This is a genomic window from Streptomyces sp. NPDC031426, assembly GCF_055581585.1.
In genome coordinates, this window is record NZ_JBVIJE010000016.1 from 115,343 (window position 1) to 170,320 (window position 54,978).

Annotated in this window: 54 protein-coding genes, 1 tRNA gene and 4 pseudogenes (1 of these 59 running past the window's edge); 28 read left to right on the forward strand and 31 right to left on the reverse strand. The window is 68.4% G+C overall.

Annotated features, from left to right (window positions below; translation table 11 throughout):
• Positions 1-223 carry the 5' portion of a hypothetical protein gene (locus ACZ5NH_RS29335; protein ID WP_468779406.1) on the reverse strand. Its footprint begins 35 nt before the window's first position, so the window shows 223 of its 258 coding nt (coding positions 1-223); its start codon is at positions 221-223; its stop codon lies beyond the left edge, outside the window.
• A gap of 239 nt (positions 224-462) precedes the next feature.
• On the opposite strand from ACZ5NH_RS29335, the pseudogene ACZ5NH_RS29340 reads away from it, so the two are divergent.
• Positions 463-847: pseudogene (locus ACZ5NH_RS29340) on the forward strand (immune inhibitor A domain-containing protein); the annotation flags it as partial.
• A gap of 124 nt (positions 848-971) precedes the next feature.
• Positions 972-1,292 (forward strand): hypothetical protein, encoded by a 321-nt coding sequence (locus tag ACZ5NH_RS29345; RefSeq protein ID WP_468779408.1) that lies wholly within the window; start codon positions 972-974, stop codon positions 1,290-1,292.
• A 3-nt stretch (positions 1,293-1,295) separates the two neighbouring features.
• Here ACZ5NH_RS29345 and ACZ5NH_RS29350 read toward each other — a convergent pair whose 3' ends face one another.
• On the reverse strand, positions 1,296-1,889 hold the full coding sequence (locus tag ACZ5NH_RS29350; protein ID WP_468779409.1) for a nicotinamidase: 594 nt from the start codon (positions 1,887-1,889) through the stop codon (positions 1,296-1,298).
• Between the two features lie 96 nt (positions 1,890-1,985).
• Complete coding sequence (locus ACZ5NH_RS29355; RefSeq protein WP_468779411.1) at positions 1,986-3,332, reverse strand: nicotinate phosphoribosyltransferase; 1,347 nt, start codon at positions 3,330-3,332, stop codon at positions 1,986-1,988.
• A gap of 57 nt (positions 3,333-3,389) precedes the next feature.
• On the opposite strand from ACZ5NH_RS29355, the gene clpS reads away from it, so the two are divergent.
• The 9 genes from clpS to ACZ5NH_RS29400 all read left to right on the forward strand — a co-directional run bounded on the left by clpS (position 3,390) and on the right by ACZ5NH_RS29400 (position 11,150).
• Positions 3,390-3,707, forward strand: a complete 318-nt coding sequence (clpS, locus tag ACZ5NH_RS29360; RefSeq protein WP_468779413.1) for an ATP-dependent Clp protease adapter ClpS — start codon at positions 3,390-3,392, stop codon at positions 3,705-3,707.
• A gap of 13 nt (positions 3,708-3,720) precedes the next feature.
• On the forward strand, positions 3,721-4,326 hold the full coding sequence (locus ACZ5NH_RS29365; RefSeq protein ID WP_468779414.1) for a DUF2017 domain-containing protein: 606 nt from the start codon (positions 3,721-3,723) through the stop codon (positions 4,324-4,326).
• 349 nt (positions 4,327-4,675) lie between these two features.
• Complete coding sequence (locus ACZ5NH_RS29370) at positions 4,676-6,109, forward strand: amino acid permease (protein ID WP_468779415.1); 1,434 nt, start codon at positions 4,676-4,678, stop codon at positions 6,107-6,109.
• 190 nt (positions 6,110-6,299) lie between these two features.
• Positions 6,300-6,722, forward strand: coding sequence for a M67 family metallopeptidase (locus ACZ5NH_RS29375; RefSeq protein WP_468779416.1), 423 nt, complete (start codon positions 6,300-6,302; stop codon positions 6,720-6,722).
• A 79-nt stretch (positions 6,723-6,801) separates the two neighbouring features.
• Positions 6,802-6,897: a putative leader peptide gene (locus ACZ5NH_RS29380; protein ID WP_317774922.1), complete on the forward strand. Its 96-nt coding sequence runs from the start codon at positions 6,802-6,804 to the stop codon at positions 6,895-6,897.
• A gap of 95 nt (positions 6,898-6,992) precedes the next feature.
• Positions 6,993-7,271 (forward strand): MoaD/ThiS family protein, encoded by a 279-nt coding sequence (locus ACZ5NH_RS29385; RefSeq protein ID WP_388627396.1) that lies wholly within the window; start codon positions 6,993-6,995, stop codon positions 7,269-7,271.
• 17 nt (positions 7,272-7,288) lie between these two features.
• The gene (locus tag ACZ5NH_RS29390; protein ID WP_388627398.1) at positions 7,289-8,239 is read left to right on the forward strand and encodes a PLP-dependent cysteine synthase family protein; all 951 of its coding nucleotides are present in this window, start codon (positions 7,289-7,291) and stop codon (positions 8,237-8,239) included.
• Between the two features lie 263 nt (positions 8,240-8,502).
• On the forward strand, positions 8,503-10,569 hold the full coding sequence (locus ACZ5NH_RS29395; RefSeq protein ID WP_468779419.1) for a putative Ig domain-containing protein: 2,067 nt from the start codon (positions 8,503-8,505) through the stop codon (positions 10,567-10,569).
• 131 nt (positions 10,570-10,700) lie between these two features.
• Entirely contained in the window at positions 10,701-11,150 is a 450-nt protein-coding gene (locus ACZ5NH_RS29400; RefSeq protein WP_451003619.1) for a hypothetical protein, read from the forward strand.
• Here ACZ5NH_RS29400 and ACZ5NH_RS29405 read toward each other — a convergent pair whose 3' ends face one another.
• Positions 11,151-11,603 carry a type II toxin-antitoxin system PemK/MazF family toxin gene (locus tag ACZ5NH_RS29405; protein ID WP_388627403.1) on the reverse strand — a complete coding sequence of 151 codons (453 nt, stop codon included), beginning with the start codon at positions 11,601-11,603 and terminating at the stop codon, positions 11,151-11,153. It abuts the gene before it with no gap.
• A 216-nt stretch (positions 11,604-11,819) separates the two neighbouring features.
• Here ACZ5NH_RS29405 and ACZ5NH_RS29410 point away from each other — a divergent pair, with 216 nt between their 5' ends.
• The gene (locus ACZ5NH_RS29410; RefSeq protein WP_468779421.1) at positions 11,820-12,572 is read left to right on the forward strand and encodes an MBL fold metallo-hydrolase; all 753 of its coding nucleotides are present in this window, start codon (positions 11,820-11,822) and stop codon (positions 12,570-12,572) included.
• Between the two features lie 66 nt (positions 12,573-12,638).
• On the opposite strand, the gene ACZ5NH_RS29415 is transcribed toward ACZ5NH_RS29410, so the two are convergent.
• Together ACZ5NH_RS29415 and ACZ5NH_RS29420 are read right to left on the reverse strand one after the other, a co-directional pair.
• On the reverse strand, positions 12,639-13,943 hold the full coding sequence (locus ACZ5NH_RS29415; protein ID WP_468779423.1) for a PTS transporter subunit EIIC: 1,305 nt from the start codon (positions 13,941-13,943) through the stop codon (positions 12,639-12,641).
• Between the two features lie 131 nt (positions 13,944-14,074).
• Positions 14,075-15,391, reverse strand: a complete 1,317-nt coding sequence (locus ACZ5NH_RS29420; protein ID WP_468779425.1) for a PTS transporter subunit EIIC — start codon at positions 15,389-15,391, stop codon at positions 14,075-14,077.
• 184 nt (positions 15,392-15,575) lie between these two features.
• Here ACZ5NH_RS29420 and ACZ5NH_RS29425 point away from each other — a divergent pair, with 184 nt between their 5' ends.
• The 3 genes from ACZ5NH_RS29425 to ACZ5NH_RS29435 all read left to right on the forward strand — a co-directional run bounded on the left by ACZ5NH_RS29425 (position 15,576) and on the right by ACZ5NH_RS29435 (position 17,168).
• Positions 15,576-15,809 carry a PTS sugar transporter subunit IIB gene (locus tag ACZ5NH_RS29425; RefSeq protein ID WP_030782705.1) on the forward strand — a complete coding sequence of 78 codons (234 nt, stop codon included), beginning with the start codon at positions 15,576-15,578 and terminating at the stop codon, positions 15,807-15,809.
• A gap of 78 nt (positions 15,810-15,887) precedes the next feature.
• The gene (gene rph / locus ACZ5NH_RS29430) at positions 15,888-16,625 is read left to right on the forward strand and encodes a ribonuclease PH (RefSeq protein WP_388627410.1); all 738 of its coding nucleotides are present in this window, start codon (positions 15,888-15,890) and stop codon (positions 16,623-16,625) included.
• 150 nt (positions 16,626-16,775) lie between these two features.
• Entirely contained in the window at positions 16,776-17,168 is a 393-nt protein-coding gene (locus tag ACZ5NH_RS29435; protein ID WP_388627411.1) for a hypothetical protein, read from the forward strand.
• Positions 17,169-17,187: 19 nt separating this feature from the next.
• On the opposite strand, the pseudogene ACZ5NH_RS29440 reads toward ACZ5NH_RS29435, so the two are convergent.
• From ACZ5NH_RS29440 to ACZ5NH_RS29455, 4 genes and pseudogenes are all read right to left on the reverse strand, one after another.
• A pseudogene (locus ACZ5NH_RS29440) lies at positions 17,188-17,853 on the reverse strand (DUF1707 SHOCT-like domain-containing protein); the annotation flags it as partial.
• 9 nt (positions 17,854-17,862) lie between these two features.
• Complete coding sequence (locus tag ACZ5NH_RS29445) at positions 17,863-18,831, reverse strand: ABC transporter ATP-binding protein (protein ID WP_468779428.1); 969 nt, start codon at positions 18,829-18,831, stop codon at positions 17,863-17,865.
• Between the two features lie 4 nt (positions 18,832-18,835).
• Entirely contained in the window at positions 18,836-19,612 is a 777-nt protein-coding gene (locus tag ACZ5NH_RS29450) for an ABC transporter permease (RefSeq protein WP_388627733.1), read from the reverse strand.
• 43 nt (positions 19,613-19,655) lie between these two features.
• On the reverse strand, positions 19,656-20,456 hold the full coding sequence (locus tag ACZ5NH_RS29455; protein WP_468779430.1) for an ABC transporter permease: 801 nt from the start codon (positions 20,454-20,456) through the stop codon (positions 19,656-19,658).
• Positions 20,457-21,907: 1,451 nt separating this feature from the next.
• Between ACZ5NH_RS29455 and ACZ5NH_RS29460 the strand changes: the two genes are divergently transcribed.
• Positions 21,908-24,499, forward strand: coding sequence for a transglycosylase domain-containing protein (locus tag ACZ5NH_RS29460; RefSeq protein ID WP_468779486.1), 2,592 nt, complete (start codon positions 21,908-21,910; stop codon positions 24,497-24,499).
• Positions 24,500-24,573: 74 nt separating this feature from the next.
• Here ACZ5NH_RS29460 and ACZ5NH_RS29465 read toward each other — a convergent pair whose 3' ends face one another.
• Together ACZ5NH_RS29465 and ACZ5NH_RS29470 are read right to left on the reverse strand one after the other, a co-directional pair.
• Positions 24,574-24,933, reverse strand: a complete 360-nt coding sequence (locus tag ACZ5NH_RS29465; protein WP_031159553.1) for a GroES family chaperonin — start codon at positions 24,931-24,933, stop codon at positions 24,574-24,576.
• 43 nt (positions 24,934-24,976) lie between these two features.
• Positions 24,977-25,306: a DUF3618 domain-containing protein gene (locus ACZ5NH_RS29470; RefSeq protein ID WP_451553852.1), complete on the reverse strand. Its 330-nt coding sequence runs from the start codon at positions 25,304-25,306 to the stop codon at positions 24,977-24,979.
• A gap of 92 nt (positions 25,307-25,398) precedes the next feature.
• Between ACZ5NH_RS29470 and bcp the strand changes: the two genes are divergently transcribed.
• The 4 genes from bcp to ACZ5NH_RS29490 all read left to right on the forward strand — a co-directional run bounded on the left by bcp (position 25,399) and on the right by ACZ5NH_RS29490 (position 27,435).
• On the forward strand, positions 25,399-25,866 hold the full coding sequence (gene bcp, locus ACZ5NH_RS29475; protein ID WP_388627422.1) for a thioredoxin-dependent thiol peroxidase: 468 nt from the start codon (positions 25,399-25,401) through the stop codon (positions 25,864-25,866).
• A 140-nt stretch (positions 25,867-26,006) separates the two neighbouring features.
• Positions 26,007-26,669: an HNH endonuclease signature motif containing protein gene (locus ACZ5NH_RS29480; RefSeq protein ID WP_468779434.1), complete on the forward strand. Its 663-nt coding sequence runs from the start codon at positions 26,007-26,009 to the stop codon at positions 26,667-26,669.
• Positions 26,666-27,331 carry an HNH endonuclease signature motif containing protein gene (locus tag ACZ5NH_RS29485; RefSeq protein WP_468779436.1) on the forward strand — a complete coding sequence of 222 codons (666 nt, stop codon included), beginning with the start codon at positions 26,666-26,668 and terminating at the stop codon, positions 27,329-27,331. The genes ACZ5NH_RS29480 and ACZ5NH_RS29485 overlap by 4 nt, the downstream gene beginning before the upstream one ends.
• A 20-nt stretch (positions 27,332-27,351) precedes the next feature.
• Positions 27,352-27,435: transfer RNA gene (locus ACZ5NH_RS29490), tRNA-Leu, on the forward strand.
• 44 nt (positions 27,436-27,479) lie between these two features.
• Here the strand turns inward: ACZ5NH_RS29490 and rdgB are convergent.
• Both rdgB and ACZ5NH_RS29500 read right to left on the reverse strand, forming a co-directional pair.
• On the reverse strand, positions 27,480-28,082 hold the full coding sequence (gene rdgB / locus ACZ5NH_RS29495; RefSeq protein ID WP_468779438.1) for an RdgB/HAM1 family non-canonical purine NTP pyrophosphatase: 603 nt from the start codon (positions 28,080-28,082) through the stop codon (positions 27,480-27,482).
• Positions 28,083-28,119: 37 nt separating this feature from the next.
• Positions 28,120-29,454, reverse strand: coding sequence for an SGNH/GDSL hydrolase family protein (locus tag ACZ5NH_RS29500; RefSeq protein ID WP_468779439.1), 1,335 nt, complete (start codon positions 29,452-29,454; stop codon positions 28,120-28,122).
• A 261-nt stretch (positions 29,455-29,715) separates the two neighbouring features.
• Between ACZ5NH_RS29500 and ACZ5NH_RS29505 the strand changes: the two genes are divergently transcribed.
• Both ACZ5NH_RS29505 and ACZ5NH_RS29510 read left to right on the forward strand, forming a co-directional pair.
• Positions 29,716-31,032 (forward strand): DUF445 domain-containing protein, encoded by a 1,317-nt coding sequence (locus ACZ5NH_RS29505; RefSeq protein WP_468779441.1) that lies wholly within the window; start codon positions 29,716-29,718, stop codon positions 31,030-31,032.
• A gap of 74 nt (positions 31,033-31,106) precedes the next feature.
• A complete protein-coding gene (locus tag ACZ5NH_RS29510) occupies positions 31,107-32,663 on the forward strand; it encodes an MFS transporter (RefSeq protein WP_468779443.1) in 1,557 nt (518 codons plus the stop codon).
• A 13-nt stretch (positions 32,664-32,676) separates the two neighbouring features.
• Here ACZ5NH_RS29510 and ACZ5NH_RS29515 read toward each other — a convergent pair whose 3' ends face one another.
• The gene (locus ACZ5NH_RS29515) at positions 32,677-33,120 is read right to left on the reverse strand and encodes a hypothetical protein (RefSeq protein WP_451553847.1); all 444 of its coding nucleotides are present in this window, start codon (positions 33,118-33,120) and stop codon (positions 32,677-32,679) included.
• Between the two features lie 152 nt (positions 33,121-33,272).
• Here ACZ5NH_RS29515 and ACZ5NH_RS29520 point away from each other — a divergent pair, with 152 nt between their 5' ends.
• Complete coding sequence (locus ACZ5NH_RS29520) at positions 33,273-34,235, forward strand: GlxA family transcriptional regulator (RefSeq protein WP_388627434.1); 963 nt, start codon at positions 33,273-33,275, stop codon at positions 34,233-34,235.
• Between the two features lie 125 nt (positions 34,236-34,360).
• Here ACZ5NH_RS29520 and ACZ5NH_RS29525 read toward each other — a convergent pair whose 3' ends face one another.
• Positions 34,361-35,590 carry a serine hydrolase domain-containing protein gene (locus ACZ5NH_RS29525; protein ID WP_468779446.1) on the reverse strand — a complete coding sequence of 410 codons (1,230 nt, stop codon included), beginning with the start codon at positions 35,588-35,590 and terminating at the stop codon, positions 34,361-34,363.
• Positions 35,591-35,819: 229 nt separating this feature from the next.
• On the opposite strand from ACZ5NH_RS29525, the gene ACZ5NH_RS29530 reads away from it, so the two are divergent.
• Positions 35,820-37,022 carry a helix-turn-helix domain-containing protein gene (locus tag ACZ5NH_RS29530; RefSeq protein ID WP_388627437.1) on the forward strand — a complete coding sequence of 401 codons (1,203 nt, stop codon included), beginning with the start codon at positions 35,820-35,822 and terminating at the stop codon, positions 37,020-37,022.
• A 259-nt stretch (positions 37,023-37,281) separates the two neighbouring features.
• On the opposite strand, the gene ACZ5NH_RS29535 is transcribed toward ACZ5NH_RS29530, so the two are convergent.
• Positions 37,282-37,584: a hypothetical protein gene (locus ACZ5NH_RS29535; protein ID WP_388627439.1), complete on the reverse strand. Its 303-nt coding sequence runs from the start codon at positions 37,582-37,584 to the stop codon at positions 37,282-37,284.
• Between the two features lie 167 nt (positions 37,585-37,751).
• Here ACZ5NH_RS29535 and ACZ5NH_RS29540 point away from each other — a divergent pair, with 167 nt between their 5' ends.
• Together ACZ5NH_RS29540 and ACZ5NH_RS29545 are read left to right on the forward strand one after the other, a co-directional pair.
• On the forward strand, positions 37,752-38,177 hold the full coding sequence (locus tag ACZ5NH_RS29540; protein WP_388627441.1) for an Hsp20/alpha crystallin family protein: 426 nt from the start codon (positions 37,752-37,754) through the stop codon (positions 38,175-38,177).
• A gap of 170 nt (positions 38,178-38,347) precedes the next feature.
• Positions 38,348-38,827, forward strand: a complete 480-nt coding sequence (locus ACZ5NH_RS29545; RefSeq protein ID WP_468779449.1) for a DUF2267 domain-containing protein — start codon at positions 38,348-38,350, stop codon at positions 38,825-38,827.
• A 225-nt stretch (positions 38,828-39,052) separates the two neighbouring features.
• Here the strand turns inward: ACZ5NH_RS29545 and ACZ5NH_RS29550 are convergent.
• From ACZ5NH_RS29550 to ACZ5NH_RS29560, 3 genes and pseudogenes are all read right to left on the reverse strand, one after another.
• Positions 39,053-39,265: pseudogene (locus ACZ5NH_RS29550) on the reverse strand (helix-turn-helix domain-containing protein); the annotation flags it as partial.
• Complete coding sequence (locus tag ACZ5NH_RS29555) at positions 39,255-39,773, reverse strand: DUF6879 family protein (RefSeq protein WP_468779451.1); 519 nt, start codon at positions 39,771-39,773, stop codon at positions 39,255-39,257. The pseudogene ACZ5NH_RS29550 and the gene ACZ5NH_RS29555, both read right to left, overlap by 11 nt.
• Positions 39,757-39,963 (reverse strand): hypothetical protein, encoded by a 207-nt coding sequence (locus tag ACZ5NH_RS29560; RefSeq protein WP_468779453.1) that lies wholly within the window; start codon positions 39,961-39,963, stop codon positions 39,757-39,759. Before ACZ5NH_RS29560 ends, ACZ5NH_RS29555 begins: the two co-directional genes overlap by 17 nt.
• Before the next feature lie 205 nt (positions 39,964-40,168).
• Between ACZ5NH_RS29560 and ACZ5NH_RS29565 the strand changes: the two genes are divergently transcribed.
• Entirely contained in the window at positions 40,169-40,831 is a 663-nt protein-coding gene (locus ACZ5NH_RS29565; protein WP_468779455.1) for an HAD family hydrolase, read from the forward strand.
• Positions 40,832-41,002: 171 nt separating this feature from the next.
• Here the strand turns inward: ACZ5NH_RS29565 and ACZ5NH_RS29570 are convergent, their stop codons facing one another.
• A complete protein-coding gene (locus ACZ5NH_RS29570) occupies positions 41,003-41,197 on the reverse strand; it encodes a hypothetical protein (protein ID WP_468779457.1) in 195 nt (64 codons plus the stop codon).
• On the reverse strand, positions 41,197-42,057 hold the full coding sequence (locus tag ACZ5NH_RS29575; protein WP_468779459.1) for a helix-turn-helix domain-containing protein: 861 nt from the start codon (positions 42,055-42,057) through the stop codon (positions 41,197-41,199). Before ACZ5NH_RS29575 ends, ACZ5NH_RS29570 begins: the two co-directional genes overlap by 1 nt.
• 265 nt (positions 42,058-42,322) lie before the next feature.
• Here ACZ5NH_RS29575 and ACZ5NH_RS29580 point away from each other — a divergent pair, with 265 nt between their 5' ends.
• On the forward strand, positions 42,323-42,982 hold the full coding sequence (locus tag ACZ5NH_RS29580) for an ATP-binding protein (RefSeq protein ID WP_468779488.1): 660 nt from the start codon (positions 42,323-42,325) through the stop codon (positions 42,980-42,982).
• 104 nt (positions 42,983-43,086) lie between these two features.
• Here the strand turns inward: ACZ5NH_RS29580 and ACZ5NH_RS29585 are convergent, their stop codons facing one another.
• The 9 genes and pseudogenes from ACZ5NH_RS29585 to ACZ5NH_RS29625 form a co-directional block, all read right to left on the reverse strand.
• On the reverse strand, positions 43,087-44,439 hold the full coding sequence (locus ACZ5NH_RS29585) for a DNA cytosine methyltransferase (RefSeq protein WP_468779461.1): 1,353 nt from the start codon (positions 44,437-44,439) through the stop codon (positions 43,087-43,089).
• 9 nt (positions 44,440-44,448) lie between these two features.
• Positions 44,449-45,507 carry a DNA cytosine methyltransferase gene (locus ACZ5NH_RS29590; protein WP_468779490.1) on the reverse strand — a complete coding sequence of 353 codons (1,059 nt, stop codon included), beginning with the start codon at positions 45,505-45,507 and terminating at the stop codon, positions 44,449-44,451.
• Between the two features lie 129 nt (positions 45,508-45,636).
• Positions 45,637-46,293, reverse strand: a pseudogene (locus ACZ5NH_RS29595) (DUF6339 family protein); the annotation flags it as partial.
• The gene (locus ACZ5NH_RS29600) at positions 46,293-47,189 is read right to left on the reverse strand and encodes a hypothetical protein (protein WP_468779463.1); all 897 of its coding nucleotides are present in this window, start codon (positions 47,187-47,189) and stop codon (positions 46,293-46,295) included. The gene ACZ5NH_RS29600 and the pseudogene ACZ5NH_RS29595, both read right to left, overlap by 1 nt.
• The gene (locus tag ACZ5NH_RS29605; protein WP_468779465.1) at positions 47,186-49,150 is read right to left on the reverse strand and encodes a hypothetical protein; all 1,965 of its coding nucleotides are present in this window, start codon (positions 49,148-49,150) and stop codon (positions 47,186-47,188) included. Before ACZ5NH_RS29605 ends, ACZ5NH_RS29600 begins: the two co-directional genes overlap by 4 nt.
• Positions 49,147-50,172 carry a PD-(D/E)XK motif protein gene (locus ACZ5NH_RS29610; RefSeq protein WP_468779467.1) on the reverse strand — a complete coding sequence of 342 codons (1,026 nt, stop codon included), beginning with the start codon at positions 50,170-50,172 and terminating at the stop codon, positions 49,147-49,149. The genes ACZ5NH_RS29605 and ACZ5NH_RS29610 overlap by 4 nt, the downstream gene beginning before the upstream one ends.
• The gene (locus ACZ5NH_RS29615; RefSeq protein ID WP_468779468.1) at positions 50,169-52,724 is read right to left on the reverse strand and encodes a Z1 domain-containing protein; all 2,556 of its coding nucleotides are present in this window, start codon (positions 52,722-52,724) and stop codon (positions 50,169-50,171) included. The genes ACZ5NH_RS29610 and ACZ5NH_RS29615 overlap by 4 nt, the downstream gene beginning before the upstream one ends.
• 116 nt (positions 52,725-52,840) lie before the next feature.
• Complete coding sequence (locus ACZ5NH_RS29620; protein ID WP_468779470.1) at positions 52,841-53,335, reverse strand: very short patch repair endonuclease; 495 nt, start codon at positions 53,333-53,335, stop codon at positions 52,841-52,843.
• Between the two features lie 375 nt (positions 53,336-53,710).
• Positions 53,711-54,727: a hypothetical protein gene (locus ACZ5NH_RS29625; RefSeq protein WP_468779472.1), complete on the reverse strand. Its 1,017-nt coding sequence runs from the start codon at positions 54,725-54,727 to the stop codon at positions 53,711-53,713.
• Positions 54,728-54,978 lie beyond the last annotated feature (251 nt).

The following is a 54,978-nucleotide window of genomic DNA, read 5'->3' on the forward strand; positions in this document are numbered from 1 at the left end:
CGGGCTCGGCGGATGTGACCGGCGTCCGAGCCGGTGCCCCGGTGGTGCGGGCCTTCGGCAGCGGCACCGTCATCGCCACGAGCAGCCCGAGGGCCAGCGCCGAGAGGGCTATGACGCTGACCCCGAGGCGTGAACTCGTCTGGGACAGCAGCAGCATGGCGAGCGTCGAGAAGATCACGGTGCACGAACCGTAAACGAGCTGTGCGGCGGTCGGACGAGGCATGGCAATCGTGTCCTCGGAAGTCTTCGGGGGATTCGATTCTTCGGATGGGCGTGCCATTCGACTCTCTTCGCGTGCATGCCCGAGCCAGGCACCCGGTAAGCATGACCTAACCCACGGTACCGGTGCACAGGGGGCGCACGGAGTCATGGGGTGGAGGCATAGACCGCGAGCAGGTTCGCAGAGCGAACGTCTGCGCCATCCAGTGCACTTGGCGCGAACAAGTCAAGGACTGGCTATCGACCTGTGCTTCCGGCAACGCCGAGACCGCGGACGCCGGTTGGACCTCGAACGGCTTCTTCCGCATCGGCGCGTCCTTCACCAAGGAGTCCGGAACGGCCTGTTGATCTGGAAGCGGGACACCTCCCAGGCGGACAACAACACCAACAGCGCAGCCGGTCACCCGGGCACCGGTCTGATCCTGCCGATCGACTCGCACCCGACGGCGCTGAAGTGGTCAAGGCGCCGAAGGGGGTGCCGGTCTTCAACGACCACACCAGCACCTACTGCGACCCGTCGAACCCCACCGGTGGCGTGCGAGTCACTGACACCAACACCAAGATCGCGATCGTCAAGGAGGCCAAGGATGGCTCGACGATCTTGCTCAAGGTCGGTCCCGCGCTGAAGTGGTCAACGTTTTCGCAGGTCAGACGCGTATCGGCGGCGACCCCTTGGCGGGTCGCCGCCGATCGTGTTTAGGTGCGTCCTGTGGACCGCTTATTGACACCGACCGAAACGGGGATGTGACCGCATGGCCGCTGGAGGCTTCTGCAAGCTGCCGAACGGCACGGTCGTGGTGGCGCTGAACCTGCCCCACGGCTCCGCCGGGGTGCGGGTTCTGGTGCACGCCCAGAACCGGGCCCGAGCCCTGACCAGGCTCCGCAACCTGGGGTTCCGCGCGATCTACCTCCGGGGGAACGCCGCGCCCCCGACCCCGGACGAGATCACGGCCGTGCTGCACCATCCGGACGGCCTGATATGGCGCACGGCACCGACGGACAACGGTGTCATCGTGACCGAGCTGTGGCACCCCATCCGGGCGCTTCTGCGCAGGTCAGCGGTGGTTCAGTGACCCTCAGCCACTGACCACGGGCTTGCCCGTCAGCTCCACGCCCGCCTCTCGCAGCTCCTCCAGCGCCCGCTCCGTCGTCTCCGGAGCCACCCCCGCCGTGAGGTCCAGCAGGACCTGGGTGCGGAAGCCCTCCCTCGCGGCGTCCAGGGCCGTGGCGCGTACGCAGTGGTCCGTGGCTATGCCGACCACGTCGACCTCGTCGATGTGGCGGGCGCGGAGCCAGTCGGCGAGCGGTGTGCCGTTCTCCTCCTTGCCCTCGAAGCCGCTGTAGGCCGCCGAGTACTCCCCCTTGGAGAAGACCGCGTCGACCGCGCCGGAGGCGACGGCGGGGGCGAAGTTGGGGTGGAAGCCCACCCCCTCCGTGCCCGCGACACAGTGCGCGGGCCAGGAGCGGACGAAGTCGGGGTTGTCGGCGAAGTGGCCGCCGGGCGCGATGTGGTGGTCGCGGGTGGCCACCACATGGCGGTATCCGCTGCCCCCGGTCTGGCCGATCAGTTCCGTGATGGCGGCGGCCACGTCCGCACCCCCGGCCACCGCGAGGCTGCCCCCCTCGCAGAAGTCGTTCTGCACATCTACGACGATCAAGGCGCGACGCATGGCGGTTGTCCTTCGACTGAGGATTAAGTAACTGAGCCTAGAGACTTACGGGCCCGTAGGGGAGGGGGCGTGGGCGGGGCGGACGGCGGTCCCGCTTTAGCTACCCGAGCGCCCCTGGACGTACTCCGTCGGAATGACAGGTTCCCCTCGGGAGAGCTGGGTGGCCGAGAGCGGGAGGTTCGCGCGGGCGGCGATGTGGCGGTCGCGCGGCGCGTCCAGGGGCTCGCGGGCCACCACGTCCCCGCCCTTGATCAACTCCACCAGCAGCTGTCGGTCGGCGAGGTCCGCCGGGACCGGGCCGGTGCCCACCACCTCGGCCTCCGCCACCCCGTCCTCGTCCAGCCGGCGCGCCGCCCACTTGCGGCCCCCGATGGAGGTCTTGCCGCCGCTGGACTTCTTCGCGACCGGCACCAGCGGCGCCTTCGGGTCGCCGGACTCGGCGCGGGCGACCAGCTTGTAGACCATGGAGCAGGTCGGGTGCCCGGAGCCGGTCACCAGCTGGGTGCCGACGCCGTACGCGTCCACGGGAGCGGCGGCGAGGGAGGCGATCGCGTACTCGTCCAGGTCGGAGGTGACGACGATCTTGGTGTTGGCCGCGCCGAGCTCGTCCAGCTGCTGGCGCACCCGGTGGGCGACGAGCAGCAGGTCGCCGGAGTCGATGCGGACGGCGCCCAGCTCGGGGCCGGCCACCTCCACCGCCGTACGGACGGCCTCGGCGACGTCGTAGGTGTCCACGAGCAGGGTGGTGCCCCGGCCGAGGGTGTCGACCTGGGCCTGGAAGGCGTCCCGCTCGCGGTCGTGGAGCAGGGTGAAGGCGTGCGCCGAGGTGCCGACCGTGGGGATGCCGTAGCGGAAGCCGGCCGCGAGGTCGGAGGTGGTCGCGAAGCCGCCGACGTACGCGGCGCGCGCGGCGGCGACCGCCGCCAGCTCGTGGGTGCGGCGGGCGCCCATCTCGATCAGCGGGCGCTCGCCCGCGGCGGAGGCCATCCGGGAGGCGGCCGCGGCGATCGCGGAGTCGTGGTTGAGGATGGAGAGGATCACCGTCTCCAGCAGCACGCACTCGGCGAAGGTGCCCTCGACGTGCATGATCGGCGAGCCGGGGAAGTAGACCTCGCCCTCGGGGTAGCCCCAGATGTCCCCGCTGAAGCGGTAGTCGGCGAGCCACTCCAGGGTCTGCTCGTCGACGATCTGCCGCTCGCGCAGGAAGCCGAGGACGTCCGCGTCGAAGCGGAAGTTCTCCACCGCGTCCAGGACACGCCCGGTGCCCGCCACCACGCCGTAGCGGCGCCCCTCCGGCAGGCGCCGGGTGAAGACCTCGAACACGCTCCGCCGTTCGGCCGTACCGGCCTTCAGGGCGGCCTGCAGCATCGTCAGCTCGTACTGGTCGGTGAAGAGCGCCGTCGAGGGAACGTCCACCGGCAGCCCAAGGTCCGCTGTGTTCATGACTGGGGATCGTACTCCCTTTTCGTCGGTGTGACGATTTTTCCTTGCCGTGGCAGCATGGGCAATGTGACGTCACCCGCGCCCGTAGAGATCGAACGCACAGAGTCGGCGGAGGAGGTCTTCGCCGTACCCGAGCCCGACGTCCCCTGGGTCACGATCGTGCACAACGACCCGGTCAACCTCATGAGCTACGTGACGTATGTCTTCCAGTCCTACTTCGGGTACTCGAAGGACAAGGCCACCAAGCTCATGCTCGACGTCCACCACAAGGGCCGGGCGGTCGTCTCCAGCGGGAGCCGCGAGGAGATGGAGCGCGACGTGCAGGCGATGCACGGCTACGGTCTGTGGGCCACCCTGCAGCAGGACCGGAAGTAGCGAACTCATTTACATGCCAGGACATTTCGAACCGCTCCCCGGCGGCGGCGCGGCCGTCGCGCTCGACGACGTCGAGATCTCCATCATCCGGTCGCTGGCCGTCCAGCTCCTGGAGCTCATCGGCCCCGGGCCGGGCGCCGACAGCCCGCAGGACCCGCTCGCCGAGCTTTTCGCGGAGGGCCCGAGCGAGCCGCCCGCCGACCCGGTGCTCAGAAGACTCCTCCCGGACGCCTACAGCGACCCGGAGCAGGCCCCGGACTCGCCCGCCGAGGCCGAGGAGCGGCAGGCCCACTCCGCCGAGTTCCGCCGCTACACCGAGAACGACCTGCGCGCCGGCAAGCGCGAGAACGCGCTCGCGGTGATCCGCGCCCTGGACTCGCTCGCCCCGGTGGACGAGGGCGGGGCGGTGCTGAAGCTGGCGCCGGCGGAGTCCCGGCAGTGGCTCGGCGCCCTCAACGACCTGCGGCTCGCGATCGGCACCCGGCTGGAGATCACCGACGAGGACGACACCGATCTGCTCTACCGGCTCCCGGACGAGGACCCGCGCAAGCCGATGGTGATGGCCTATCTGTGGCTGGGCGGGCTCCAGGAGACCCTGGTCCACACGCTTATGGCGTAATCAGGGCATTTTACGGTGTACGGGTGTTCGCTCAGCGGACGCTCAAATCCGGATAACGATCCCGTCACCGTTGCGGCCTGGTTTGCCGCATTCGGGCGCTCTTTGCCCCCTTTTCCCTGTGTGATGCGCCACATCGCGCCCCCGTGATCAATATCGCGGCCGTGATAAATCTTCACGACCGCCCGGCCGACACCACCCATGTCCGGCCGGGTGCGCCACCGAGCCGACGACCGTCGGCCAGGCACGGGCGGACCTGGAAAGCCGCCCAGCTCCAGCAATCCGGGGGGATCGAAACCCGATCCGAGGCCGACGAAAGGCCCGGGTCGGCATGGAGAAAGGCGCACCACACATGACCTCAGCGCAGGTCGACCAGCATCGGGACGGCAAGGACGCCGCGCCGGCCGACAGCGAGGACGGCGAGGGATACCAGCGCGGGCTCGGGTCCCGGCAGATCCAGATGATCGCCATCGGCGGAGCCATCGGCACCGGCCTGTTCCTCGGCGCGGGCAAGGGCATTTCCAAGGCGGGCCCCAGCCTCATCCTGGCCTACGCCATCGCGGGTCTCGTCATCTTCCTGATCATGCGGGCGCTCGGCGAGCTGCTGATGTACCGCCCGGTGTCGGGTTCGTTCTCGGAGTACGCGCGCGAGTTCATCGGCCCCTTCGCGGGCTTCGTCACCGGCTGGACGTACTGGCTGTTCTGGGTGGTCACCGGCATCACCGAGGTCACGGCCGCGGCCGCCTACATGACGTACTGGTTCGACATCCCGCAGTGGGTCTCGGCCCTGATCTTCACGATCGTGCTGTACGGCGCCAACCTGATCTCGGTGAAGCTCTTCGGTGAGCTGGAGTTCTGGTTCTCCATGGTCAAGGTCACCGCGATCATCGGCATGATCCTGATCTGCGCCGGCATCCTCACGATCGGCTTCTCCGACGCGGGCAGGACCGCCTCGGTGAGCCACCTGTGGAGCGACGGCGGCTTCTTCCCGCACGGCGTCGGCAACACGCTGATGACCCTGCAGATGGTCATGTTCGCCTTCCTCGCCGTCGAGCTGGTCGGTGTCACCGCGGGCGAGTCCAAGGACCCCAAGAAGGTGCTGCCCAAGGCGATCAACACCGTGCCGTGGCGCATCGCCGTCTTCTACGTCGGCGCGCTGATCATGATCCTGTCGGTCGTGCCGTGGACCGAGTTCCACCCGGGCGTGAGCCCGTTCGTGGCCGCCTTCCAGAAGATGGGTCTGTCCGTCGGCGCCGGCATCGTCAACTTCGTCGTCCTCACGGCCGCGCTGTCCTCCTGCAACTCCGGCATGTACTCCACCGGCCGCATGCTGCGCGACCTGGCGCTCAACGGCCAGGGCCCGAAGTTCTTCACCAGGCTGACGCGCAGCGGTACCCCGCTGGTCGGGACGACGTTCTCCGCCGCGCTCATGCTGTTCGGCGTCTGGATCAACTACCAGTGGCCGGGCAAGGCGTTCGACTACGTCGTCTCCTTCGCGACCATCTCCGGCATGTGGGCCTGGATCGTCATTCTGGTCTGCCAGATCCGCTACCGGGCGAAGGCGAACCGCGGGCTGCTGCCGCACAGCGAGTTCCGCGCGCCGGGAGCGCCGTACACGAGCGTCTTCGCGCTGGCGTTCATCCTGATGGTGATCGTGCTCATGGGCATCGACAAGGACGCCCGGGTGTCGCTTTACTGTGCTCCGCTGTGGGCCGCGATCCTCGGCGTCTCCTACTGGGTGCTCAAGCGCCGCAACCCGGAGGCCGCGGCCTTCCGCAAGCGCTGACCATCCCCTCCGGGACGTCCGGCCGCACGGGGCTCTCGTGGTGCCCCGCGGCGGCTGCCGCTCAGGACGTCCGGCATATGGGCCGTTCCGTACCATCCATCGGTACGGAACGGCCCACCTGTCTCCCGCCGCCGCCCTGCCCGACGCGCTGCGCGCGGCCCCTTTTGATTGCCTGCTTATCCTGACAACCATGCTGACCATCACCCAGGCCCTCGTCGACCAGATCGTCGCCCATGCCCGCAAGGACCACCCCGACGAGGCGTGCGGCGTCGTCGCGGGCCCGGCGGGCTCGGACCGCCCCGAGCGCTTCATCCCGATGCTGAACGCGGCCATGTCGCCGACCTTCTACGAGTTCGACTCGGGCGATCTGCTCAAGCTCTACCGCGAGCTGGACGACCGCGACGAGGACCCGGTGGTCATCTACCACTCCCACACCGCGACCGAGGCCTACCCCTCGCGCACCGACATCTCCTACGCCAACGAGCCCGGCGCCCACTACGTCCTGGTCTCCACCCGCGACACCGACGGCCTCGGCGAGTTCCAGTTCCGCTCCTTCCGGATCGTGGAGGGCGAGGTCACGGAGGAGGAGGTCAAGGTCGTGGAGGCCTACTGATCCCGCGATGCGGTCGGATTTCATCCAGCATGCGAGATCACACTCCGATGACCCGACCGGGAATCGTTACGATGAGCCCATGGTTCTTCTCGACGTGAGCGACAAGGCGCCGGGCATGCTGCTCGTGGCGCGGCTGCACGTCGACCTGTGCAGGCTGAACAGCGCCATCTGTTGATCCACCCCGCTGCCGCCGTCCGGCATTGAGCCGCGGCGCGCCGCCGCCGCGCGCCTGACCGAACCGACGACACCTTCCGACAGGAGCCCTGAGCCATGGCCATCGAGGTCCGCATCCCGACCATCCTCCGCACGTACACGGACGGCCAGAAGGCGGTGGAGGGCAGCGGGAACACCCTCGCCGAGCTGTTCGCCGACCTCGAGACCCGGCACGCGGGCATCCAGGCCCGCATCGTGGACGAGGGCAAGCTGCGCCGCTTCGTCAACGTGTACCTGAACGACGAGGACGTGCGCTTCATCGACGGCATTGAGACCAAGCTGTCCGACGGCGACACCGTGACGATCCTGCCGGCCGTCGCCGGCGGCATGCGCTGATCGGTCGCTGAGCAGCGATGCGCTACGACTCCCCGCTGGCCGCGGTGGGCAACACCCCCTTGGTGCGCCTGCCGCGGCTGTCGCCGTCCGCCGACGTCCGTATCTGGGCGAAGCTGGAGGACCGCAACCCCACCGGCTCGGTCAAGGACCGTCCCGCGCTGCACATGATCGAGCAGGCGGAGAAGGACGGCCGGCTCACCCCGGGCTGCACCATCCTGGAGCCCACCTCGGGCAACACCGGCATCTCCCTCGCCATGGCCGCCAAGCTCAAGGGCTACCGCATGGTGTGCGTGATGCCGGAGAACACCTCGCAGGAGCGGAGGGACCTGCTCGGCATGTGGGGCGCCGAGATCATCTCCTCCCCGGCCGCGGGCGGCTCCAACACCGCCGTACGCGTGGCCAAGGAGCTGGCCGCCGAGCATCCCGACTGGGTGATGCTCTACCAGTACGGCAACCCGGACAACGCGGGCGCCCACTACGCCACCACGGGCCCCGAGATCCTCGCCGACCTGCCCTCGATCACCCACTTCGTGGCCGGCCTCGGCACGACCGGCACCCTGATGGGCGTCGGCCGCTATCTGCGCGAGCACAGGCCGGGCGTGCAGATCGTCGCCGCCGAACCGCGCTACGACGACCTGGTGTACGGCCTCAGGAACCTGGACGAGGGCTTCGTACCCGAGCTGTACGACGCCTCGGTCCTCACCGCTCGCTTCTCGGTGGGCTCGGCCGACGCGGTGACCCGCACCCGTGAACTGCTGCAGCAGGAGGGCATCTTCGCGGGCGTCTCGACCGGCGCGGCGTTGCACGCGGCGATCGGCGTGGGCAGGAAGGCGGTCAAGGCGGGGGAGTCCGCGGACATCGTCTTCATCGTGGCCGACGGCGGCTGGAAGTACCTGTCCACCGGCGTCTACACGGCGGCCACCACCGAGGAGGCCATCGAGACGCTGCAGGGCCAGCTCTGGGCCTGACCGCCGCAACCGCGTCTTCGCCCCCTCCTAATGAGGGGGCTAAGTCATTCCTATGGGCGGGCAAAGAATTCCTTTGAGGTACTGCCGGTCACGCCGAGGCCAAGGCTAGGTTCCTCCCACACCCTGGCATGTCACGCTCACGCGGCGGACTGTCAGGTGTCTGTGAGTGTCATGCTCATGACTGCGCGGTTCTGCCGCCGCTACGCGCGTCACGGGCCTGCCAATCCAGTGCGATACCCCACGTCAACCGGAGGCAGTACCCCATGCGTGAGTCACGCCTTACGCGGCGGAGACGGAGTCTGCGAAGACTCGTCGCCGTCGCCTTCCCCGCGCTCGCCCTGACCGTCGCCGGTCTGGTCGCCGCACCGACCGCCGGCGCCCAGTCCGCCACCGCACACCCCCACACCTCCAAGGTCACGCAGAACGCCAAGGCGCTGACCGACCCCAGGCGGCAGACCTTCCACTCCACCGGCAAGGCCGGCCAGCAGGTGCCGACCGAGCACCTGTGCGCCAAGGCCAAGCCGGGCTACGCGTCCTGCTTCGCCCAGCGCCGCACGGACATCCGGCAGCGCCTCGCCTCGGCGGTCGCCGCCGCGGCACCCTCCGGCCTCTCCCCGGCCAACCTGCACAGCGCCTACAACCTGCCCACCACGGGCGGTTCGGGCATGACGGTCGCCATCGTCGACGCCTACAACGACCCCAACGCCGAGTCGGACCTGGCCACCTACCGCTCCACGTACGGCCTGTCCTCCTGCACCAAGGCCAACGGCTGCTTCAAGCAGGTCAGCCAGACCGGCTCCACCACCTCGCTGCCGACCAACGACAGCGGCTGGGCCGGTGAAGAGGCGCTGGACATCGACATGGTCAGCGCGGTCTGCCCGAACTGCAGCATCATCCTGGTCGAGGCCAACTCCGCGAACGACACCGACCTCGGCATCGCCGAGAACGAGGCCGTCTCGCTCGGCGCCAAGTTCGTCTCCAACAGCTGGGGCGGCTCCGAGTCCTCCTCGCAGACCAGCGAGGACACCTCGTACTTCAAGCACCCGGGTGTCGCGATCACCGTCTCCTCGGGTGACTCCGCCTACGGCGCCGAGTACCCGGCGACCTCCCAGTACGTGACGGCCGTCGGCGGCACCGCGCTCACCACCGCCTCCAACTCCCGCGGCTGGAGCGAGTCGGTGTGGCACACCAACTCCACCGAGGGCACCGGCTCCGGCTGCTCCGCCTACGACCCGAAGCCGGGCTGGCAGACCGACACAGGCTGCGCCAAGCGCATGGAGGCCGACGTCTCCGCGGTCGCGGACCCGGCCACCGGTGTGGCGGTCTACGACACCTACGGCGGCTCCGGCTGGGGCGTCGTCGGCGGCACCAGCGCCTCCTCGCCGATCGTCGCCGGCGTCTACGCCCTCGCGGGCACCCCGGGCGCGAGCGACTACCCGGCGAAGTACCCGTACTCCCACACCTCCAACCTGTACGACGTGACCAGCGGCTCCAACGGCTCCTGCTCCACCTCGTACTTCTGCACTGCCCGCACCGGCTACGACGGCCCGACCGGCTGGGGCACCCCGAACGGCACCGCCGCCTTCACCGCCGGCTCCAGCAGCGGCAACACGGTGACCGTCACCAACCCCGGCAGCCAGTCGACCACCACCGGAAGCTCGGCGAGCCTGCAGATCCAGGCCAGCGACAGCGCGGGCGCGGCCCTCACCTACAGTGCCTCCGGCCTGCCGACCGGGCTGTCCATCAACAGCTCCACCGGCCTGATCTCGGGTACGGCGTCCACCGCGGGCAGCTACCAGGTCACGGTCACCGCGCAGGACTCCACCGGCGCCTCCGGCTCGACGTCCTTCACCTGGACGGTCGGCTCCTCCGGCGGCACCTGCTCGTCCTCCCAGCTGCTGGCCAACCCGGGCTTCGAGTCGGGCAACACCGGCTGGAGCGCCTCCAGCGGCGTCATCACCAACGGCACCGGTGAGGCGGCCCACGGCGGCTCGTACTACGCCTGGCTCGACGGCTACGGCTCCAGCCACACCGACACGCTGTCCCAGTCGGTGACGATCCCGGCAGGCTGCAAGGCCACGCTCACCTTCTACCTGCACATCGACACCGCCGAGACCGGCAGCACCGCGTACGACAAGCTGACCGTGACCGCCGGTTCGACCACCCTGGCCACGTACTCGAACGTCAACGCGAACTCCGGGTACGCGCAGAAGACCTTCGACCTGTCCTCGCTGGCGGGCCAGACGGTCACCCTGAAGTTCAACGGCGTGGAGGACTCCTCCCTCCAGACCAGCTTCGTCGTGGACGACACCGCCCTGACGACCAGCTGATCCTCCGCACGACCCCGGGTCCCGCACGCGGAAACCGTCCGCGTGCGGGATCCTTTTTCGGTACCGGTACGTCACATCTGCACCAGGCGGCCGAACCCTCACGGCCACGCACGGCAGAAAGGCGAACCCCCATGCGCCGTACGACCCTCTGTGCCCTCGCGGCCACAGCGCTGCTCCTCGCCGGCTGCGGCTCCCACAGCGGCAAGGACACCGGCAGCGGTGGCAGCAAGGTGTCACCGTCCGCGTCCCCGAGCGGCGCCGGCTGCGCCCCCCTCGTCCAGCTCAAGGCCTCCGACAGCGGCCGTACCGTGTGCGTGGCCAAGGGCGGCGAGGTCCGGGTCACCCTGGACGGCACCAAGTCCCGCCCCTGGAAGCCGCTCATGGCCACCGGCAGCGCGCTGAAGGGCATCAACGCGGGCTTCGTCATCCTGCCGGGCCAGGCGACGGCCGCGTACCAGGCGGTGGCCACCGGCACCGAGAAACTGACGTCCTCCCGCCCCCTGTGCGCCGAGCCGACGGCACCGGGCCAGGTGTCCTGCAAGGGCATTCAGGAGTGGACGGTCACGGTGAACGTGAAGTGATCAGCCGGCCAGGTGCCGTACCTGGTCCCACAGAACCGGGTCCACCACACCCACCCGGCGCCGGAAGTCGCCGACCGGCACCTCGCGCAGCTCGTCGGTCTCCAGGAAGCTCGGGCGGCCGCGGGCGTCGCCGACCGCGCCCGGCGGCAGCGGGATCACGCCCGCGCGCTCGTCGTGGTACTTGCTGGTGATCTTGGCGACCGTGGCCCGGTTCCCGCGCACGGCCAGCACCAGACACGGCCGGTCCTTGGCGTCGGCGCGGTCCTCGTAGGGGACGTCCGCCCACCAGATGTCCCCGGGGACCGGCCGGGCGGCCTGCCCCGGGCGTATGCGGCCGAGCGATCCGAGGCGCCGGCCGGCGTACCGGCGGCCGCGCCCCCAGCCGTCGACGAGCGTGGCGACCAGCGCGAGCAGTACCACCGCGGCGAGTGCCAGCCACCAGGACGTGTCCATACGACGACGTTACCGGCGCGCGCCGAGGATTGCGCGCCCTCTGCGGGACCTCATGCGCCCCCGGTCCAGCCGAACCGGTGACAGCGCAGGTGAGTTCGCCCACAACGGCCCCTGGCGGAGGAGCGACCCGTGCTTTCGCGCCTTACGCTCGACGAACCGCACGACCCCCGTTTCCAGCCCCTTTATGATCTTTCCGCCAACGGAGGTTTCTGCTTCATGAAGCTCACCGTCGTCGGCTGCTCGGGGTCGTTCCCGTCCGCGGAATCGGCCTGCTCGAGCTACCTCGTCGAGGCCGACGGCTTCCGGCTGCTTCTCGACATGGGCAACGGCGCCCTCGGCGAGCTGCAGCGCCACTGCGGTCTCTACGACCTGGACGCGATCTTCCTGAGCCATCTGCACGCCGATCACTGCATCGACATGCTCGCGTACTTCGTCGCGCGCTACTACCGCCACGACGGCGGCCGCTGCGACCCCCTCCCGGTCTACGGCCCCGAGGGCACCGAACACCGCCTGACCACCGCCTACGCCGACACCCCGTCCGCCTCGTCCATGAGCGAGGTGTTCGACTTCCACACCGTCAAGCCGTCCACGTTCGAGATCGGCCCGTTCACGGTGCACACCGAGCGGGTCCGCCATCCCGTGGAGGCGTACGCCATCCGTATCGAGCACGGCGGGCGGTCGATGACGTACTCCGGCGACACGGGGGTCACCGAGGCGCTGGACGAGCTGGCCCGGGACACCGACCTGTTCCTGTGCGAGGCCGCGTTCACGCACGGCAAGGAGAACATCCCGGACCTGCATCTCAACGGCCGCGAGGCGGGCGAGACGGCCGCACGGGTCGGCGCGCGGCGCCTGGTGCTCACCCACATCCCGCCGTGGACCGATCCGCGGGTGAACCTCCGTGACGCGCGCGCGGTGTTCGACGGGCCGGTGGAGCTGGCGGCGCCGCGGGTGACGTACGAGATCTAGCCTCGGCGCATGACGAAGGCCCCCGGAACCGATCAGGTTCCGGGGGCCTTCGTCATGTCGTTGCCGTCAGGCCTTGGTGATGTCCTCGACCTCCTCCTCGGGCTCGCGGCCCGGGGTGGGGAGGTTGAACCTGACGATCGCGAAGCGGAAGACCGAGTAGTAGATCGCCGCGAAGACGAGGCCGACGGGGATCAGCAGCCAGGGCTTGGTGGAGATGCCCCAGTTGAAGAAGACATCGGTCAGACCGGCCGAGAAGCTGAAGCCCATGTGCATGCCCAGCCCCCAGGTGACGGCCATCGACGCCGCGGTGAGGACCGCGTGTATGGCGTACAGCAGCGGGGCGATGAACATGAAGGAGAACTCGATCGGCTCGGTGACACCGGTGACGAACGAGGTCAGGGCCAGCGAGGTCATCATGCCGAGGACGGCCTTGCGGCGCTCGGGGCGGGCGGAGTGGGCGATGGCCAGGGCGGCGGCGGGCAGACCGAACATCATGATCGGGAAGAAGCCGGTCATGAACATACCGGCGTGCGGGTCACCCGCGAAGAAGCGCGGCAGGTCGCCGTGGAAGACGGTGCCGGCGTGGTTGGTGTAGTCGCCGATCTGGAACCAGGCCACCGAGTTGACGAACTGGTGCATGCCGATCGGGATGAGCGCACGGTTGATGAGGCCGAAGAGGGCGGCACCGACGGAACCGAGGCCGGTCATCCACTTGCCGAAGCTGGTGATCTGGTCACCGATCGGCTGCCAGCCGAGGACCACCAGGACACCGAGGGCTACGCCGACGACGGCGGTGATGATCGGCACCAGCCGGCGGCCGTTGAAGAAGCCGAGCCAGTCGACGAGCTGCTTGCGGTGGTAGCGCTGCCACAGCACGGCGGTGAGCAGACCGATGATGATGCCGCCGAGCACGCCCGGGTTCTGGAAGGTGGCGGCCTGGGCGGCCTCGTGCCCCTTCTGCCAGAACCCACCGAAGGGGGCGACCGGGGTGTAGACGGCGCCCTCGTGCCCGTCCTTGATCGGGAACTGGTGGATCACCGCGTAGTAGGTGAGGAAGGACACCACGGCGGCCAGCGCCGTCGACCCGTCGGCCTTCTTGGCGAAGCCGATCGCCACGCCTATGCAGAACAGCAGCGGCAGGCCGAACGAGCTGTCGAACAGGATGCCGCCGGCACCGGCGAACACCTTCGCGACGTTCGTGGGAAGGTGGAGCTTGGCCTGCACGTCGGGCTGACCGAGCCGCATGAGGATGCCCGCCGCCGGCAGTACGGCGATGGGGAGCTGCAGGCTGCGGCCGACCTTCTGCAGGCCCTGGAACAGGCCGGATCCCCGCTTCTTCGCGGGAGCCGCCGTCGCGGTGGCGGTGCTCATGGATGGTTCCTCCATCGATGGTGGTCTACACCACTCAGTGGTGTAGACCTGTTGTAGCACGATGAAGGCGGTATAAGGAACCACGAAATCCGCTACCGGAACGCTACGCGGCGTGCCGATGTGCTAAGGCGTCACGCCTTGGTGGTGTCCTCGACCTCGTCCTCCGGCTCACGCCCCGGGGTCTTCAGGTCGAATTTCGTGATCGCGAACCGGAAGACGGCGTAGTACACCGCCGCGAAGCACAGGCCGATCGGGATGATCAGCCCTGGTTTCGTCGCCAGGCGCCAGTTGATGACGTAGTCGATCAGGCCGGCCGAGAAACTGAACCCGTCGTGCACCCCGAGCGCCCAGGTCGCCGCCATCGATACACCGGTCAGCAGCGCGTGGACGGCGTACAGCAGCGGCGCGATGAACATGAACGAGTACTCGATCGGCTCGGTGATGCCGGTCACGAACGACGTCAGCGCCACCGACAGCATCAGGCCGCCGACCTCCTTGCGACGGCTCGGTCTGGCGCAGTGCGTGATGGCCAGCGCGGCGGCCGGCAGCGCGAACATCATGATCGGGAAGAAGCCCGAGGTGAACTGGCCGGCGTGCGGATCGCCCTGGAGGAACATGTTGATGTCGCCGTGCACCACCGTGCCGTCGGGCTTGGTGTAGCTGCCGAACTGGAACCAGATGGGCACGTTGAGGAACTGGTGCAGACCGACGACGAGCAGCGCCCGGTTGGCGACGCCGAAGATCCCCGCGCCCCAGGAACCCGCGTCCCGCAGCCACTTGCTGAAACTCTCCAGTCCGCCGCCGATCGGCGGCCAGATCCACAGACACAGCGCCGCGAGGACGATGGCGACGAACGCCATGATGATCGGCACCAGTCGCCGGCCGTTGAAGAAGCCCAGCCAGTCCACCAGCCTGGTGCGGTGGAAGCGGGCCCAGAAGAAGGCGGCCAGCAGGCCCAGCACGATGCCGCCGAAGACGCCCGGGTTCTGGAAGGTGAAGGGCGTCACCGAACCCGTGCCCACGCCGACGGTCACCTGGCAGCCGACCTGCGGGACCGCCTTGGAGCCGCCGGGGCAGGGCTGGGGGAACTGGTGCAGCACCCCGTAGTAGACGAGGAAACCCGTCACCGCCGCCAGCGCCGTCGAGCCGTCCGCCTTCTTTGCCATGCCGATCGCCACGCCCACGCAGAACAGCAGCGGAAGCCCGATCGAGCCGTCGAGCAGGGCGCCGCCCGCGCCGGCCATGACCTTCGAGACGTTCGTCCAGCCGAGTCCGTCCTTGCCGAACACGTCCGGCTGGCCCAGCCGGTTGATGATGCCCGCCGCCGGCAGCACCGCGATCGGCAACTGCAGACTGCGGCCCATCTTCTGCAGGCCCTGGAACAGCCGGTTCCAGCGCTCCCGCGCCGGGCGGGCCGTGCTGTCGGCGGGCGCGCTGTCGGCACTCATGGCGTCCTCCCGGACACTCGACTCGCACGCGGTTTGGCGACCGTACCCCCTGTGGTGTAGACCAGTTGGCGGACGGTTCCGCTGTCGTGATCGCCATCATTCGGCACGCACGGCATGACCGCTCGCGAAGATGGGCCAACTGTGGGTTACTGCGACAAAGCGGTTCGGATCAGGGAGAAGGAACATGGCCAGCAAGGCTGAGAAGATCGTCGCCGGCCTCGGCGGCATCGACAACATCGAGGAGATCGAGGGCTGCATCACCCGGCTGCGCACCGAGGTGTCCGACCCCTCCCTGGTCGACGAGGCCGCCCTGAAGGCCGCCGGCGCCCACGGCGTCGTCAAGATGGGCACGGCCATCCAGGTCGTCATCGGCACCGACGCCGACCCGATCGCCGCAGAGATCGAAGACATGATGTGAGCCGACGGGCTCACCGGAAAAGGGGCTCTTCCCGACGCGGGCGGAGCCCCTTCCTCAGGTGCGGCTAGGCTCCTTGCCATGTCTCGCATCGACGGCCGTACCCCCCAACAGCTCCGCCCGGTCACCATCGAACGCGGCTGGAGCAAGCACGCCGAGGGCTCCGTCCTCGTCTCCTTCGGCGACACCAAGGTGTTCTGCACCGCCTCCGTGACCGAGGGAGTCCCGCGCTGGCGCAAGGGCAGCGGCGAGGGCTGGGTCACCGCGGAGTACGCCATGCTGCCCCGCGCCACCAACACCCGCGGCGACCGCGAGTCCGTCAAGGGCAAGATCGGCGGCCGTACCCACGAGATCTCCCGGCTGATCGGCCGCTCGCTGCGCGCCGTCATCGACTACAAGGCGCTCGGCGAGAACACCATCGTCCTCGACTGCGACGTCCTCCAGGCCGACGGCGGCACCCGCACCGCCGCCATCACCGGCGCCTACGTCGCCCTCGCCGACGCCGTCTCCTGGGCCCAGGGCAAGAAGCTGATCAAGGCCGGCCGCCAGCCGCTCACCGGCACCGTCTCCGCCGTCTCCGTCGGCATCGTCGGCGGCGTCCCGCTGCTCGACCTCTGCTACGAGGAGGACGTGCGCGCCGAGACCGACATGAACGTCGTCTGCACCGGTGACGGCCGCTTCGTCGAGGTCCAGGGCACCGCCGAGGCCGAGCCCTTCGCCCGCGAGGAGCTCGACGCCCTGCTCGACCTCGCCGTCACCGGCTGCGCCGAACTGGCCGCCCACCAGCGCGCGGCCCTCGAAGCCACGCTCGCGAAGTAGGCGAAGACCCGGAAGCAGGAAGACCCGGAAGTAAAGGGCAGACCAAAGGGACGGGCGCGCAGGGGCAACCCGCGCGCCCGTCCCGGCGTCCTAGGGGTACGGCGGCCGCACCGGGCCGTACGGGCCCTACCAGGGGAGGGAAACACCACCATGGCCGTCAGCCGACGCCGTCTCACCGCCGTCGCCGCCGTGGCGCTCGCCGCGCTCACCGCCGGCCTCACCACCGGCTGCGACGCCGTGAACAAGGCCCTGGACTGCGTGCAGACCGCCGACTCCATCGCCGACAGCGTCACGGATCTGCAGCAGGCGGTGGAGAACGCGGCCAACGACCCCTCCCAGGCCGACAGCTCACTCGATTCCATCGAGAAGAACCTGGACAAGATCGGCGACAAGACCGACAACGCCGACGTCAACAAGGCGGTCGACGACTTGGACAAGGCCGTGGGGAACGTCCGTACGGCCCTCAAGAACGGCGACAAGACGCCGGACCTGGGCCCGGTCACGGACGCGGCCGGCGAACTCACCAAGGTCTGCACGAAGTAACGCAGGGGCGCGGGGCTCAGCGCTCCAGGTCCCGGCGCCGCTCCTTCAGCCGTTGCCGTTCCGCTCGGCTGATCTTGCGGGTCACGTCCACCCCGCCCCAGAACGCAAGGCCCCCGATGATCACCCGCGGAGCCCCCGGCTCCGGCGGGCCGTCGTCCCGGGGATGGTCGAAGCCGCCCATGATGCCGATGCCGCGGACCACGACCTCGACCCCCGGCGGCACGATGACCTGCACCCCGCCCATGATCGCCACGCAGTTGATCTCGACCTCGCGGGCCGCGAAGTCCGCCTCCCGCAGGTCGATCTCGCCGCCGCCCCAGAACGCGAAGCAGTCGAACCGCTTCGGCACCGTCCAGCGGCCCTTGCGCTGGAAGCCGGACATGATGGCGACCGCACCCGACGAGGACCCCTCGCCCCCGACGATCCGGCCCGCCCAACTCCCGCTCTCCGCCGGTTCCTTGGTGAAGGAGACCGGGACGGGCGCCGTCACCGTGCCGGCCGCCGGCAGATCACGGGTGAGCGGCGCCAACTCGCCGTACGTACGCGCCTTGTACGTCGCCTCCAGCCGCTCCTCGAACTCCGCCATGTCGAGCCGGCCCTCGGCCAGAGCGTCCCGCAGGACCTCGGCGACCCGCTCACGGTCGCTGTCGGACGCCCGGAGGTCCGGACTTGCGTCGTCGGTCATGACAGCAGCCTACGAGACCGCCTTCTCCGCGTACATCTTGGCGATGACCGCCTCGATGTCCGGCTCCCGCACCGACAGGTCCACCAGCGGATACTCCGCCGCGAGATACGCCACGAGCGGTGCCGCCGACTGCCCCGCCGGGAACGCCAGCCACTGCCGCGGCCCCTCCACCCGCACCACCCGCGCCGACGGCACGTCCACCGGCGGCAGTTCCCGCTCCAGGTCCACCACCAGCGTCCGCTCGCTCTCCCCGGCCTCGTGCAGCCCCGCGAGCGGGCCGTCGTACATCAGCCGGCCGTGGTCGATCACCATCACCCGGGAGCACAACTGCTCGATGTCCTGCAGATCGTGCGTGGTCAGCAGCACGGTCGTACCCCGCTCGGCGTTCAACTCCCGCAGGAAACCCCGGACCTTCGCCTTCGACACGACATCCAGCCCGATCGTCGGCTCGTCCAGGTACAGCACCTCCGGGTCGTGCAGCAGGGCCGCCGCGATGTCCCCGCGCATCCGCTGCCCGAGCGAGAGCTGCCGCACGGGCACGTCCAACAGGGCGTCCAGCTCCAGCAGTTCGACGCACCGGTCCAGGTTCTCGCGGTAACGCGCATCCGGGATCCGGTACATGCGGTGCGCAAGCCGGTAGGAGTCGATCAGCGGCAGGTCCCACCACAGGGTCGTACGCTGCCCGAACACCACCCCGATCCGGTGCGCCAGGCGCCGCCGCTCCCGCGACGGATCGATGCCCGCCACCCGCAGCCTGCCCCCACTCGGCGTCAGGATGCCGGTCAGCATCTTGATCGTGGTCGACTTCCCGGCGCCGTTCGGCCCGATGTACCCGACCATCTCCCCGCACGCCACGCTGAACGAGATCGAGTCCACCGCCCGCACCTCGCGCCGCTCCCGCTTCAGGAACCCGGTCTTCCTGCGCACCTCGAAGACCTTCTCGACCTTCTCCAGTGAGATGAAATCGCTGTCCGCCACCGCGCTAGCTCCCTGTACTCCGATACGAACGAAGTCCCGCCCGCCAGGCCAGCCCCGCCAGCGCGCAGCACCCCACCGCCACCAGCGGCGGAGCGAACGCCAGCCACTCGGGCAGCCCCAGCGGATACGGCCGCCCCAGCACATAGGTCGCGGGCAGCCAGTTGACGAAGGCCAGCGGCAGTACGAACGTCACCCCGCGCACCAGCTCCTTCGCGAACACCGTCGGCGGATACTGCAGCAGCGTCGTACCGCCGTAGGTGAAGGCGTTCTGCACCTCCGAGGCGTCCGACGCCAGGAACTGGAAGGCCGCCCCCGCCACGAACACCGCGCAGAAGATCCCGCAGCCGCTCACCACCATCACCGGCATCAGCAGCAGCTTCAGCGGCGTCCAGGCGATGTCCAGCCGGGCCACCGCCCAGGTGAGTACCAGCAGGCCCTGCACCACCCGGCCCAGCCGGCGCAGCGCGAACTGGTCGGCCGCCACCTGGGCCAGCACCGGCGCCGGCCGCACCAGCAGCGTGTCCAGCGTGCCGTCGCGCACCCGCCGCCCCAGCCGCTCCATCGACCCGATCACCAGGTCGGCGAGACCGAAGGCCGTACCGGACAGCCCGTACAGGAAGGCCACCTCCGGCAGCGACCAGCCGCCCAGGGCGTCCACCCGCGAGAACATCAGCATGATCCCGACGAAGTCGAGGAGGGTCGCCGAGAAGTTGCCGAACGTGGTCATCAGGAACGAGGCGCGGTAGGCCATGGTGGACCTGATCCACATCCCGGCGATCATCAGATAGGCCCGCACCCCCTCCCGCACCCGGCCGGAGCCGATTTCAGCCACCCTGGACCACCACCCTGCGCGTCGCCGCCGACTGCACCAGCCGCCCCGCACCCAGGAGCACCACCGCCCACGCCCCCTGGAACACATACGTGCCCAGCGGATCCGCGTGCCCCAGCAGGATCTGGGCCGGCGCCTGCAGCAGCGAGGACCACGGCAGCGCCCGCACGACCTCGCCGAGCGCCCCCGGGAAGATGTTCAGCGGCAGCAGCATGCCCGAGCAGAAGTAGCCGACCAGCCATGACATCTGCGTCACACCCATGCCGTCCAGGAACCAGAACGTGCTGAGCGCCACCAGGTACCGGATGCCGAATCCGACGAGCATCGCGAGCAGCACGGCGACGAAGAAGGCGACCCAGGTGCCCACGTCCGTCGGCAGGTACACCGGAAAACACAGAGCACCGAAGACAAAGGGCACGATCCCTCGTCCCACCAACTGAAAAAACGCCCGGCCCAGGTCGGTGGCGAGCCACCACATCTGCAGATCGGCGGGCCGGTACAGGTCGATCGCCACGTCCCCCGTACGGATGCGTTCCATCAACTCGTTCTCGACGCCACCGCCGCCGATCGCGAGCGTCGACAGGAACGCCTGCCCCAGCCACACATAGGTCACGACCTGCGCCTGATCCCACCCGCCGAGGTGCGGCCGCTCGTCCCACAGTGCCCGGTACGTATAGACGAGGATCAGTCCGAAGACCGTGTTCGTGAACACCCCTGCCGCAGTGGCGGCCCGATACGTCGCGTACCGTCTGAATCCCCCCGCCGCGACGGCCACGTACAACCGTCCCGCGCCCACGCCAGTCAACCTCCCGGGACCGCTCGACACCGAAGCGCAGGAGCTTAGTCCCGGAGCCCGGCGTCCGGCCACGCAATTTCGTGCCCGAAGCGTGCTGGAATCCGGGAACGGAACGCCAGGTGCGAGAGTCTTCAAACTGGGGGCGCAGAAGAGCGTACGAGGCGTACGGGAACGTACGACGCGAAACAGGAGTCCGTGCACGAATGAGCGACGAGCCGCAGCCGCAGCAGCCGAACGAAGGCATGCCGCCGAGAAAGCGGCCCGGGGAGGCCGAGCCCGAGGGGGCCGGCACAGCGACACCTCCCGAGGCGGCTGGCGGGCAGTCCGGGAAGACACCGGGGCCGGCGGGTTCGGCTGGTACGGCGGATTTGGTGGGGTCCGGTCGGCGGGCGGAGTCCCGGGAGACGCCGGGTTCGGCGGGTTCGGCAGGTTCGGCGGGTACGGCGGAGTCCGCGCGGGCCGAGGCGGGCGGTGCGGCCGAGCGGGCTGAGCAGCGTGGCACGGCTGGCCGAGCTGGACAGGCTGAGCAGAGCGGCACGGCTGGGCAGGGTGGTCAGGCCCGGGAGACCGGGCAGGGTGGTCAGGCCCGGGGGACCGGGTCCGGCCGAACCGGTGACCGTACGGCCTCCCCGGACCGCTCGACTCCGGCGGGCTCGTCGACTCCGGCGGACCGCTCGGCCTTGGACCGGACGGCCTCCATGGCCCGGGCCCGCCAGGCGGCCCGAGGCGGCCGGACGGAACAGCAGGGGGCGACCGCGTCCAACGAGGACACGGATTCCGGTGACCTTTCGGCTTCCGGCGCGGCTTCGGGCCCCGGTGGGGGCTCGGCGGCGCGCGGAGGCTCGGCGTCCGGTGAGGCCTCGAGTTCCGGCAGGGGCTCGGGCTTCGGCACAGGCTCGGTGGACCGAGGCGCGCCGGTGTCCCGTGGGGCTGCTGGTGACGGCTCGGGGGCTCGCGGCGGCGCGGGCTCCGGTACGGCCGCGTCGGACCAGGGCGCGTCGGCGTCCGGCAGCGGCTCGGCGGCTCGTGAGGGCCAGGCCTCGGGTGGCCCGGCAGCCGGCGCCGCCTCGGCGTCCGGCGCCTCCAGCGCGTCCCAGGCCGCAGGCGCCTCCAGCGCTTCCCAGAACTCCAGGCCCTCCGTCGCTTCCCAGGGCTCGGAGCGCTCCAGTGCGTCCGAGGCCGCAGGTGCCTCCAGCGCTTCCGAGGGCTCCGGGCCATCCGTCGCCTCCCAAGGCTCCGGGCCCTCCAGCGCTTCCCAGGACTCCGGCGGCTCCGCCGTATCCCAGGGCTCCGGCCGGCCCCGTACTGGCTCCGGGAAGCCGCAGGTCCCGGCGCAGGCTCAGTCCGCCGAGAGCACACAGGTGCTGCGGCGCGTCACGGCGCCCGCGGCCGGGGCCGCCCAGGGCTCCGGGCAGGCGCCCGCGCCCGAGACCACCCAGGTTCTCCGGCGGATCAACGCACCCCGAGCGGCCGAGCCGGGCGACCCCGCCAAGACGGCCGCCGGCGAGCCGAACGCCGCCGGGCGCACCCCTCGTACGCCCGGCCCCGACACCACCCCCCGCCCCACCCAGGCGGCCGGAGCGGTCGGCACCGCCGGTGCCGCCGCCCAGGCTTCCCAGGCCGGCCCCGCGGGCACGGCACGCGCGGCAGCCACCCCCACCCCCGGCGACGGTGAGCCCGCCGGAGGCAACGGCGGCAAGGGCAAGAAGCCGAAGCGGCCCAAGCGGACCGGATGGCGGCGGATCATCCCGACCTGGCGCATGGTGCTCGGCACCTTCGTCATCGGCATCATGCTGCTCGTCGGCCTCTTCTTCCTCGGCTACTCCATGGTCAACATCCCGCCGGCCAACGCCCTCGCCACCAAGCAGGCCAACGTCTACCTCTACGCCGACGGCTCCCAGCTGGCCCGCGACGGCCAGATCAACCGGGAGAACGTCAGCCTCGCCCAGGTATCCAAGGACGCCCAGCACGCCGTACTGGCCGCCGAGGACCGCGACTTCTACACCGAGTCGGCCATCGACCCCAAGGCGATGATCCGCGCCGCCTGGAACACGGCGACCGGCAAGGGCAAGCAGTCCGGCTCGACGATCACCCAGCAGTACGTGAAGAACTACTACCTCGGCCAGGAGCAGACGGTCACCCGCAAGGCCAAGGAGTTCTTCATCTCGATCAAGCTGGACCGCAACAAGTCCAAGGACGAGATCCTCGAGGGCTACCTCAACACCAGCTACTTCGGCCGCAACGCCTACGGCATCCAGTCCGCCGCCCAGGCCTACTACGGCGTGGACGCCCAGAACCTCGACCCGGCCCGCGCCGCCTACCTCGCCGCGCTCGTCAACGCGCCCAGCGAGTACGACGTCGTGGCCCACCCCGAGAACAAGGCCGCGGCCGTCGCCCGCTGGAACTACGTCCTGGACGGCATGGTCAAGAAGGGCTGGCTCAGCCAGTCCCAGCGCGCCGGGATGAAGTTCCCCATGCCGAAGGAGCAGACGGTCTCCACGGGCATGTCCGGCCAGCGCGGCTACCTCGTCGAGGCGGTCAAGCACTACCTGACCACCAACAACATCCTCACCGACGACCAGCTCGCTTCCGGCGGCTACCGCATCACCACCACCATCCAGAAGAACCGGCAGAACGCCTTCGTCAAGGCGGTCAACGACCAGCTGATCGCCAAGCTGGACAAGAAGAACAACAAGGTCGACAGATACGTCCGCGCGGGCGGCGCCTCCGTCGACCCGAAGACCGGCAAGGTCGTCGCCATGTACGGCGGCATCGACTACGTGAAGCAGTACACCAACGGCGCGACCCGCGGTGACTTCCAGGTCGGCTCCACCTTCAAGCCCTTCGTCTTCACCTCGGCGGTGCAGAACGGCTCGACCACCCAGGACGGCCGCCCCATCACCCCGAACACCCTGTACGACGGCACCAACGAACGCCCCGTACAGGGCTGGAGCGGCGGCGCCTACGCCCCGCAGAACGAGGACCAGAAGTCGTACGGCCAGATCGACGTCACCAAGGCCACCGACCTGTCCGTGAACGCCGTCTACGCGCAGATGGCCGTCGATGTCGGCCCGTCCAAGGTCAAGCAGACCGCGATCGACCTCGGCATCCCCTCCGACACCCCGGACCTCCAGCCGTACCCGTCGATCGCCCTCGGCACCGCCACCGCCAGCGTGCTGGACATGGCGGAGGGCTACGCCACGCTCGCCAACCACGGCAAGCACGGCACGTACACACTGATCGAGAAGATCACCAAGGACGGCACGGACGAGGTCAAGCTGCCCGAGCAGTCGGTCAAGCAGGTCGTCAGCCGTGAGGCCGCCGACACCACCACCTCCATCCTGCAGAGCGTCGTCGACAACGGCACCGCCACCGCCGCACAGGCCGCGGGCCGCCCGGCGGCCGGCAAGACCGGTACCGCCGAGAACGACACCGCCGCCTGGTTCGCCGGCTACACCCCCGACCTGGCCACGGTGGTCTCGGTCATGGGCCAGGACCCGGTGACGGCCAAGCACATGCCGCTGTACGGCGCCCTCGGCCAGCCCCGTATCAACGGTGGCGGCGCACCGACCCAGATCTGGGCCCAGTACACGGCGGACGCACTCAAGAACACGTCGGCCTCCGCCTTCGACCTCCAGCTGGAGCAGGGCGCCGACCAGCCACAGGCGCCCAGCGCCACCGGCTCGGCCCAGCCGGGCACGACCGGTGACCAGAGCAACGGCGGCACCACCGGCACCCCGACGGGTGGCGGTGCGACCACCAGCCCGGCCGGCGGCGGCACCGCCGGCACCCCGACCAACGGTGGTACGACCACCACCGGCGGCACCGGCACCACCGGCGGCACCACCACGGGCGGCGGCACCAACACCACCGGCGGAGACACCACGGGCGGCGGCACGACGGGCGGCGGCAACACGACGGGCGGTGGCACGACCGACGGAGGGACCACCGGAGGCGGCACGGCCACCGGCGGCGGTACCGATGGCGGCGGCGGCACGACAGGCACGGCCGCCGGCACCGGAGGCGGCGACCCCGCGGCGTGACAAAGGGGCTGGTGACCACGGTCACCAGCCCCTCTACCGGAACCCCTCTACCGGAACGACTCGAAGACGACGACTCAGAGATACAGACCCGTGGAGTCCTCCGACCCCTCGAAACGGTCCGCGGCCACGGCGTGCAGATCCCGCTCACGCATGAGCACGTACGCCACACCCCGCACCTCGACCTCGGCCCGGTCCTCCGGATCGAACAGAACCCGGTCACCCGGCTCCACGGTCCGTACGTTCTGCCCGACCGCGACGACCTCGGCCCAGGCCAGCCGCCGCCCGACCGCCGCGGTGGCGGGAATCAGAATGCCGCCCCCCGACCGCCGCTCGCCCTCACCGGTCTCCTGCTTGACCAGAACCCGGTCGTGCAGCATCCGGATGGGCAGCTTGTCGTGATGGGGGGTGCTGTGCTGGTTTCTGTTGGCGCTCACGCCTCGAACCTACCTGCCTTCGCCCCGCGCGTCCGAGCCCGGGTCAGCGCCTGCGCCGCCTGCGGCCCACGGCGAGCAGTCCCACGACGCCGAGGGCGAGCACCGCGACCGGTACGACCCGCTCCACCCGCAGCGCGCCCTCTTCGTCGACGAACTGCCCCCGCACCTCACTGACCACCCGGTTGACCTGGACGTAAGCCCGCCCGACCGTGTGATCGACATTGGCGACGACCTTGGCCTTGGCATCCCCGATGATCGTCTGCGGATGCACCCGCACCCCGATCTCGTCGAGCGTCTCGGCCAGCACTTCGCGGCGGCGCTTGATGTCCGCCTCGATCTGCGCCGGGGTTCTGGTGTCCGACGTGTCCGCCACCGTACGGCCTCCGAAGTCTGTGATGCTGTTCCGGACAGTCTGTCAGCTTCTCCTCCCGGCGCACCGCAAGGCCCCCCGGTTACGCTGGCCCGATGAGCGAGCGACTCCAGCCGGGGGACGTGGCCCCCGCCTTCACCCTTCCCGACGCCGACGGCAACGATGTCTCCCTGTCCGCCCACAAGGGCCGCAAGGTCATCGTCTACTTCTACCCGGCCGCCCTGACCCCCGGCTGCACCAAGCAGGCCTGCGACTTCACCGACAACCTGGACGTCCTCGCCTCCGCCGGCTACGACGTGCTCGGCATCAGCCCCGACACCCCGGAGAAGCTGGCGAAGTTCCGCGAGAAGGAGTCCTTGAGGGTCACGCTCCTGGCCGACCCGGAGAAGACGGTCACCGAGGCCTACGGCGCGTACGGCGAGAAGAAGAACTACGGCAAGACCTACATGGGCGTCATCCGCTCCACGATCGTCGTCGACGAGGAGGGCAAGGTGGAACGAGCCCTCTACAACGTCCGCGCCACGGGCCACGTGGCCAAGATCATCAAGGATCTTGGCATCTGAGGACACCTGTCTCCACTGTCGGCGGCCCGCACCGGGACATTCCGGTGCGGGCCGCCTTCTCGTCCCCGTGCGTGACTGTCCGATAACCGGTTCGTTACTCCGTACGGGAAGCGAACGCACGCCCGGAACGGAGGGGCTCGATGGGGGCCGGCGCATACACGAGGGAGCGGCTGGAAGAAGCGGCTCGCGGGGCGCGGACGTTGTCGGAGGCGCTGGAAAAGTTGGGGGTGGATCCGAGGAGTTCGACGCGGCGGTACGTCCTGGGGCGGATGAAGAAGCTCGGGGTGGATGTCTCGCACTTCGAGCGGGAGGGGGTGAAGTGGACGCGGGAGATTCTTGAGCCGGTCGTCGCGGTGTCCGCGAGCATCAACGAGGTCGTGCGTCGACTCGGGCTCGACTCCGTGGGCGGTCACCAGGCCAACATCGCCCGACGGATCAAGGCGTACGGCATCGACACCTCACACTTCACGTCTGTGGTCCGAACCGAGCGGATGAGGTACAACCAGCGCCGCCGAAGCGCTGAGGAGATTCTCGTCCAGGACACATCGGCGCATGCTCGGCGCATCCCGAGCCAGCGACTCAAGAGGGCGATGATCGAGTTGGGCGTAGAGGAGCGCTGCGCCTTGTGCGGTATCGAGCCGGTCTGGCACGGAGAGCCGCTCCCGCTTGAGGTCGACCACATTGACGGCGGCTGGCGCAACAACAGTGTCGTGAACCTGCGGTTCCTCTGCCCCAACTGCCACTCGACGACCGACACTTACCGAGGGCGCGGCAAAGGCCATGCGCGGGCAGGTGCCGCATGAGCGGCGGAGTGCAGTACACCCGCGAGCGGATGGCCCAGGCAGCCGCGCAGTGCGCGAACCTGGATGAGGTTATTGCCTTCTTCGGCACCCGGCCCTACGCCAATGCCCGTCGGTACCTCACAAAGCGATTCGCTGATTTCGGCCTCGACATCTCGCACTTCTCGCCGTACGGCAGGCAAGCGCGTCCCACTCCGGATGAGTTACGGGCGGTGGTCGATGAGTCGGCATCCATCGCCGAGGTACTTCGCCGCTTGGGGCGCCCGAACAACGGCGGTCAGCGCGCGATGCTTCGCAAGTGGGTTGCCGACGACTGCCTCGACACCGCCCACTTTCTCGGGCAAGCCCATCAGCGAGGCAAGCCGGGTACGAATGCCAAGCGGCCGGAGGAAGCCCTGGTGCGGCACGACGGTAGACACCGGACCGCCACCAAACGCCTCCGTCGTGCGCTCTGCGAAGTGGGCGTACCTGAGCAGTGCGCCAGATGCGGAATCGGTCCGGAGTGGCTCGGCAAGCCCTTGACGCTGGAGGTGGACCACATCAACGGGGACTGGCGCGACAACCGGCGGGAGAACCTGCGGTTGCTGTGTCCGAACTGCCACGCCATCACCAGCACGTGGTGCAGAGGGGGCCGTCGACGTACCCCTCATGCAAGCACCGCGTGACCGGTACCATGGCCGTGCACGCGGCCGTGTCGTAACTGGCAGCCGAGCTGCGTTTAGATCGCAGTGGGCGAAAGCCCGTGTGGGTTCGAATCCCACCGGCCGCACGCGCACAGAGGGGCCGTCCATCCAGACGGCCCCTCTTCCGCTCTCAGCCCAGCAACTCCCGAACCACCGGCACCAGCGCCCGGAACGCCTTCCCCCGGTGGCTGATCGCGTTCTTCTCCTCCGGGCTCAGCTCGGCGCACGTGCGCGTCTCGCCCTCCGGCTGGAGGATCGGGTCGTAGCCGAAGCCGTTCGTGCCCGCGGGCGCATGCCGGAGTGCACCCCGGAGCCGGCCCTCGACCACCTGCTCGCGCCCGTCCGGCAGGGCGAGCGCCGCCGCGCACGCGAAGTGGGCCCCCCGGTGTTCGTCCGCGATGTCGGCGAGCTGGGCCAGCAGCAGCTCCAGGTTGGCCTTGTCGTCGCCGTGGCGGCCGGACCAGCGGGCGGAGAAGATGCCGGGGGCGCCGTTCAGGACGTCGACGCAGAGGCCCGAGTCGTCGGCGACCGCGGGGAGGCCGGTGGCCTGGGCCAGGGCGTGGGCCTTGAGGAGGGCGTTCTCGGCGAAGGTGACGCCGGTTTCCTTGACGTCAGGGATGTCGGGGTACGCGTCGGCGCCGATCAGCTCGTGGGGGAGTCCGGCCTCGGCGAGGATCGCCCTCAGCTCGGTGATCTTTCCGGTGTTGCGGGTGGCGAGGATCAAGCGGGTCATGCCAGCCAGTATCCCGTCAGTGTTCCTCGCCCCGTACCTAGAGTTCCGTCTGACCCGCCCCCTTGAGCGTGTTCAGGTCGAAGACCTTGGCCATCCTGCTGAAGCCCAGGTCGCTGGGGTGGAGGTGGTCGCCGGAGTCGTAGTCGGGGCGGAGGCGTCGGGGGTCGTACGGGTCGCGGAGCGCCTTGTCGAAGTCGACCACGGCGTCGTACACCCGGCCGGCGCGGATCTCGGCGTTGACCTGCTGTCGTACCGCCTCGCGGGCGGCCGTCCAGCCGCGGTGGCCCTGGAAGGGCATCAGTGTGGCGCCGACGACCTTCAGGCCGCGGGCGTGGGCCTCGCGGACGAGGGTGCGCAGGCCGGTGAGGATCTGGTTCGGGTCGGCGAGCCGCGGGTTGCGGAGGATGTCGTTGACGCCGAGGTCGATGACGACGACCTTGACGTCCGGGTGCGTGAGCGCGTCGCGGGCGAAGCGGTCGAGGCCGCTCTGGTTCTCGGCCGGGCGGCCGAGTCCGTCGGCGAGGACCTGGTTGCCGCTGATGCCCTCGTTCACGACGCTGTAGCGGGGCACCTGCCGTCCGCCTTCGAGCGCGGTGCGCAGTCGGCCGGCGAGGATGTCGGGCCAGCGGTGGTTGGCGCCGATGGTGGAGGTGATGCCGTCGGTGATGGAGTCGCCGAAGACGACGACGGTGCCGTCGGCCTCGTTGCTGAGGACGTCCAGGGCGGTCAGGTAGCGCCAGTAGGACGTCTGTTGGGTGTAGGGGGTGCCGGTGGCGTCCTCGGTGGCGTCCCCGGTGGCGACGTAGGAGATCTGCCTCGCGTGCGGGTGGTAGGTGACCGGGCCGGACGGGGTGGGGGAGTAGGTGGTGACCAGGACGTCGCTGTCGTGCGGGACGGCGAGGTGCACGGGGTCGCCGGCGACCTCTTCGCCGGCCGGTATGACCACGCTGGTGGCGCCGTCGAAGGTGAGGCGGCGCATGGAGTCCGGGTCGGCCGCGGCGGTGCCGTCGCCGGCGGAGAGTGCGATGGAGGCGTGGGTGATGGTCAGCGGCTCGTGGCCGTAGAGGTTGGACAGCGTGATCCGGGCGCTCGTGCCGCCGGTGCTGGTGTGGACGATGTTGCGCACGGAGCGGCCCGCGAGGCCGTGGGTCTCGGTGCCGGGTTCGCCGCCCACCGGGGAGGCGGACCAGGCGCCGACCCAGGTGCCGGTGGAGGCGGGGGCGGCGGAGGAGCCGTGGTGGGGGCGGTCGTCGGTGAGGGCGCCGTGCGGGGTGCCGTCGTCGGCCGCCACGGTGAGGTAGATGGCGGCGGAGACGGCTACGACCAGCGCGATGAGCGCACTCAGTACGGCATAACCATGACGCTTGGTCATGCTTGTGTTGTTCTCCTCGGTGATGGGAGCCCGAGGCTCCGATCTTGGTGAGCCCATGATGCGTCATGGGCCGGGGAGAGCTGTCAGGGCCCTGCTCAAAACCTCTTTTCTGACAGACGCCGGGAACTCTTGTTCCGTTCCGGGAGTCGGTCAGGAAGGGACAATTGTGTGCGGGATCACCGGACGGGGTCACCGGACGGGGTCACTGGACCGGATCACTGGACGGATCAGTGAGTGGGCGTAGCTGAACGGGTGGAGCCGATGGAATCGACCGAGACGGAAGCGGCGCCGGCGCGGGGTGTGTCGTATCGGACCATGACGGCCTTCACCCCGGCCGACGAGGAGCGCCGGCGCGGGGTGCGGCGCATGAAGCTCACGGCGACGAGCATGTTGCTGGTCGTGGCGGTGGTCTATGTCCTGGCCAAGCTCGCCTCGCACGAGGGCGCCGGGCCCTGGGCCGGTTATGTCGCGGCGGCCGCCGAGGCCGGCATGGTGGGCGCGCTCGCGGACTGGTTCGCCGTGACGGCGCTGTTCCGGCACCCGCTGGGGCTGCCGATCCCGCACACCGCGATCATCCCGACCAAGAAGGATCAGCTGGGTGTCTCGCTCGGCGAGTTCGTCGGCGAGAACTTCCTCTCCCAGGACGTCGTACGGCAGCGGCTGCGCGCGGTCGGCATCGGCAGCCGGCTGGGGGCGTGGCTGGCCGAGCCGGAGCACGCGGACCGGGTGACGGCGGAGCTGGCCACGGCGCTGCGCGGTGCGCTGACCGTGTTGCGGGACAGGGATGTGCAGGTGGTGGTGAGCGAGGCGATCACCCGGCGGGCGAACACGAAGGAGGTCGCGCCTGGCATCGGCAAGCTGCTGGAGGGGATCGTCGCCGACGGCGGGCACCGGCGGGCGGTGGACCTGGTGGTGGCCAGAGCGCATGACTGGCTGGTGCTGCACCGGGGTGACGTGATGGTGGCGGTGGAGGGTGGCGCGCCCGGCTGGACCCCGCGGTTCGTGGACCGGAAGGTCGGCGAGCGGGTCTACAAGGAGCTGCTGCGGTTCGTCACCGAGATGCGGGACATGCCCTCGCATCCGGCGCGTGGCGCGCTGGACCGTTTCCTCACCGACTTCGCCTCCGATCTGCAGTCCGACACGGACACCCGGGCGCGGGTGGAGCGGCTGAAGGGCGAGGTGCTGGGGCGGGGCGAGGTGCAGGATCTGATCGCGTCCGCGTGGTCGGCCGTACGGGCCATGGTGGTGGCGGCCGCCGAGGACGAGCGGAGCGAGCTGCGGATGCGGGTGCGGTCCGCGCTGTTGTCGCTGGGTGCGCGGATGGCGACGGAGCCGAAGGTGCAGGAGAAGGTCGACAGCTGGGTCGAGGGGGCGGCGGTGCATGTGGTGACGACGTACCGCAGGGAGATCACCTCGCTGATCACGGACACCGTGGCGAGCTGGGACGCCGAGCACACCACCCGGAAGATCGAGGCGCACATCGGCCGCGACCTGCAGTTCATCCGGATCAATGGCACGGTGGTGGGGTCACTGGCGGGACTGTTGATCTATACGGTGACGCGGACGCTGGGTGCCTGAATCCGCGGTACGCGGGCACCCGTCCCCCCGTCTCCCGCATGTCGGGGGGACGTCTTTCGGCGAGGAGGGAGCCCATGGCCGCAGCGCGGACGCCGGCACCGCAGACCGGCGGGCCCGGCGGGACGGGCCGGACCGTCATCACCGACCTGCCCGCCCGGCTGGACCGGTTGCCCTGGTCCCGCTGGCACTGGACGATCGTGATCGGCCTGGGGACGGTCTGGATCCTGGACGGCCTGGAGGTCACGGTCGTCGGCAACATCGCCGGCCGGCTGGCGGAACCGGGCGGCGGGGTGTCGATCACGTCGGGGCAGATCACCGGCACGGCCGCCGCGCTGTATGTGGCCGGCGCCTGTTCGGGCGCCCTCTTCTGGGGCCGGCTGACCGATCGCCACGGCCGCAAGAAGCTCTTCATGATCACCTTGGCGGTGTACCTGGCGGCGACGGCGCTGACCGCCGTCTCCTGGGAGGCCTGGTGGTTCTTCCTGTTCCGCTTTGTGACCGGTTTCGGCATCGGCGGTGAGTACGCGGCGATCAACTCGGCGATCGACGAGCTGATCCCGGCCGCCCACCGCGGCCGGGTCGACCTGATCATCAACGGCAGCTTCTGGCTGGGCGCGGTGGGCGGCGCGCTGCTGTCGATCGTGGCGCTCGACACGGATCTACTGGCCAGGAACGTCGGCTGGCGGCTGACCTTCGCCCTGGGGGCGGTCCTGGCGCTGGTGATCCTGCTGGTACGGCGGCACGTCCCGGAGAGCCCGCGCTGGCTGCTGATCCACGGCAGGGACCGGGAGGCGGAGGAGATCGTCTCCGGTATCGAGCGCCGGGTGGAGCGGGAGAAGGGCGTGACGCTGCCCGAGCCGCGGGGCGAGCTGGAGATCCACCAGCGCAGGAGCGTGACGTTCCGGGAGATCGCCCGCACGGTCTTCGCTCACTACCGCAGGCGCGCGGTCCTCGGCTTCTCCCTGTTCATCGGCCAGGCGTTCCTGTACAACGCGATCACCTTCGGCTTCGGCGCGATCCTGACCAGGTTCTTCAACGTGCCCTCCGGCCACACCGGTTACTACTTCGCGGTGATCGCGGTCGGCAACTTCTGCGGCCCGCTGCTGCTGGGCAGGCTGTTCGACACGGTGGGCCGCCGGGTGATGATCTCCTCGACCTATCTGCTGTCGGGTCTGCTCCTGTTCGGCACGGCGTGGCTGTTCGACCGGGGCGAGCTGAGCGCGGGCACGCTGACTGCCTGCTGGTGCGCGGTCCTGTTCTTCGCCTCGGCGGGCGCCTCCAGCGCGTATCTGACGGTCTCGGAGGTCTTCCCAATGGAGACGCGGGCGATGTCCATCGCGTTCTTCTACGCCCTCGGCACGGCGGCCGGCGGCATCAGCGGCCCGCTGCTGTTCGCCGACCTCACCGGCACGGGCAAGGTCGGCGACACGGTCCTGGCCTTCTCGATCGGTGCGGCCCTGATGTGCGCGGCGGGCCTGGTCGCGGCCTTCCTGGCGGTGCGGGCGGAGCGCCGCTCCCTGGAGGACATCGCCCGGCCGCTGACGGCGGTGGCGAGCCGGACCAGGGCGGCCACACGGGATGCGCATGGTGTGGGGGGTACGCAGGGGCCTTCGGCGCCGAGTACGCCGTAGGGCGCCTGTGCCGTCAGGCCCCCGTCGTGGAGCCGGGCCGCACGATCATCAGAACGGTCACGGTGGCCCACAGCAGGTTGAACATGCCGGTGGCCATGGCGAGCCGCGCGGGGTTCGTGTCCCGGCCCTCCACGACCGCGCCCTGGGCGGGCAGCACCAGCGCGACGAGGACGACGGCGGCGAGGGCGGTCAGCGCGATCGACACGATCAGCCAGGCGCTCCCGAGCACGCCCATCTCGCTCGCGGTGGCGAACCCGAAGACCGGGACGACGACGCCGACGAGGGCGTAGACCCGGCAGATGTGGTGCAGCAGGTGCAGCGTGCCGCCGGCACCGGGATCGCCGGGCGCGGCGAGGGCCCGGCGTGCGACGGGCGGGAACATGCTGGCGGCGACGGTCACGGGGCCGACGGCGACGATGGCGGCCAGGACGTGGACGGCGAGGAGGAACTTGGTCACGCGGTGACGGTAGGCGGCGGCCGGATCTCGCAGAAGTGGCGGGAGTGCCAGGCTTCAACTGATTCCCGCCAGAAAGGTGGACGGGTGTCTCTGCGGTTACGGCGCCGATGGGCGCCGTCGGCCGTAATCCGTCGTAGGCCTAGGATCCTGCCATGCACACCGTGGCCGTACTGGCGCTGGACGGCGTCATCCCCTTCGACCTCTCCGCTCCCATCGACACCTTCGGCTGGGCGCGGCTGCCCGACGGCCGGGTGCCGTACCGGGTGCGGGTGTGCTCGGTGCGGGGGGAGGTGAGCGCGGGGGCCTTCATGGTGCGGGCGCCGTACGGCTTGGAGGCGCTGGCGGAGGCGGACACGATCATCCTGCCGGGCGTGGCGGAAGTGCCGCAGCAGCTGCCGCCGGGAGTGCCGGAGGCCCTTCGCGCGGCGGCGGCGAACGGCACCCGGATCGCCTCGATCTGCGTGGGCGCGTTCCTGTTCGCGGCGACGGGCCTGCTGGACGGCCTGCGCGCGACGACCCACTGGTGCGCGGCGGGGGACCTGGCGGCGCGGTACCCGAAGGTGACGGTGGACCCGAACGTCCTGTACGTCGACAACGGCCAGTTCCTGACGTCGGCGGGCGCGGCGGCGGCGCTGGACATGTGCCTGCACATGATCCGCAGGGACTTCGGCTCCGCGGTCGCCGCGCACGCGGCACGGATGTCGGTGATGCCGCTGGAACGGGAGGGCGGCCAGTCCCAGTTCATCGTCCACGACCTCCCCCCGGCACCGTCGGGTGCCACCCTGGAACCGCTCCTCCACTGGCTGGAGGACCACTGCGACCGCGACATGACGGTGGACGAGATCGCGGCCCGGGCGGGCATGAGCACCCGTACCCTCAACCGCCGCTTCCGCGAGCAGACCGGCACGACACCGCTGCAGTGGCTGCACCGGGCCCGGGTACGCCGTGCCCAGTACCTGCTGGAGACGACGCCGTACCCGGTGGAGCGCATCGCCGCCCAGACGGGCTTCGGCTCACCGACGGCTTTCCGGGAACGCTTCCGGAGGGTGGTGGGGACGAGCCCCCAGGCGTATCGGAGGGCGTTCCGGCGAGGTGAGGGCGTTCCGGCGGGGTGATGAGGGGTTTTCGAGGTCGACCGGAGCGCCGGGCGGGGCTACCGGGGCGCGGCCTGCGACCCGGACGACGCGGCCCCGCCCGTCGGAGCGACGGGCGGGGCCACGGGGAGTCGGGTCGGTCGGTGTCAGTCGTCGATGGCCTGGTAGAGCGTGGTCCAGAAGTCGTGGATGAGCCGCGCCGAATCCGGGGTGGACATCCCGACCTGGGTGAGCAGGATTCCGGTGAGCTGGTTGTCGGGGTCGGCGTAGGTCGAGGTGCCGCTTCCGCCGTCCCAGCCGAACTGGCCGACGGGCGCGTAGTCGCCGCGGTAGGTGCGCACCGCCATCCCGAAGCCCCAGCCGCCGTGCTGCCCTTGGCCGAAGGACACATGGACGTTGTCGACGGCCATGGCGGTGCGGGCGGCGTTCTGCTCGGGCGTGAGGCGGTTGGTGGTCATCAGCTGGACGGCGGGCCGGGACAGGATCCGTTCGCTCCCGTGCATCCCGCCGTTCAGCAGCATCCGGAAGTAGGCGTGGTAGTCGTCGACGGTGGAGAGCAGCCCGCCGCCGCCGTCCTGGAACGCCGGAGGCTGGCTGTGGCGTCCCCCCTCGGCCTCGTCCCACACGATGAATTCTCCGGTCTGCGGGTCGGGGGTGTAGAGGGTGGGCAGCCGGTCGATCTTGTCGGCGGGCACGTGGAAACCGGTGTCCTTCATGCCCAGCGGGCCGAAGACGCGTTCGCGCAGGAAGTCCTCGAACGACTGGCCGGTGACCCTGGCGACGAGCACGCCGAGCAGGTCGTTGCTGATGTGGTACTGCCAGCGCTCCCCGGGCTGGTACATCAGCGGCAGCGTACCGAGGCGGCGCATCCACTCGTCCGGCTCCGGCATCGGCTCCGGCAGATTGGGCGTGAGTCCCTGCTCGAAGACCGCGTTCATGATCGGGGTGCCGAGTGAGGTCATATCCATGCCAAGCCCGAACGTGGAAGTCAGCACGTCCCGTACGGTGATCGGCCGCCGCGCCGGCACGGTGTCGTCCAGCGGGCCGTCGATCCGCTTCAGCACCCGCCGGTCGGCCAGCTCGGGCAGCCACGGCTCCACCAGGTCGTCCAGCCGCAGCCGGCACTCGTCGAGCAGCACCATCGCCGCCGCCATCGTGACCGGCTTGGACGTCGAGGCCATCCGGAAGATCGTGTCCCGGCGCATCGGCGCGCCACCGTCATGACGCATCGTCCCGAGCGCTTCGACGTACGTCTCGTCTCCCCGGCTGAACAGGGCGACGAGACCGGGGATCTTCCCCGACTCGACATGCCGCGCCAGCACGTCGCGCAGCCGGCGCAGTCCTGCCTCGGCGAAACCGCGGTTGCTCTGTCCCATGACGAATCCCCTTGTCGTGTACGGCGTTTGGCGACGACAGGAACGCTACGACGCTTGCCACGGTGTTGGCAAGTAGTTGCCAGAGCTCGTTGCCAAGCTGGCTTGGACTACCCGGCCGGAGCGAATGCGGGAGGGCAAAGAATTGCCACCATACGGGCAAGCGGGTTAGGATCGGGGTGAAGGGATCAGCCGGACGTCGTACGACGTCGCCACCCGCGGGAGTTCAGACATGCTGGAGCAGCCGGTTTTCGGCCGCCGACTCAGGCAACTGAGGACCGAGCGGGGCCTGACCCTCGCCGCCCTCGCGGGCGAAGGCATGTCGACCGGCTATCTGTCCCGGCTCGAGTCCGGCGCGCGGCAGCCCACCGAGCGGGCCGTGGCGCATCTGGCCGCCCAGCTGGGCATCAGCCCGGCCGAGCTGGCGGAGTCCACGGCCACGTCACTGGTGCAGAGCCTGACGTTGGCCACCGGCCTGGGCCAGGACGAAGCCGGCGAGACGCTCGCCGAGGCACTGAAGGCGTCGGGCGGCGAGGATCCGCTCCTTCGCTGGCAGGCGCTGTGGCAGGTCGCCGAGTGGCGCCGCCGGCGCCGGGAGTTCGCCGAACAGCGCGAGAGCCTCGACGAGCTGGTCGCGCTCAGCGACGACATCGGACTGCCCGAGCTGCGGGCCAGGGTCCTGGCCGAGCTGGCCCGCTGCATGCGCAGCACCGGCCAGATCGACGACGCCGTCACCACCTCGACGCGCGCCTACGAGCTGGCGAAGAGCGAAGACCTTCCCCACCGGGTGCTGACGTCCACGCTGCTGGCCCTGGTGTCGGCCCTCGCCGAGGCCGGGCGGCTTCCCGATGCCGCGCGCTACTGCGACGAGCTGCTCGCCCTGGTCGAGGGGCAGTCCGGAGTGCGCTGGGCCGAAGCCCTGTGGACCATGGCCAACATCCGAACCCGCCAGGGCGATCTCGATGCCGCCGCAGAGCTGATGGACCAGACGATCCGCGGCTTCAACGGCCGGGACGACCTCACGCTGTGGATGCGCCTGCGCCTCGATGCGGCCCAGCTCGATCTCTTGTGCAGACCGCCGAAGATCGAGTCCGCTCAGCGGCGCGTCGAGGAAGTGGAGGCGTGCATGCCGTTCGCGGCAACGCCGACCATGGAGCAGCAACTGCTGGCGCTGCACGCCCGAGTGGCCGTCTATCAGAACCGCACCGCCGAAGCGCGCGCGCTGCTGACCCGGCTCGAGGGCTTCAAGGACGTGACGCCCTACCAGGAACAGGTCAGGCTCGACATGCTGCGCAACAGGGTGCTGCTCATGGAGGGCAATCGCGAGGCGGCCATCACCGGCCTGCGCGACCTCGCCGAGCAGGCCCAGTCGAGCGGCAACATGGACCTCGCCGCGGAGATCTGGCGGTTGGTCGCGGAATCCCTGACGCAGTGAGTCGACGCGGGGCTCACGAGCCCCAGACGGCTGCTTTGCCGCTTGGGTCGGATGCGCTCGGCGGGTAATGGGCGCCGTTGCCCGGCGGGGTCTCGCGGCGCCGGCCGAAGTGCCGGTGCCGGGGGCGGCGCCAGGAGGGTGCCGGTGCCGGGGGTTGTGCCCCGGCGGTCGGCGTCGGCGGGGCCGGCGCCGGAGGAAGTGCCGGTGCCGGGGGGCGTCCCCCGGCGGTCGGCGTCGGCCGAAGCGCTCGCGGCCTCGGTCAGCCCCGGCGGTCGGCGACGGCCCAGGAGGCGAGGGCGACGGCACCGGCGACACCGAGGACGGACGGCCAGGCGCCGACCTTCTTGGCCAGCGGATGGGACCCGGCGAACGCGGCGACGTAAGCGGCCGTGAGCGCACCCGCAGCCTTCCCACCGGCCTGCGCACGCCACTGCTGAGCGGCGGCGACCCCGGCGACGGCCAGCACGGCCCCACCCAGCTGCCGCTTCTTGGTCCAACGGGCCACGCCATACCCACCGACAAGCCCGGTGGCGGCTACGACTGCACTGGGAACCCCGGCCACGACTGCCTCCTCTTTCTCCACTTTTGCGTTGTCTCTGCGCCGAGGCTAACGCGCAGGTCAGCCGACTCGACCAACCTGAGTCGAGGCTTGTCAACTTTCCGTCCTGGAGTTATATAAGAAGCCGTAGGGCATCGCATCCCAGTCCCTGTAGAGAGGAGTGACCCGTGATGCTCATGCGCACGGACCCCTTCCGTGAGTTCGACCGCCTCACACAGCAGCTCTTCGGAGATGCCACGCGCCCGGCCGCGATGCCGATGGACGCCTACCGCTCGGGGGACGACTTCCTGGTCCACTTCGATCTGCCCGGCATCGATCCCGAGTCGATCGAGCTGGACGTCGAGCGCAACGTCCTCAACGTCCGCGCCGAGCGCCGCAACCCGGCCCCCGAGGACGCGGAGATGCTCGTCGCCGAACGGCCCACGGGCACCTTCAACCGCCAGCTGTTCCTCGGCGACACCCTCGACACGGACCGCATCGACGCGTCGTACGAGGCCGGCGTCCTGACCCTGCGCATCCCGGTGGCCGAAGCGGCCAAGCCACGCCGCATCCAGATCACGGGCGGCGACGCCGGCCGCAAGCAGATCAGCGGCTGACCGCCCGCACGGCGGACAGGCGACGGCTGACGGCTGACGACTGACGGCACAGAGCGTCCCGGGTCACGAGCGGAACCCGGGACGCGCCGATCCACCCACTCAAGTCCCCTGCATCACGGGGCACCGGCCCTGCCCGTGCCCCCACGTGTCCCGGAGGAGGAGCCAGCACGATGACCGTGACGACCCCGCAGCCGAGAACAACGATCCCCACCCCGTCTGCCCTGGCGGCCCGTGACGGCGATGCCGACACCAGGCGCTGGCACGAACTGACGGAGCGGGTGCGCGAGGCGGGTCAGTACACCACGAGGGCGGAGGCGGAACGCGTGACCCGCATAGTCCTCTCAGCCCTCGGCGGCCACGTGACCGGCGACGAACGCGTCGCCCTGGCCCAGTCCCTCCCCCGAGAAGCGGCCCGAGTGATCGCCTCCCAGATCCCCGCGACCCACCCCCTGACGGCCAGGGAGTTCGTGGAATCGGTAGCGACGCGCATCGAGGGCTCAACCCCCGCGACGGCCCGCTGGGACGTCAGCTCGGTCCTCAGCACCCTGGCGAACCGGGTCGGCGACCCCCTGACCACCCGCCTCCTCACCCAACTCCCCCCGGGCTTCGCCCTCCTCTTCGGACGGGGGGATCTGGCGCCGGCGGCGTAACGCAACGGGCTCTGGGCGCCGCAGTGGTGTGCGGCGCCCGCACACCCTCCACCGACGTCGCGAAAGCGACTCCCCCGGGGCCCAACCCCGCCAAGCCGCCCACTTTCCGGGGTGGCCCGCTCGCTTGAGCCCGTGCCGGAACGAGTCCCCGCGCCGCCACGATGACCGGATGGGCTCCCCCTCGGTGTTGGCCAACCGCGCCAGCGCGGCTATTTCGGCGACCAGTTGCTCTGGAGCTTCGAGTGCCCGCAGGATGAGTTCGACGTCGACCAGACTCGGCGTGATCTCGCCAGACTCGATCTTGCTGATCTTTGACTGTGAAACATCGCACCGCTTGGCGAGCCGGACTTGGGACAGTCCGGCTCGCTTGCGCAGCGTTCGCAGTGTCTCGGCCAGGTCGGCCTTCGATTGCCCTAGCTGCTGAGGATCAAGCGTCAAGGCCCTTCACGTACTCCTTGAAGGGCACCGATGCCGCGAGAGCGATGCGCTGGTACTCCCGATACGGCACGGGGTCGCCTTCGTACACTTCCCGGCTGATCTGTGTCCCGTCCGGCTCGTAGTGCATCAGCACGATCCGCGATCGGTCGAACATCCAGAAGTCCTGAACGCCGTCGAGGGGATTGGGTCGATCGGTCACGTCGAGGATGCGGATCGCCTCGCCGGCTTCGATGTTGTGGCGGTAGTGCTCGAACTCGAAGCGAAGGTAGTCCGTGAGGGGCTGAGTGACGATGTGCACTCGCCCGACACTGCGTCCGCTCGCCACGTAAGCCTTGACCCGGTCGAACCAAGGCTGCGTCGCCTCCCGCGTCACCGGCTTCCCGGCCAGGAACCGGCGAACGGCTTCTTCCTCCTGCGGCACACGGTAGACGGGCAGAGTCTCCAGACGCCACGCCTCTTTCTGCATGGCGTCGAACGTCCTCCGCCAGTCCTCACCAGCCAAGAGCACGGACAGCCTCCCTCAGCACCGCCTCCGGGATCTCCACGAGAGCCTCTCCCTCTGGCGGGTCGAAGGCATCCGACGGATTCCCCTGGACCACGAACGACCCTGAGCCGGTCCGGTACACGTTGGGGCAGTCATCGCCCCCGCACTCCCCGTTCTCATTGCCGGTCAGCCGCGTCAGATCCGCATGCGCCATTGTGCCCCCTGTACGCCGGGCTGGGCCTGTGCCTGCACCCGAGGATGACGCTAGGGCGGCTTGGCACAGGGCGTCCATGACGACAGGGAAATTTTCCCGTAGTGGGGTAGTCGATCTAGGAAGCGGGACTCTGCTCGGCCGTTGGTGCCTTCGTCGGCTACCGATGCACTGTCGAGCGCGAAGACCTCCTTACTACCCTGCGCCCATGATTCGTGCTGTGGTGTTCGACGTCGGCGAGTGCCTCGTAGACGAAACCAGGGAGTACGGCACCTGGGCCGACTGGCTCGGCGTGGCCCGCCACACCTTCCACGCGATGTTCGGCGCCGTCATCGCCCAGGGACGTGACTACCGCGAGGTCTTCCAGGAGTTCTGCCCCGGCTTTGACCTGTACGAGGAACGTGACAGGCGCGCGGCGGCCGGGCAGCCGGAGACCTTCGGCGAAGAGGACCTTTACGAAGACGTCCGGCCCACGCTGACCTCACTGCGCGCGGATGGCATCTGGCTGGGCATCGCGGGCAACCAGACGATCCGGCCGGGCAAGACTCTCCGGGAACTGCTGGCGGACGACGTCGACTCGATCGGAACCTCGGATGACTGGGGCGCCAGCAAGCCGGATCCGGCCTTCTTCCACCGCGTCGCCGAGGTGGTCCCCTTCAGCAAGGACGAGATCCTGTACGTCGGCGACCGCATCGACAACGACATCCGGCTGGCCGCCGCCGCGGGCATGCACACTGCCTTGGTACACCGAGGACCATGGGCCACGATCCAGTGGCGCTCGGTGGAGGCCGAGAGACTTCCGACCTTCAGGGTCGAGAGTCTCGGGGAACTGTGCGGACTGATCAAGAACTTCAACGACTCGGCGGACTGACGCACGCCGCCAGTGCCAAGCGTTGGGGCCCATGCGGGCGGGCCGATGTCGAGCATGGCGCGATGGACGCCGTCGTCCTTTTGGGGGCAGCCGCTCAGGATCTTCCAGGTCTTCATCCAGGCGAAGCTCGACGAGGTCCTGGACCTTGAAGCGGGAGGCGTTGGATCGGTCTCACCGGAGCAAGTGGTCCGCCTTGCCCGCCTTGATGTCCCGGATCATGGTGCGCAAGGCGTCCCGAGTGTCCGTGATGAAACGGTCCTCCTGCCCGAGCACCGCTATGTAGGCGTTGCCCGCCTCATCGACACCCACCCGGAAGCACGAGTTGCCCTCCCCGCAGAACGGCTCTTCCCACTGGATCTCGTTCATCACGCCTCCTGCAGTCCGTTTGCGATGGTGCGGATGAGGTCCTTCGAGTCGCCGGGGGACAGCGCCAGTTCCTCCATCCGATCCAAGTGAGCACGGTACTTGGCCAACTCGGCCTCGTCGTAGAGGAAGTCCGGACCGTGGGAGTTGTCGATCTGTACGGTGTCCAGTTGCTCCGTCGGTCCCTCTGCGTACAGGACGGTTTGACCCGCACCTGGAAACCCACCATGGGTGAAGGGCACGACCAACACGGTCACGCCGTCCCTCTCGGCCTGCGCGAGCAAGTATTCGAGTTGTTCACGAGCTACTCGGGGCCCTCCGAACTGCATCCGCAGCGCCGCCTCGTGAACGATGCCTGTGAAGGCGCGAGCTTTGTCGCCGGAGAGGATCTCCTGGCGTCGATTGCGATGGGCCGTCCTCATCGCCACTTCGTGTTCGGGCAGTCGTGGCAGGACGGCACGGAACACAGCCAGTGCGTAGTCCGTGGTCTGGAGCAGTCCCGGGATGTGCACAGTGCACGCTGCTCGCATGCGGACGGCCCTGGACTCCAACTCGGCGACGTCCAGTAGGCCTTGGGGAAGAGCGCCACGGTACTGCTCCCACCAACCGTGAGCGCCGGCCGAGGCCATTTCGATCAAGGCGCTCACGTACCTCTCGTCGGTGCGCCGGCAGTGATGAGCCAGAGTGCGCAGGCGTTCCTCGCTGACGTTCCGTACGCCGGACTCCATGTAGGAGATCTTTCCGCGGTCGACGCCGAGGAGCTTTGCTGCCTCCTCCGCAGACATGCCTGCCGCAACCCGCATCCTGCGCAACTCGTAACCAAGGCGCTTCTGCCGCTGAGTCGGAACTTGCTTCGGGGGCATGTCGATCCTTCCGTGTTTGCTCAGACGGCAGTCTGCCGTGTGCCCGCCCCTCCATCCACGATCGAGCTAATTTGCCGAAGCATGTGGCAAATTTACCAAGAGGGCTTCTAGGTTGAGTATCGAGCCGCTGGTCCATGGCGAACAGAAGTGCATCGCGCATGCCTGCCTGGTCTCTCCTGCCCTGGGGAAGGTGGGCATGCGCCAGGGCGACAGGCCACTGCTTGCCGAGCAGCGCAAGACGACACACAGGAGCAGGAGTCGAGACATGGAATGCAGTGCATGTACGCCAAGAACGCCCTGGGAGTTGCCGTTCCTTGCCGTGCCGGAGGAGGCAGCCGCGCTCAGACGTGTGCTGAAGATCCATCTGCGTCTCTGGGGCCTACCGGAGCTGATCGAAAGTGTCCAACTCTGCCTCAGCGAGCTGGTTTCCAACGTGATCACGCACGTTGGTCCAGGTACCCCTTCAACCCTTGCCGTCTCCATGCACGGCACCCACCTGCGCATCGAGATCCATGACCCGGACAGCCGGGCCTTACCAACGCTGATCGACGCGAAGGGCGATGCAGAGTCGGGGCGCGGCATGGCACTTGTCGCTGCCTGCTCCGACCGCTGGGGTGTTCAGCTCCTGCCCGACCGGAAGGTCACGTGGGTCGAGTTCGCGACCGGCTTGAATGCGCCGAACGGCCACAGTCGGAACCCACGTGTCTCCAGGGCCGCGAGTGTCCTCGGCTTGTACGACGTGCAGCAGCCTGCGCGCCCGACCCCATCGAGCAGACTGGCCACCACCATGGCCGAGACGGTGGTGGTCGCGGCCATCGCCGATCTTCTTCATTGGCTTCAGGCGCACGGTCATGATGCCGACCAGGCTCTGGACAGAGCTCAACGCCAGTTCGAGGCCGAGGCGGACCAATTGGCCAACTGGTAGGTAGCCGCGGGCCGGCTGATCCTCGGCGCTGGCCCGTGCGGGCGACAGCCCGGACTTGGATTCTCGGCAAGCTGCCGGGCTGTCGAACAAACGGGGTACGACTTTCAGCCGCGAAGATATGCGTATATTGACGCAGCGATCGCCTTGCCGAGAGGGATCGGGACTGCATTTCCGATCTGTGTGGCGATTTCGGTCTTCGAGCCGCACCAGCGGAAGCTCAGTGGGAATCCCTGGATGCGGGCGGCTTCATAGTGAGTGATGGGACGAGGCAGCTCAGGGTGCAGATAGCGACCCTTTTCCGGCTTGAAGAACTCCGTGCGAATGGTTACCGAAGGTTCGCCGTAACGGAGTCGGCCCATGACGTCGCCAGTACCGGTATTGTGATTGTCCCAGCTTTTCGTCGAAAGATATTCGACAGGTGTCCTCACGCCCGAAGGATTGGGTGTATCGAAGACATGGATCTCGTTGAACTCATCCACTGTGTACCACTTGTCGCGCAGGTCCTTCCGGTTCCCGCCCCGCGGGATGGCGCGATAGCGGGCTCTGGACAGTGCCTCCGGGTTCCGGCCGAAGTGCAAATCGGGAGTAGTGAAGATCCCCGGCTGAACGGAATTCACCTCAGGAATGAACTCCTTTCCGTCCGGGAGTTCGGTTCCTCGTAGGTGGCGTGTCGCTGACTCGGCGAAAATGTCGTCCACTGCCTGCCAGTACGACATTCCTGCATCCAACCCGTCGAACTGCTGGGCAGCGGTGGTGTGTGGGTGCTTCGGCCGCCGGTGGTGCGTTCTAAGGGGGTACGTCAGAGTCCGACCGTTGCCAAGATCCCGGCGAACGCCGATGACAATGGCACGCCGACGCGCCTGTGCTGCACCGTAATCTGCCGAGTTGAGCAGGTATCGCTTGATCTTTTCTTCACTGGTGTCGGATGGTGCGTGACCGGGTGGATCCACCAGTCGATATTCGGAAAGTTGGCCACCCGCCTCAACCTCGTTGAGCAAATTGCGGAACTCGTCCGACTTCAGGAAGCGGTCGACGTTCTCGATGACGAACACCTTGGGCCGGATCTCTGCAACGACCCTGACGTACTCCTCCCAGAGTCGATTGCGTTCACTGCCCTTCTTGTCGCGATTCAACGCCGAAAAACCTTGGCATGGCGGTCCTCCGACCACAACATCAGCGTGGAGATCTTCCGGCGTCGGCTCCCACTTCTCGATGTCGCCCACGTGGACGCGAGCAGCGGGGATCCGCTCGTCGGGTCGGAGGCTTCCGAAGTTCACGGCGTACGTGGCAGCCGCGGCGGCATTGTGCTCGACGGCCGCGATGCTGTGGAAGACGGGTCCGTCCGCGTCTCCTCCTGCAGGGCGAAACTCGTGAAATCCCTGAGTAAACCCACCACAGCCGCTAAACAGGTCGACGACTGTGATGGGATCGTGAGCTACGGGACGGGGCGTGACCATGGGGCGATTTTAGCCTCGAAGTGCAGCCGCGATGGCGAGACCGACAGCGGTCGCGAGGGGTGGCGGCATCGCGTGCCCCACCTGACGATACCGGGATGTCTTGCCGCCGTGGAGCTTCCAGTCGGCAGGGAACGACTGGACCGTCGCAGCTTGTTCAACTGTGAGCTTGGGCTCATCGTCGACCGGGAAGTCCGGTCCAGGCGGTTCGTCACCGAGGCTGGTGCCGTTCACGCCCAGCGCAGCCCAAGCCTTTTTGCTGCCGGTCGGGCCGAGGTCGGCACCCCCTCGTCGATCGGATCCTCCGACCAGTGCGGGGGCGATGCGATTCGCCTTCCGGATCCAGTGCCCTGCTCCCGGCCAGCCTCGGGCGGACATGGATGGGCCGAGGACTTGGCCCACGGTCGGTGGTGGCGCTCCGTTCGGCTCCGGCCAGGTGAAACGAGCGAAGTAGGGCTCCCGGAGGGCTATCAGGAAGCCGCTCTTGCGGTTCTGCGGGACACTGAAGTCCGCGGCGTTGAGCACCTTCCAGCTTGAACGTAGGCCGGCCTTGAGCAGCTCCGTCTCGATCCAAGCGCGGTCAGCGTCGAATTCAGCATCCTCGACGAGATCGGGAACGTTCTCGAAGAGGACGGCCTTCGGCCTGATCGCACATGCGAGAGAAATTGCTGCGCGCAGCACCCGGCGTTCCTCGGTGTCCTCTGTCCTGCCGGCGGTCGCCAGAGACTTCACACGCGGCAGCCCGCCGCTGACAAGATCGACTCCCATGACATCCGGACGCAGGCCGGGATGGAATTGAAGGACATCCATGCAGACGATGTCCCATTCGGGCCGATTCAAGCCGATGGTGAAGCAGGCGTCGGCCTTGGTTTCTATGAGCATCACCGGGTCGAAGCCTGCACGTTCGAGCCCAAGTGCCTGTGCACCTGCACCAGCGCAGATCTCCAGGAAGCTGAACCGCCCAGTGCCGGCTTGAATCCCGGAGACGGACTCCAAGATCGGTTGTTCATCCTGAACCGGGAGCACAGAAGGGGAGGCTTCCCGCGCTTCGTTTGGGACGAGGTTCTTCACGCCTGCAGCAAGTGAGTCCGTGGCCGTTGGGGAGTCGGGACGTTGCGCTTCTACAGACTCTCGGGCGACTGCCCGCAGCTCGTCATCGAGTGCATGCTCTTCGATGCCGTCGAACAGGACGAATGGCGCCAGCCGAAGCAGTCGCTTGAGGAAATCACGGAGTGTGTCGCGTTCGTTCAGGCCCCTGAGATCCAGGTCCTTCCAAACGCGGAGGATCGCGCGGACGAGGTGGGGGCTTCCGCCGAGCGCAGCGCGTCGGGCGTAGATCTGGTCGAACGCGGCCTCACCAAGGATCTTGAGCGCGGCGTACGGTTCCGGATCGTCGGTGGAACGCACGAGCTGAGCGCGCCACCAAAGCCGGCCGAATACGTGTCGTGTGAGGTCGGTACCGAGAACACGATCCTTGGGCGGCTGAGGATAACGCCAGAACGCGACGTCCGGGAGAAGGACCAGTGCGAGAAAGGCCCACACGTCCCGGGAAGCGGCCTCAGCGGGCACCATTCCCATCTCGGCGTGGAGCAGCGCAGCCAACTGCAGATCGAAATCCGCATTACGGTTTCGGTCGGAGTCGTCCGGGAAGCCTGCCTGCTTCGCCAGGTCGAGAACGCCCTCCCTCAGCTCCCGGAGCTGAGCAGGGGGGACGCGGTCACCGCCCGTTGCCACATAGACGGCTGAGTCGTGTGCGACCGCCACACGGCGGGACAGTTCCCCGACAGTGAGCTCCCTGTACTCGTCGAAGAGCGGTCTCGCCTGCGCGGCGAGGAGCCGAGGGTATAGGAAGCTCATCACGACACCTCGAAGATTCGTACGGCAGCTTGCAGGTCTGAGGCGAACAAGGCCGGCGACTGCCGTTGGCGCAGACGTACGTCAGTGATCGACTGCCCTGGGAAGAGTTGGTCGAACAGGCTGAGCAGCGTGGCACCCAGTGAGCCGTCCGGGTAGTCGGCATCCTCTCCAAAATCGTCATCGGTGAGGGCGTGCTCGATCATGGTTCTGGCCGCATCCGCGTAAACAGCGGAGAGCACGATTCGATCAACCGGGCGGGGCCTGGCGGCATTTTGGAATGCTGTGGCCGTGACCGCATTTCGCTCATTGACCAGCAAGAGCAATGCCCCCATGGTGGCGTGCTCCATGCCGCCACTGATCTGCAGATGCCATGCTGCGTCGTCCGGGAACGACGTGCGGGCGAAGTCGATGACGGCCATGGGGAACTGGGGCGCATCACCCTGAAGACGCAGTTCCGATCGGTCGCTCCAGAGCACGGAACCCGCTCGCCGTGGCGACGAGGGGCGGGCGTCGTTCCTCCGATCGGCCAGTAGGAGAGCGGTGTCCAGGAGCAGCAGACCACCGAGATCGGAACCATGCAGAAGCACGTCGAATTCAGTGGTGACGGTGCCTGCTCCCGTCAAACGCATGTGCTGGGCCGGGCCGCTCAGATTTGAACCGGTGGCCGTCCACACGACGGAGATCAGAAGAGGGGCATCTTCGGGCAGGCCGGACTGCCTGCGTGCCTGGTCCACGTCGATGCGGATGTGCCTCCGCACGCGCAGATCCGTGTGATAGTCCCAGTCCGGCAACGCCTTGGGCAGGGCCACCTCACCGTCTTCGACGACGAGTCGCCACGGTTCGGCGTTGACGACGTTCTCCGATGGCACGCGATAAGGAAGGACACGTCGAGTCACGGGCTCTTCACCGCCTCGACCTTGATACCGATCTCAGTCATGGTGTCCGGCGCCGGCCGCACGACTGCGCGCCAGATGGAATCTCCGCCATCAAGCACGAGAGGGTCCGAGGGGTACAAGCGGCCCATGTCGTCCTCCCAGCCGACCAGCTCGGGCATGCTCGCACCGATCGGCGGATCGGTCTCGCGCCCGCCGGTACCGGGGAGAGTGACTGCAAGGTCGATGCGTACGCGCTGGGGCCCCGGCACGGGAAGTCGGAACTCCTGAACCAGCACCGAGCTGTCCCCGCGATCGTCGTAATAGGGTTCGCCGACGTACTGCACTCGTGGCCGGCGGATGACGGGATCCCCATTGGCGGTTTCCACGCCCCCGGAGAGCGATTCGTTCGTGGCGTGGGACCCGAGACCGGAATCGAGCCCTGGGGCTGTCTGTACCTGACGGCCGGATGCCGCACGCTTCGTCTCGTCGGCGTCCGAGCCGGCGTCGCGCATCGCGGTGCTGCCGGGCTTGGAGTAGGCCGTGGCTCCACCGATGCCCCAGGCACCACCGACCAGGCCGGAGAACATCGAACTGGCCGCGCCGAGCGCTACGTTGCTGGCGCCCGGACGTGCTGTGCCGCTGAGGGACAGCAGCCGTTCCAGCGCTTCGTTGATGCGCCGGAAGGTCGTGTGAACGAAGGTGCTTTCCGGTCTTTCGAGGGAGTGCGGGTTCCAGGCATCGTGCGTGGGAGGCTCCGCCTTGGCGTATATGTCGTCCATCGCCTCGTCGGCGCGAAAGACACCGGCGTATCCCTGATTCGTGCTGGGCGGCTTCGGTCCCGGATGGTATGTGACTACGAGCTCAGCGGGGCGCATCAGGCAGACATGATGGATCAGGTCCTCTACGTCCATCATGCGTGAGGCCCGTGTGGGCTCGAGCGGCGGCATGATGCGCTTGACCAGGCCAAGTCGTCCCAAATAACGCTTGGGTTTGTGACATTCGAGGTCGGTCCGGCCCGGTCCGGCCATCTCTTCGTACGCCGCGACGAACATGTTCAACGGGCGGGTACTCCGAGGATCGGGCACCGCATGTGGAACACCGTCACACGTGACGGAGAAGCGCATGACGGCCGGTCTGTCAGCCGTGCTGATCATCTTGGGCCAAAGATGCCAGGCAATGGTGTCACACAAGTAGTCAGCGGCTTGCGGTCCTTCGAACTCATCGAGATTGGGATCAAGGACGACAACCGTCGTACCGGTCTCCCGCGCCCCGAAAGCCTTGAGGCCGAGGCGTTGCGCGGTGGTCTCGGCCGCCTCTCCGACAAGCGGTTCGACGACGCTGCCCGAAGTGTCACCCCACCAGTGCCTACCGGTGTAGCGACGTTCACTCTGGTCCGCCAGAGCCACGTAGCTCTTCCACAAGGTGCAACCGATGAGACGGGTCTCGTACCCTCCGTGCCGAGTACGGCAGCGGGAATGGACCAGCACCGTTCCGGGCTTGGACAGCAGATAGAAGATGCCCTTGCCGAAGCCGTAGGTGCCGCCCCCCAGAGCGGTGTCGCGAGGTTCCCCGATGTTGCGGATGAAGGAGACGAAGTCGCGGTCGGGACCCACGGCGTCGTCCGCGCGGGTCGGCCCTCCGAGCCCTCGAGTGCCCCGGTCGGACACCGCCAGTACACGGATCGAGCCGCGTCGGAGGGTCTCCCGGAGTGGAAAATTGTCGCCACTCGGGGCGGGAGCACCGGAAAGCAGCAGCTCCCTCCACGCCCCGGTGTGGGCAGGGCCGACGGTCCACATGTCGATGCGATAGTCAACGGGAACGTCGGACTGGGAAAGGCGGGCATCCCAGCTGTTCTGAGCGGACTCGCGCACGAGGATTGTGAGCAGGTCCAGTTCTGGACGCCCCAACTGGTTGCGAATACCTTCGGCGGCGCTCGCGCCTTCCGGAGGATAAGGCTGGGAGAACCACCTGGGCCCGGTCACGCAGACTCCTGGATGAGACGGTCGAGAATTTGAACCACCTCATCGGCGGCCATGGGGGCAGGAATGTCGGTGGACAGGTCGATCGTGTACTCGACGTCCAGAATGGATACCGGCACACCTGCCTCGAGAAGGGTTTGCGTCGTCAGTCGAGGGAAGTCAGGACCCACCCGGTACCACCTTTCTTCCCTGACCATAAAACGAACGCCCCGGTACTTCTCCGCATCGATGGGGCGGTAGCCGGCCGCAGCGAGCATGTTGAGGAGGGCGGCCTCGTCGTCGCATGAATGAAGCGTCTGCTCCAGCAACTCCAAGAATTCGAGCCCGGCACCACTTGGTTCAGGAGTCTCCAGACGGAACCAGGCCAGAAAGAGCGTCCCACCGGGGGGAGCGTCGAGCTGGTCGAGCCCGTGTATCCGGGGCTTTCGGATTCCGGTCCCACTGCTTGCCTTGACCTCTACAGCCAGCTTCCCCGCGACGAAGTCGTGAGTGTGACTTTCAGGTCCGCGCCAGATCCGGTGGGCGCTGGAGTCGCGTGAGAGGAGCCGACGCAACACCAGCAGCTCGCCGAACAATCCAGCGATCTGTTCAGGTCCGAGTGGAGCACTCTGCGACTGGAAGAGCGCCTTCCAGCGGTCAAGGACTCCGTAAAGCGCCTTGACCGGATTCTCGGGCAGGGCCGCAACCGCGCTCAGCACGTCGACACACAGGCCCGTGAACAGGTCGTTGAGATCCGTGCGCAGGCAGGCGAGATCGGCATACGTCTGATACGTCTCATCGTCTTCCAACGGACGCTTGCGCAGCCGGAGTACGGGGCCGTCAGGACTGGTCCGGAGTTTCCGATGCGTGTGCACCGGCACCAGCACGTGGCGGTACCCGTCATGGTCGACACCTGCGGCCAGGGCCCCTTGAGCCGTCATCACTGGCAGCTGTGACATACGCAGACGGCGTTCACCGGTGGTCTGCTCTGCCTCGAGTGCAACCCAATGCTCTTCGACCAACTTTCGGAAGGCCTCGTCGTTCACGCGTCTTCGCCTTCGACGAGCAGGCTGTAGTCCTCGTCCTCGATGCGCAGTCCCGAAAGGTTGGCAGAGATGTATTTCTCGACCGTGCTGTCCCCATGCTGGGGCTCGGGGAATACCAGACCCACACCTATGACGTGCTCCTCGGCGTTGAGCGGTGCGCGGAGCTTCTTGGTCGGGTCGGGCGTGGATACCTTGTCGATCGGATAGAGAACCAACAGCCCAGTGTCCGGGAGAAGATCATGGCGCTTGTCCATGATGCCTTTCTCGGTCAGTTTTGCCGTGTCGCCGTCCAGATCTACAGCGGCGTCCCTGCGGCTCATGAGCGTCTTGATGTCGGCGAAATAGGGATCGGGATTGCTCACGGCAAGACGAGCACGGCTGTTGAGCCCGACGCTGATACCCGAAGCAAAGTCGAATGGCTCACCTTTGGGGTTACCGACAATCGCCACGTTCCAACGGCGAAGGGAGTCGGCTGCTTTGATCCGCTTCTGGATGTAGCCGATGATCAGGTCGGCGTCATTCTCTGGCGATTTTTCATGGAATTTGTAGGCGCTGAGGAAATTGGTCACCACGTCGTGAGACACGTCACGGAAGACGTAGCGCCCTTCCGATGATCGGTCCTCTATTCGAACCGCATGCGAGCGAGACGCGGACACGAGGTCGCGCGCTGCGGTGATGTTCCCTCGGAGCCAGTCCGCGTCCGTGCGGAAGTAATGGGTCTGGACTCGCTTGCCACCGTATGAAGAAGCTGCGGTGACGGCGTCGCGCATCTTGGCCGCCGCAGTGACGCGCAGTGCAGGGTGTGTGCGCAGCCGTACGGCGAAGGTGAGCGGTGTCTCGGCCTCGGTCATGTATATGTCGATGTCCCGGCGCATTTCCGTCTCGACGGTGGCGAGATGACGGAACCACTCGGCCAGCTCGTCGGTCATCCAGATCCGAGGTAGATCCGCGTAGCCGTTCCTGAAGCCGAACCAACGCCCCATCTGCAGCAGCGTGTCATACGCCGAGACGGCGCGTACGAAGTAGCTGACCGACAATCCTTCGAGAGTCAGTCCGCGGGAAAGTGTGTTGCCGCCGACTGCGATTGCCACGACCGGGCCGTTCTCGTAGTCCAGGCGATCCTCGCTGCTGGAGTTGTCCATGATGACGCGGCAGCTTCGAAGCACACCGGGCAGCTCGGGTGCCAAGTCTTCGAAGGCGACCTTCTTCTCGCCGAACTCTTCCGCAGGTACTCGCCCGGTCTCCTTGTCCCAGAGGTCACGCAGCCGTGCGAGGAAGCTTGCGTCAGCCAGTGATTCGCCGGCGCGCTTCAGCAAGTGTTCCAACGGGCGCTTGAAGCTGTTGTGCACAGCCGTGTTGACGCTGGTGTGAACCAACATTGTGCTGTGCGGGTTACCCTTACGACGCACACGACGAGCTGCCGTGGTCAGCCAGAAGTACTCGACGGCCCGGCGGAGCGTGTCGGTGATGACGGGTTCGAAGCCATCGACGTCGGCCCTCGTCTCCGGGCGGACACACGGCACATCGTCGTCGGGGACCGAACGGATCATGTCGTATCCGTCGTCGACCTGCTCGGGGTCTTCGCCGTCGAGCGCATAGCGGCCGAACAGAACCTCCGTTCCAAAGTGCCCCTCCGGCTTCGGGAGGTTCGCAACGAAGTCGCGGGGATACAAGTCCTGCGCGCTCGGATCAATGAGCAGGTTGGCGAAAGGAGACGCCGTGTAGCCCACGTATGCGGAACGCGGCAGGCTGCTCATGATGTTGAGGATCAGAGGGTTGATGGACTTCGTCGCAACCGTCGCCTGGTCTGCCTCGTCGTCAATGATCAACGCCGGGCAGTCCTGCAAGTAGTCGGCGGCCTTCTCCAGCCACTGCGCCAGTTTGCGAAGCACCGTCGCGTTCTTCTTGACCACACACAGTACGTGCGTCTTGTTGCTCTTGCCGAAGTAGGAAGCCGGATTCTCCTGAGGAGTGAAGTCCTTGTCCAACCCGGTCAGCTGGGACCACAGGGACGGGTTGGGTTCTACGAGTTGCTGGACCAGGCGAGCTTGGGTCTGGCGTCGGAGGCCGTTGTGGATGCCCGCCAGAACGATGAAGAGCTTGTAGCCGCGGTCGGCCGCCTTGGCCATGACGGAGGTGAAGTTGGTTGTCTTGCCGGACTGCACGTAGCCCACGACCAGACCGCGCGTGGAGAACGATTTCTCCTTCGGGTGGTTCAGCAGGGAGACCACGCGAGTCGAGGAGTCGTCGAGATTGCGGATGGCCGGTTCAACGGGCCAGCCGTCTTTCCGTAGCAGCTCGACAATCGCCGGCCAGCACTTGTCCTTGTCCTGCGGCCCCGTGTACCACGTGTCGCGGTTCCCGAGGATGACGGCATGGGGCTCTTCGAGTTCCTTGATACGTATCGTCTGCTGTTCGTGGCGCTCGCGGATCTCCTGGACAATCTCCGGGCTGACCCCCAGCATCTCCAGCCGCTTGACCGCTTCCGAAGGCGGGAAGGCGTCCAGGAGCGCCTTGAAGGTGTCATACATGCCGTCGAACTCGTCGGTCATAGGTTCCGACCGCCCCCGCTCCCACTCGTTCATGTGTCTGGATCGGCAGGCCCGCGCTCCGGAAGCCCAGCGTCCGGCAGGTGCCCCAGCGTCACCTTTACAAGGCCTACACATTATTAGGTCAGATGGTTGTCACTACCAAGGACCGTGTCCGGATTGATGCTTGACGCAGCTCGACCGCCCTCTGGCGTGTGACCGCCCTTCGGCGTTACCGACTGTGCGATTCGGCGGGCCACGTCCTCGGGGGATTCGTGCTCCCAGAAGCGCAACACCGTCCAACCCTCGGCCTGCAGGTGCTCGGTCGTCTCCAGATCGCGCGCCATGTTCTTGTCGAGCTTGGCGCGCCACCACGCAGCGTTGACTTTCGGATGCGTGGCGTGTTCGGGGCAGCCGTGCCAGAAACAGCCGTCCAGAAAGATCGCCACCTTGGCTTTGGTGAAGACGATGTCGATCGTCCGCCGAGGCATGCCCGGTACTGGCCGGTTCACTCGGTACCGCAGTCCTGCCGAGTGAAGGAGTCGGCGAACCGCGACTTCGGGCGCCGTGTCGCGCGATCCTTGTCGGCTCATGCGAGCGGAGACAGCGGCGGAGGAAGGCACTGCATGTGACACGGCAACAATTCTGCCGGCGTAACTGGAGCTGTGTGGCCGCGCCAGGGAAAAGCAGTCTTGGGTTCGGAGCTGCGGAGAGCAAGCTGGGCCGCCCGCTTCTCGGCATTGTCGTGCTTCCTCGGCCCCCCTCAAGGGCGCGTCCGTTCCGCTGCGCTCCACTCCCGCGTCGGCTGCGCCGATGGCCCTGCGGGCCACCCTTGACCCGGGCCGCTCCAGCACGGGGAAGAAGCGAGCGGGCGGCCCGGGGAAGGCGGGGCCCAGGTGTGTGGCCGTTCGGTGGGCTGGGTGGGCAGCCGGAGTGAGGAGCGCGCCGGGCTGGGTGGCGGCACGCCGGGCTGGGGCGGAGGCTTGCGGAAGTGGCGGATCGGCGTGTTCTTACGCTCCGTGGCATGCGTCATAGAACTGGGCAGAGCCACACCAGCACTCCGCCCCCCTCCCCGGCGGCCAAGCCACCGCCCGCCCCCGCGCCGCCAGCGTCGTCGCATACTGCGGCAGCAGCGTGACGTCCCCCGGTGACGACCCCTCCGACGCCGCGAACGCCTCGTACGAAGGGACCGTCCCCGTCACGATGCCCAGGTTCGCCGTGCCCGAAGACGACAGCTCGCGCAGGGACGACTCTATGGTCGCGAGGTGGGTGTCGTGGGAGGGGTACTCCACGGCAAGGGGCGGGTAGGCCGAGAGGAGTTCCGTCAGCTCGCCCGCCGGCCAGTGGAGGACCGCCACCGGGAAGGGGCGGGAGAGGGCCTCTCTGTAGGCGCCCAGTTCGGCTTGGAGGCGGGTGATCTCCGCCTGGAGTTCCGCCGGGTTCTCCGAGCCCAGGGACCAGACGCGTTTGGGGTCGTGGAGCTCGTCCAGGGGCACGGGGGACGTGTGGAGCGTGTCCGCCAGGGTGTCCCAGGTGTCGTGGGGCAGGCCCAGCATGCGACGGACGCGGTGGCGGCCGTAGAGAAGGGGGTGGGTGGCGGGTGCGGGTTCCGGGGCGTCCGCCTCCGGCAGGAGCAGGCTCGCCCCCTCCGTGAAGGTCTCCGCCGCGGCCTCCAGCTCGTCGTGCGACTCCAGGGACTCCGCGATGATCACCCAGGGGGCCGGGTCGCGGGGAGCGGAGGTGCGCAGGCCCTCGATGATCGCCCTTGCCTCCGCCTCGTGGCCGTACTCCCAGAGGTTCGACGCCTTCAGGGCTCGTACGAGGGCGGGGTTCTCCAGGGCGTCCGTCGTGGACAGCAGGCGGTCGTAGAGCGCGGTGGCCGCGGGGCGGTCGCCGGACAGTTCGAGGTGGGCCGCCGCCCGCAGCAGCAGGGCCTCGGCGTCCTCGGGGTACAGTCCGGCGGTTCGCTCCAGGCGTGCCGCTTCGGCGGTGTGGTCGACGTTCTCGGCAGGCGTGTCGGGGCGCATGGGGGACACCGTACTGCCGAGCGGTGACAGGAGGGAGTATGGCCAGTTCATTGGCTTCCCTCTGCTCTCCTCGCACCGTCACTCCGTCCACTTGGAGCGTCTGGATCGACTTCGGTGCGAAGAGGACCGACAGGGACTTGCCGGAGACGTGCGGTTTGTAGAGGTCCGATCCGCCCGTCGTCTCCGAGTTCCACAGGGCCTTGCCCGCCGTCGTCACCACGTCCGTGTGGAGCAGGTCGCGGCGGCCGCCC

Excerpts from the sequence above, each read along its gene's own strand:
- ACZ5NH_RS29485 (WP_468779436.1), top strand. The coding sequence starts at position 26,666 with ATGAGCGGCGGAGTGCAGTACACCCGCGAGCGGATGGCCCAGGCAGCC.
- ACZ5NH_RS29525 (WP_468779446.1), bottom strand. The coding sequence starts at position 35,590 with ATGGGACAGAGCAACCGCGGTTTCGCCGAGGCAGGACTGCGCCGGCTG.
- ACZ5NH_RS29380 (WP_317774922.1), top strand. The coding sequence starts at position 6,802 with ATGGTTCTTCTCGACGTGAGCGACAAGGCGCCGGGCATGCTGCTCGTG.
- ACZ5NH_RS29505 (WP_468779441.1), top strand. The coding sequence starts at position 29,716 with ATGGAATCGACCGAGACGGAAGCGGCGCCGGCGCGGGGTGTGTCGTAT.
- ACZ5NH_RS29565 (WP_468779455.1), top strand. The coding sequence starts at position 40,169 with ATGATTCGTGCTGTGGTGTTCGACGTCGGCGAGTGCCTCGTAGACGAA.
- ACZ5NH_RS29410 (WP_468779421.1), top strand. The coding sequence starts at position 11,820 with ATGAAGCTCACCGTCGTCGGCTGCTCGGGGTCGTTCCCGTCCGCGGAA.
- ACZ5NH_RS29425 (WP_030782705.1), top strand. The coding sequence starts at position 15,576 with ATGGCCAGCAAGGCTGAGAAGATCGTCGCCGGCCTCGGCGGCATCGAC.
- clpS (WP_468779413.1), top strand. The coding sequence starts at position 3,390 with ATGGGCAATGTGACGTCACCCGCGCCCGTAGAGATCGAACGCACAGAG.
- ACZ5NH_RS29625 (WP_468779472.1), bottom strand. The coding sequence starts at position 54,727 with ATGCGCCCCGACACGCCTGCCGAGAACGTCGACCACACCGCCGAAGCG.
- ACZ5NH_RS29390 (WP_388627398.1), top strand. The coding sequence starts at position 7,289 with ATGCGCTACGACTCCCCGCTGGCCGCGGTGGGCAACACCCCCTTGGTG.
- ACZ5NH_RS29580 (WP_468779488.1), top strand. The coding sequence starts at position 42,323 with ATGGAATGCAGTGCATGTACGCCAAGAACGCCCTGGGAGTTGCCGTTC.
- ACZ5NH_RS29450 (WP_388627733.1), bottom strand. The coding sequence starts at position 19,612 with ATGATCGCCGGGATGTGGATCAGGTCCACCATGGCCTACCGCGCCTCG.
- ACZ5NH_RS29370 (WP_468779415.1), top strand. The coding sequence starts at position 4,676 with ATGACCTCAGCGCAGGTCGACCAGCATCGGGACGGCAAGGACGCCGCG.
- bcp (WP_388627422.1), top strand. The coding sequence starts at position 25,399 with ATGAGCGAGCGACTCCAGCCGGGGGACGTGGCCCCCGCCTTCACCCTT.
- ACZ5NH_RS29385 (WP_388627396.1), top strand. The coding sequence starts at position 6,993 with ATGGCCATCGAGGTCCGCATCCCGACCATCCTCCGCACGTACACGGAC.
- ACZ5NH_RS29480 (WP_468779434.1), top strand. The coding sequence starts at position 26,007 with ATGGGGGCCGGCGCATACACGAGGGAGCGGCTGGAAGAAGCGGCTCGC.
- ACZ5NH_RS29615 (WP_468779468.1), bottom strand. The coding sequence starts at position 52,724 with ATGACCGACGAGTTCGACGGCATGTATGACACCTTCAAGGCGCTCCTG.
- ACZ5NH_RS29585 (WP_468779461.1), bottom strand. The coding sequence starts at position 44,439 with ATGGTCACGCCCCGTCCCGTAGCTCACGATCCCATCACAGTCGTCGAC.
- ACZ5NH_RS29395 (WP_468779419.1), top strand. The coding sequence starts at position 8,503 with ATGCGTGAGTCACGCCTTACGCGGCGGAGACGGAGTCTGCGAAGACTC.
- ACZ5NH_RS29540 (WP_388627441.1), top strand. The coding sequence starts at position 37,752 with ATGCTCATGCGCACGGACCCCTTCCGTGAGTTCGACCGCCTCACACAG.
- rdgB (WP_468779438.1), bottom strand. The coding sequence starts at position 28,082 with ATGACCCGCTTGATCCTCGCCACCCGCAACACCGGAAAGATCACCGAG.
- ACZ5NH_RS29560 (WP_468779453.1), bottom strand. The coding sequence starts at position 39,963 with ATGGCGCATGCGGATCTGACGCGGCTGACCGGCAATGAGAACGGGGAG.
- ACZ5NH_RS29545 (WP_468779449.1), top strand. The coding sequence starts at position 38,348 with ATGACCGTGACGACCCCGCAGCCGAGAACAACGATCCCCACCCCGTCT.
- ACZ5NH_RS29415 (WP_468779423.1), bottom strand. The coding sequence starts at position 13,943 with ATGAGCACCGCCACCGCGACGGCGGCTCCCGCGAAGAAGCGGGGATCC.
- ACZ5NH_RS29530 (WP_388627437.1), top strand. The coding sequence starts at position 35,820 with ATGCTGGAGCAGCCGGTTTTCGGCCGCCGACTCAGGCAACTGAGGACC.
- ACZ5NH_RS29350 (WP_468779409.1), bottom strand. The coding sequence starts at position 1,889 with ATGCGTCGCGCCTTGATCGTCGTAGATGTGCAGAACGACTTCTGCGAG.
- ACZ5NH_RS29575 (WP_468779459.1), bottom strand. The coding sequence starts at position 42,057 with ATGCCCCCGAAGCAAGTTCCGACTCAGCGGCAGAAGCGCCTTGGTTAC.
- ACZ5NH_RS29435 (WP_388627411.1), top strand. The coding sequence starts at position 16,776 with ATGGCCGTCAGCCGACGCCGTCTCACCGCCGTCGCCGCCGTGGCGCTC.
- ACZ5NH_RS29510 (WP_468779443.1), top strand. The coding sequence starts at position 31,107 with ATGGCCGCAGCGCGGACGCCGGCACCGCAGACCGGCGGGCCCGGCGGG.
- ACZ5NH_RS29500 (WP_468779439.1), bottom strand. The coding sequence starts at position 29,454 with ATGACCAAGCGTCATGGTTATGCCGTACTGAGTGCGCTCATCGCGCTG.
- ACZ5NH_RS29405 (WP_388627403.1), bottom strand. The coding sequence starts at position 11,603 with ATGGACACGTCCTGGTGGCTGGCACTCGCCGCGGTGGTACTGCTCGCG.
- ACZ5NH_RS29420 (WP_468779425.1), bottom strand. The coding sequence starts at position 15,391 with ATGAGTGCCGACAGCGCGCCCGCCGACAGCACGGCCCGCCCGGCGCGG.
- ACZ5NH_RS29355 (WP_468779411.1), bottom strand. The coding sequence starts at position 3,332 with ATGAACACAGCGGACCTTGGGCTGCCGGTGGACGTTCCCTCGACGGCG.
- rph (WP_388627410.1), top strand. The coding sequence starts at position 15,888 with ATGTCTCGCATCGACGGCCGTACCCCCCAACAGCTCCGCCCGGTCACC.
- ACZ5NH_RS29365 (WP_468779414.1), top strand. The coding sequence starts at position 3,721 with ATGCCAGGACATTTCGAACCGCTCCCCGGCGGCGGCGCGGCCGTCGCG.
- ACZ5NH_RS29400 (WP_451003619.1), top strand. The coding sequence starts at position 10,701 with ATGCGCCGTACGACCCTCTGTGCCCTCGCGGCCACAGCGCTGCTCCTC.
- ACZ5NH_RS29375 (WP_468779416.1), top strand. The coding sequence starts at position 6,300 with ATGCTGACCATCACCCAGGCCCTCGTCGACCAGATCGTCGCCCATGCC.
- ACZ5NH_RS29570 (WP_468779457.1), bottom strand. The coding sequence starts at position 41,197 with ATGAACGAGATCCAGTGGGAAGAGCCGTTCTGCGGGGAGGGCAACTCG.
- ACZ5NH_RS29520 (WP_388627434.1), top strand. The coding sequence starts at position 33,273 with ATGCACACCGTGGCCGTACTGGCGCTGGACGGCGTCATCCCCTTCGAC.
- ACZ5NH_RS29345 (WP_468779408.1), top strand. The coding sequence starts at position 972 with ATGGCCGCTGGAGGCTTCTGCAAGCTGCCGAACGGCACGGTCGTGGTG.